The organism is Rufibacter sp. JT3400010 (assembly GCF_054956755.1).
On sequence record NZ_JBUDXA010000017.1, the window covers coordinates 1 to 57,671 of the forward strand.

Genomic DNA, 57,671 nt, shown 5'->3' on the forward strand with positions numbered 1-57,671 from the left:
CCAGAGGAAAGTAGCCGAATTTTAGCCAAAATAATCTTCCTCATTTTGAAGGAATTACTGCAGTTCTGGAAACAAAAGCATAACTGGGCTTGTTGGTTAATCAATCGATTGATTAACTTTGCGCGACTTTTAGGAAATGGCAGAGAAAGAGAAAATAGACAAGAAAGAGCACCTGTTGGATGTGGCGGAACGCGTGTTCGGGGAATTAGGCTATGACGGGGCCTCTACCCGTATGCTCGCCCAGGAGGCAGGCGTGAACATGGCCATGCTCAACTACTACTTCGGGTCTAAAGACGGACTGTTGAAGGCGGTATTGGAGCGTCGTATCTCCAGCATGAAAAGGGGCCTGGAGGAGATTTCGGAACAAGACATTTCCTGCTGGGAGAAAATTACCCAAGTGGTGCAATTATACGTGAGCCGGGTGGCTACAAGCAAATACTTCCATAAAATCCTTTTCCGGGAGATTTCCGTGGTTCGTTCTAATTGTGAGGTGACGGACTTTGTGCTGGAAAACCTGTATGGTAACTCTCTGCGTGCTCAGCAAATCATAGAAGAAGGAATCCAGAAAGGCGAATTTAGGCCAGTAGACGTGGAAATGACGGTGTCCAGCATTTTCGGGACAGTCAACTACCTCATCAATTCGCGCCGTTTAGCCTCTAAAATCCTGCAAATGGACCTTTTTGACGACCAGGTTTTGCAAGAAGAAATGAAGCCGCGCCTGCTGGCTTATTTACAAGACTCTCTTAAAACACACTTACTTATAAAATGAAACTGAGAAACAATGCTTCTCCTGAACGTCCAGTGAAAGGACGGGGAGTTATAACTGCGGCAGTGGTGGGGGGACTTAGCTTCCTGATGGCTTTCTCTCAACCGGCGGCAGCCCAGGAAGCGAAGCACCTGAACCTACAGGAAGCGGTGCAACTAGGGGTACAGAACAGCAAAGTGCTGCGTTTGTCCCAGACCAAGATTGACCAGGCTATCTCGCGTTACAACCAGGTAATAGACGAAGCTAAGCCGAAGGCAAGCGTCAGCTATACCTATAACCACGCCGAGATTCCTTCTAACGTATTCCAGATGTCTAAAGAGGCAGATCCGTTTTACTTACCAAAACGCGCCGATGCTTTCTTAGGAACGCTTTCTGTACAGGAGGTGATCTTCGCCGGAAATAAGCTGAAATACGCCAAAGAATCTACGGACCTCATGGCGCAGGCAGCCCGTCTGGATGCCGAGAAAGACAAGGACGAAATCGCCTATACCATCACCAACGCGTACTTCAACCTCTACAAACTGCAGCAGAGCCAGAAAGTGGTAGCCCAGAACCTGCAGGCCATTGACCGGCAGATCAAGCAATCGCAGCGGTTTTTTGAGCAGGGTATTGTGACCAAGAACGACGTATTACGCTTCCAACTGCAGCGCAGCAACGTGGAACTGACCGGTGCCGACCTGGAAACCAACCGTAAGATTGTTGTCTATAACCTGAATGTGTTGCTGGGCTTACCCGAGAGCAACGACCTGGTAGTGGAAGACGCCGCTGCGCCAGACGGACGGACAGTCTCACTGGCGGCGTACGTAGATTCTGCCCTTACCAACCGCGAGGAACTACAAGTCCTTGATCTGAACAGCCGCGCCGCAGACAACAACATCAAGTCTATCAAAGCCGATGCGTTGCCTGCCCTGGTAGCTGCCGCCGATGCCTACCACATCAATCCGAGCGGTTCGTTTATTCCGCCGTCTCACGGGGCATTGAGCGTGGGTACCTTGGGCTTAACGGCTGCCTGGAACTTTGACCGCCTCTGGACCAATAAAAACAAGATTGCCGAAGCTAAAATCCAGAAAACCCAACTGGATATCAGCCGTGAGCTGACCACCGACCAACTGAAAACCGAGGTAAACCAGAACTACCAGCGCTATTTATTAGCCTTGGATAGAATCAATATTCTGCAAACTTCCATTGTACAAGCCGAAGAAAACGACCGCAGCGAGGCTTCCCGCTACACCAATAAAGTGGCTTCGGCCACAGACAGAATTGATGCACAGACTCGTCTGTTTCAGGCCTTGATCAACCTGGAACTGGCCAAAGCCGATGCGGGACTGGCGTACTACACTTTATTAAAATCAACCGGAAATATCCTTAACTAATTACCGCATACAACCAAAATGGAAACTGAGAAAAAGAAATCCAATAAAGTCATTCCTATCATCTTAGGCCTGGTCCTGATCATTGGCGGGTTCTTCGGCGTGAAAGAGTATCTGTACTACAGCAAGCACGAAGACACCGATGATGCCCAAATTGACGCCGACATCAGTCCGGTAGTGGCGCGGGTGAGTGGGTACGTAGATACCATCATGTTTGAGGAAAACACCCACGTAACGCAAGGACAGGTGCTGGTGAAACTGGATGACCGCGACTACGCCATCAAGGTAGAACAAGCCCTAGCTGCCCAGCAGGGAGCCAGCGCGAACACCGGGGTTTCCCAGGCGCAAATTACAGCCACGGCTGCCAACGCCACCACGGCCAAAGCCAACATTGAAGCTACCCGCGTGCGCCTCTGGAAAGCAAACCAGGACTACCAGCGCTTTGCCAACCTGATTAAAGACGGTTCTATCACGCAGCAACAGTTTGAACAAGCTAAAGCTGACCGTGACGTAGCCCAGGCCAACTACCAGGCCGCCCAGGACCAATACAAAGCCGCTTTGCAGCAAGTGGGTACCACCCGTTCGCAGTTGACAGTGACCAATACCGGTGTAAACCAGCGGCAAGCCGATGTAGACTTTGCCAAGCTGCAGATGTCTTACACCACCATCACTGCCCCGGCTAGCGGTATTGTGTCTAAGAAAAACGTGCAGAAAGGCCAGTTGGTGCAAGCCGGACAAAGCCTGTTCTCTATTGTGAATGACAACAGCATCTTCGTGACGGCTAACTTCAAAGAGACTCAGTTAGAGAAAATCCGCGAAGGGCAGAAAGTGAACATTGAGGTAGACGCCTTCCCAGATGCCAAAGTAGAAGGGGAGATCTACAACTTCTCACCGGCTACCGGAGCCAAGTTCTCTTTGCTTCCTCCTGATAACGCCACTGGTAACTTCGTGAAAGTGGTGCAGCGGGTGCCGGTGAAAATCAAAATCAATGCCTCTCCTGAGCTGATGAAAAGACTTCGCCCTGGCATGAGTGTGAAAACATCAGTTCTGATTCAAGAATAACAATGGCAGAAACCGGATTAAAAAAATGGGCCATCACCATCACGGTGATCTCGGCGGCACTGCTGGAGCTCATTGACACCACCATCGTGAACGTCGCCATGCCGCAGATCCAGGGAAACCTGGGGGCAACGCTGGAAGACGTGGCCATGATTGTGACGGGCTATGCCGTAGCCAACGTGATCATCCTGCCTATGTCGGGGTGGTTGGGCAGTAGGTTTGGCCGCAAGAACTACTTCCTGTTCTCCATCATCGTCTTCACCACCGTTTCCTTTTTATGCGGAAACGCCACCAGTTTAGAGGAACTGGTCGTTTTCCGGATTCTGCAAGGTCTGGCCGGGGGTGGATTGTTGTCTACCTCCCAGTCTATTCTGCTGGAAGCCTGGCCGAAAGAACAGGTAGGAACTGCCACTGCGTTATTTGGTTTAGGAGCCGTGGTTGGGCCAACGTTAGGTCCAACCATTGGCGGCTATATCACCGATAATTACTCCTGGCCCTGGATTTTCTACGTGAACATTCCCGTGGGGATTCTTGCCTCCATTGCCACGTACCTGTTCATCAAGAAGACACCACGTGAACTGGGCGGCAAACCGGTAGACTGGTGGGGGATTGCGCTCCTGGCCATTGCCGTGGGTAGTTTGCAGATTGTGCTGGAGAAAGGCGAAACCGAAGATTGGTTCTCGGCTACCTACATCATTGTGCTGTCTGCTACCGCGCTCATTGGCACGTTGTTGTTCATCTGGCGCGAATTAACGTTTGAGTACCCTATCGTGAACTTCAAAATCATGCGGCACCGGAGTTTCTCTGTGGGCATGTTCACTTCCTTCGTGCTGGGCTTCGGTTTGTACAGTTCCATGTTTGTGTTCCCGGTGTTCACGCAGGGGCTGTTGGGCTTCACGGCGCAGCAATCGGGTAAGCTGTTGCTGCCCGGCGGGGTGTTTACCATCATGATGATGCCGTTCATTGGGAAGATGCTACAGCGCGGCGTACCGGCCCAGTTTATGGCCACCGGAGGCATGTTGCTGTTCTTCGTCTTCGCGATGATGATGAACCACTCCACCTTGCTTTCGGGCACCGGGGATTTCTTCTGGCCACTGGCCATTAGAGGGATTGGAATGGCCTTGCTGTTTGTGCCGCTTACTACACTGGCCATTCAGGACTTGAAAGGTCCCGAGTTAGGGCAGGGAACGGGTCTGAACAACATGATGCGCCAGTTGGGGGGCTCCTTCGGGATTGCGGCGCTAACCACGCTCATCCACGTACGCCAGGGCTTCCACCGCAACAACTTGCTGGTGAACATCAATGAGTACAACCCGGTGTTTACGCAACGCCTGAACGGACTCATGCAGAACTTCATCAGCAAAGGCTATACGTTTATGGATGCGCAGAAAGCGGCCTACAAAGCCGTAGAAGGCATGGTCATGAAACAGACCGCGCTCTTGTCCTACACTGATGCCTTCTGGGTATCGGGGATGATCATGCTGTGCTCTATTCCGCTGCTGTATTTGCAGAAGTTCAAGAAAAACACCAACGTACCGGTAGATGTCCATTAACGGAACTACCAATTATTGAATATGCTATTTAGGGGCTGGTTTTTTAGAACCAGCCCCTAAATACTTTTAAGTGAAACTAGTAACAGCTTATGCTGCAAGGGTAGGAGGAAAAGAAGATGCCGTTGGTTTCGGCCTTGTTTCTTGGAAATAACTCTAAAAACCCGAGGCACTTTCCGCAATGGCTTGTACTTTTACGCTTTGTATCATCTCTCATTTCTAGTACCCATGACCCTTTTAGACGGAAAGAAAACCTCTGAAGCAATCCAAAGTGAGATTGCCGCAGAAGTTGCCGAAATCAAAGCACAAGGTGGAAAGGTACCTCACTTAGCCGCTATTTTAGTTGGCCAGGACGGAGGTTCTATGACGTATGTTAACAACAAAGTAATAGCCTGTGAACGCGTAGGATTTGCCTCTACTTTGCTCCACTATGAAACTGACATCACCGAAGAAGAACTCCTCACCAAAATCAAGGAAATAAACGAAGACCCGGAGATAGACGGACTGATTGTCCAGTTGCCGCTTCCCAAGCACATCAGCCCAGACAAAGTATTGGAGGTGATGGACTACAAAAAAGACGTAGACGGTTTCCACCCGGTGAACGTAGGCCGCATGGTAGCAGGCTTACCCGCCTATCTTCCCGCCACCCCGTACGGCATCATGCAGTTGCTGGAGCGTTACAACATTGACACCAAAGGTAAGCACTGCGTAGTGGTAGGCCGAAGCAATATTGTAGGTACGCCCATCAGCATTTTAATGAGCAAATGCACCATTCCTGGCGAAGCCACCGTCACCATCTGCCACCGCAATACTGTTGACTTAGCCCATCATACCCGCCAGGCTGATATCCTGATAGTCGCCGTCGGTAAACCGGGCTTAATTACTGCTGACATGGTGAAAGAAGGCGCCGTAGTGATTGACGTAGGAACCACCCGCGTGAACGATGCCACCCGCGAAAGAGGCTGGCGCCTGCGCGGCGACGTGGATTTTGACAACGTCGCCCCCAAGTGCAGCCACATTACCCCCGTACCCGGCGGCGTTGGGCCATTAACCATCTCCATGCTGCTGAAGAACACCTTGAGAGCCGCTAAAAAGGAAGTGTATTCATAATTTTAATCAATAAATAGAAAGGCCCAACTACATTATGTAGTTGGGCCTTTTTTGCTTTTAGTGTGTCTCTGAAAAGACAGGACTAAAAAGCTATAGAGTTCCCTCTTTATGCTCCTGCATCAGCAGAAGTTTAAAACCATCAAAGTCGTTGGGCATATCGGTTACCTGTTTCTGTCTCCCCTGAAAAACCTTCAGCTGCTCTGGCAATTCGATTTCTTGCCCTAATACTTCTTCCATGCTTTTCTTGAATTTGGCTGGGTGCGCGGTTTCCAGGAAAATTCCAGGTGTTTTCAGTTCAGGGAGTAATTGCCGTAAACTTAGATAACCAACTGCCCCGTGCGGGTCTAACATGTAGCCGGTTTCCTGATGCACCAGTTTGATGGTGCCTTTGATTTCCTCGTCATCGGCCCAAAATCCTTTTACTACTTTTTGCAAGGCTTCTAGTTTATGCCCGAACAGCTCCTGAATGCGGGGGAAGTTGTTGGGGTTACCTACGTCCATGGCGTTGGCAATAGTGCAAACGGATGGGGCAGGCGTGTAAACACCGGTTTCTAAGTATTCTGGAACAATCCGGTTGAGGTTGGTGGCAGCCACAAAGTAAGTAACAGGCAAGCCCATTTGACGGGCTAGAAGTCCTGCCGCCAGATTCCCGAAGTTTCCGCTGGGTACCGAGATGGTTAATTCCTGGGCATCGGAGTTCTGTTTTTTCCATTGTCCCCAAGCATGGAAGTAGTACACCATTTGCGGTAACCACCGCGCCACGTTGATAGAGTTAGCGGAGGATAGGTTCTTCTTCTGATTTAACTCTTCGTCTGAAAACGCTTGTTTTACCAGGGCCTGGCAATCATCAAAAGTGCCTTCAATGCCAACTGCACTAGTGTTCTGGCCTAGGGTGGTAAACTGCATTTCCTGGATTTCACTCACGCCTAACTGCGGGTACACCACTACCACATCAATGTTGTCCAAGCCCAGGAAACCGTTGGCGACTGCGCTGCCGGTATCGCCAGACGTGGCTACTAACACGGTTACTGGTCGGTCAGGCTCTGCAAACAGTTGTAGGCAGCGCGACATAAACCGGGCCCCTACGTCTTTGAAGGCGCAGGTAGGGCCATGGAATAGCTCCAGGGCATAGATATCTTTCTCTACTTCCACCAAGGGAATAGGGAAATTGAACACCTCGTTGCAAATGGTGCGGAGGTCCTCCGGAGAAATATCAGGGGTGACAAAGGGTTGCAGTACTTCAAAGGCAATCTCCGGCAGGGAGAGGGAGGGCAGCGACTCAAAGAAATCCTCGCCTAAGGTGGGAATCTCCTTCGGGAAGAAGAGGCCTTTGTCTTGGGGCAGTCCTTTGATGACCGCTTCTTTGAAACTCATCTGGGCGGCATAGTCATTGGTGCTGTAGTAGTTCATAGCGGAAGAGCGGGTTGAAAGGTTGATTGTGCCACCAGGCGAACGCCTTGTTCCGGCACTTGAGATACATACGTTTTGGTTTCGATGCCGCTGCCTTCGTAAATGGCTTCCATGGCTTGTCTAACAGCATTTGCCTGCTCCAAAGAAGCAGATAAGGCGAAGATAGATGGACCAGAACCAGAAATTCCAGCACCCAACGCACCAGCAGTTAAAGCGGCTTCTTTTACTTGTTTGAACAATGGAATCAGCACAGAACGCTCCGGCTCAAAAATCTCATCATGCAAACTGCGACCAATCAATCCATAATCTTTCTTCAGCAGACCGGCCATCAAGCCCGCCAGGTTTCCCCACTGCCTGATGCCTTTTTTCAAGGGAATCTCCTGCTTGAGAATGCTGCGGGAAAGAGAAGTCTTTAATTCAATCTGCGGGTATAGAATGGTACAGTACAATTCCAGCGGAACACCTAGCGGCACAACATCCAGTGGGTCATAGTCACGCACCAGTACAAAGCCACCTAAAAGGGATGGGGCTACATTGTCGGCGTGGGCAGAACCGGAGGCTTTGCGTTCGCCTTCCATGGCATAAACCACCAACTCCTGGGTTGTGAAAGGGGAGCCGAGCAGTTCATTTACCGCAAACGCAGCGGCGGCCGAACTGGCGGCGCTGCTGCCCAAGCCACTACCAACGGGCATGCCTTTGTGCAACTGCAGCTCCAAACCGTGCTTGACTTCCAACGCATCCAGCATCTTCTGGGCCACTACGCCAATCACGTTATCTTTAGGATCAGCGGAAAGGCCGTCAATGCCGTGAATGGCCGAGATGGTAATACCGGGTTCATTTGTTTTCCGGGCCCATACTTCATCGCCGGGCTGGTCTAAGGCAAACCCAAGCACGTCAAAGCCGCAACAGACGTTGGCCACAGTGGCCGGGGCGTAGGCTTTGACAAAATCGTTGTTATCCATATAAAAGATATTAGGCCAAAGCGGCCGCTGATTGTTCAGGTACGGAAAGAAAGAACCGGTCGTGGAGCAGGTTCACGGCGCGGTGGGCATCATGGGAGTTCAATACCACGGAGATAATACGCTCGGTAGCTCCTTGCGCGATGGCCCTAATGTTGATGTTGTTTTCACCTAATAAAGAGAAAGCCTTGCCCGCAATGCCGGGTTGCTGCACCATGCCGTTTCCTACAATGGCCACAATGCTCATAGGAGTCTCCAGACTCACAGGATTCAACAGCCCCTGCGCCATGTCTCCGGCAAACTCCTCCGTAATGGCTTGCACGGCTTTTTCCCCTTCCGCCTCGGCCAGACCAATGGTGATGCTTTGCTCAGAAGAAGACTGCGTGATAAAGTAGATGTTGATGCATTCCAACGCCACCGCCTTAAACAAGCGCATGGCCACGCCGGGCACACCCACCATGCCGCTGCCGCTTATCGTTAATACCGCAATATGATCAATGCAGGAGATTCCTTTCACCTTCTGGGCACTCGGCGACGGCATAGACGATATGAGCGTTCCCTTATGGTTGGGGTTGAACGTGTTCTTCAAGACCAACGGAATCTTGGCGGCCACCAAGGGCGCAATAGTAGGCGGGTAGAGTACCTTTGCACCGAAGTATGCCAGCTCCATTGCTTCTTCGTAGCTCAATTCTTCAATGGAGTAAGCGGCGCTGGCTTTGCGCGGGTCCGTGGTGTACATGCCGTCCACGTCTGACCAGATTTCCAACAAATCAGCTTGTAAGGCTGCGGCATATAAGGAAGCAGTATAATCAGAGCCGCCCCGACCTAAAACGGTGGTTTTTCCATCCGCGGAGCGGGAAATGAAACCGGGAGCCACAATGAGGTTTGCTTCCGGAAGGTTTCCCTGCATGAGCGCATAGGTGGCTTTCAAGTTGACCTTGGCGTTGAGGTACGTGTTGTCGGTTTGGATGAAATCGCGGCTGTCTATGAGTGCGTTAGGCAAACCGTTGTGCTGAAACGCCACGGAGACAATGGCCGAGGACAAACGCTCGCCGTAGGCCATGACCCGCGCCTTGGTACCGTCGCTGAGTTCGTCTAAGAGATAAATTCCCCGGCACACGTCTTCCAGTTCCCGGAAAATCATTTTAATACGGCCTTTGATGTCAATCTGCTGGCTCATGGGCACTAACTGTTCAATGGCCTCCATGTGTTTGGCCTCCAGACTGGAAATCAGCTCCAGGTAGGTAGCATCATGGTCAGCGGCCTTCTGGTATAGGCTAATGAGCAAATCGGTGACTTTGGACATGGCGGAGACTACCACCAGCATCTTTGGATTTTGTTTCTCCCGGATAATGGAGATTAATTGACGGATGGCATCTGCATTGGCCACAGAAGTGCCCCCAAATTTCAAAACCAGCATGGAATCAGGCTTAAAGGAAAACGATAATAGTACGGTGATTTCGGACGCAAGGCCGAAAGGGCCAGTTTAGATTTGGCCTTAGAATGGACGATATGTGCAGCTATACCCCCTCAGGGGTAATAGTGAATGTGCCTGTAATAATAGACGTAGCTAAGACATAGAAAACCGTTTCTTCACAGAAAGAAGAAAATACGTGGGGTGCTATGTTAGGAGTTTTAGCCATTAGTGGGAGCAATATCTATAAAAATTTGAAAGTTCAAGCTAAAAAAGTGAGAATTTTTTATTTGGCAGTAGAAAGTAAGGCGAAAATGCTCCCTGCGCTTTCTGGTCTGGAATAGTTAACTTTGCACCGCCCAATGAAAGCCAGCGCGTGAAAGCAAGGCAAAACCGCAACTTATAACGCGCCATGCTTGTTGGGTTCATACAATAAATCTCGTTTTGGCGCTGTTTTGCTTAAAATTGGCCTAAAACGGCTACGCTTATTTTCAGAAATTGGAAGCTACTGCAGATATAAAAATTGCCTCGGTGCACACGGTACCCAAAGATGGGACCAAACTGCCTTTGATGGAGCACTTCTACACCATTCAGGGCGAAGGATACCACACGGGCAAAGCCGCATATTTCATCAGATTGGGTGGTTGTGACATTGGATGCCACTGGTGCGATGTGAAAGAGTCCTGGGATGCGAACCTGCACCCACTTACTGATACCGACTGGATTGTACAACAAGCCGAGCAGTACCCGGGCAAAGCCGTAGTGGTGACCGGTGGCGAGCCGTTGTTGTATAACTTAGATTACCTCACTTCAGAACTGCAGAAGCGGGGCATCCAGACGTTTATTGAAACCTCGGGCGCGTATCCGTTGAGCGGAACCTGGGACTGGATTTGCCTTTCGCCCAAGAAATTTAAAGGGCCGCACCCCAGCGTACAACCGCACGCCGGCGAGCTGAAAGTGATTGTCTTCAACAAAAGCGATTTCGCCTGGGCCGAGGAACATGCCGCCCTGGTTGGTCCTGACACGCGTCTGTACCTGCAACCAGAGTGGAGCAAAGCCGACAATATGATGCCGCAGATTGTGGAGTATGTGAAAAGTAACCCTAAGTGGCGCATCTCCTTGCAAACCCATAAATTCCTGAATATTCCGTAATCCATGCTGCGTTTCCCGCTTCTTAGTCTTCTCCTGTTCTTTATCCTGCAAGTGGCCGCCCCAGCGGTGGCGCAAAAAGCAGCGGGCGGCTCTGCCAACAAGAAAGCCCAGAATGCTTATGACGAAGGCATCAAGTACATACAGGCCCGCAACTTTGAGAAAGCGTTACAGTCGTTTAATGATGCGGTGCAGCGGGACACCACCTTTGGCGAAGCGTACGTAGAAGCGGCCGGGTTATACCGTATTCTGCAGAAAGAAGAGGAAGCCTACCAGTTCTATCGCCGCGGCTTGCCGAAGTTGGGCGTGTTGCCCGGCAGGTCGGCCGATTACTTTAATTATGCAGAGTTGGCCTTCGGCCGAGGGCAGTACCATGAGGCGGCTACTTTCTACCAGCACTACATCCAGTTCGGGAAGAAGGGGAGCAAGCAGATGCAGCACGCCAACCAGCAGTTGAAGAACGTGACCTTTGCCCAGCAGGCTATTAAGAATCCGGTCAACTTCCATCCGCAGCCGTTGGGCGAAGGGGTAAACAAATTCGGGTTGCAGTATTCTCCGGTACTCACCACCGACCAGCAGGCGCTGCTGTTCACCGCCCGGCAGAGCAGCGGGCCTTTAGACGATGAAAACCTGTATCTGGCGTACCGCAAAGATGGCCAGTGGCAGACGCCGGTCTCTGTTTCAGAGGCCATCAATACGGAGTTAAACGAAGGTGCCGCCTCCCTTTCCGGCGATGGACGCGTACTTGTATTTACTTCCTGCAACCGCCAGGATTCTTATGGTTCCTGTGATTTGTACATCAGTTACCGCGAAGGAAACGAGTGGAGCAAACCCAAGAACATGGGCAGAAACGTGAACACCACCTCCTGGGATTCCCAGCCCAGCCTTTCGGCCGATGGCCGCACCATTTACTTTGCCTCCAATCGCAAGGGCGGACTAGGCGGCGAAGACATTTGGGTAACCAAACAGCAGGAAGATGGCAACTGGAGCATTCCCCTGAACCTAGGAGCAAACGTAAATACTCCCGGCCGAGAGAACTCGCCCTTTCTACACGCCAGTGGCAACACCCTATATTTTGCTACGGACGGCCTACAAGGCATGGGTGGTTTGGACTTGTTTAAAGTAAACCGGGAGAAAAACGGCTGGGGCACTCCCCAGAACATGGGCTATCCTTTGAATACCCACCGTGATGAAAGCTCTATCTTTATCTCACCAGACAACAGAACCGGTTACTACTCGGGACAGTCTGCCCAGGGAAGTAAAGTAGAGGTAGCCTTGCTGCAGTTTGAGGTGCCCGAGGTTTGGAAAGGAAATACGGTTTCCTCGTTTGCGCAAGGACGGGTATTTGATGCGGTGACCAAGAAGCCTTTGAAAGCTACCGTGCAGGTCTATGACCTGGATTCGGCGGGGGTGATTACCCAGCAGGTAGCTTCCGATGGTACTTCGGGGGCTTATACCATTGTCTTGAACCAGAAGCAGCGTTACGCTTTGTATGTAACTGCGCCAGGCCACGTGCTGGAAAGCCGTCATATTTCGGCTACTTCCACTACGGCTCCGTTAGCTCTGGACTTTTACCTGCAACCGCTGAACAAAGGAGCCAAAGCCGTCCTCAGCAATATCTTTTTTGATACTGGCAAAGCCGATTTACGCCCAGAGTCACAGACGGAATTGGACAAGCTGTTTCAGTTTTTGAAATCCAATCCAAAGATTCAGGTAGAGATTGCTGGCCACACCGATAACGTAGGCCAGGCCGCTGCAAACCAGAAACTTTCTGAGGCCAGAGCCAAAGCCGTGGTGAAATACCTGGTTTCCAAAGGCGCTCCCACTACTATTTTCCAGGCGAAAGGCTACGGCCAAACCCAACCGGCGGCGGCAAACACCTCTGAAGAAAAAAGGCAGTTGAACCGCCGTATTGAGATGCGGATTCTATAGGCAGAAATTTATTTGAGTTTATTTAAACATTCAGTAACCGAGCTGGTTCTATAGGCAAGTGAAACCCAGGTTAGGTTTAGTTGTTTATTGTTTTGTTTAGTTGACAGAAAGGCGGCCCGTGTATTAGGGCCGCCTTTCTGTTTTATGCCTGTTATGAGAAAAGGAGGAAGTTATCAGAATTATAGGCTGCTTCGGACCGCTGTTTCCTCTACCTGTTGGTCTAAAGAAACCAACGCGCTGTCCCGAGGCTGGGACAATGCTTCTTCCATATCTGGGTCTTCAATCTGCAAATTCACCTCACGGGCTTTCTGCACCAAGGCTTGGAAAATGCGCCGTTGTTCCTGTCGGCGTGGCAAATACTCAGGGTGCCACTGCACGCCCATCAGGAATTCCCGCTCAACGTGTTCAATGGCTTGCACCACCTGATTGGCTTCTTGGGCCACAATCTCCAGACCTTTGCCGGGAGTATGGACGGCTTGGTGGTGAAGTGCGTTCACTTTTAGCTTCGGAAGGCCTATAATTTGGGACAACTTACTGCCGGGTTTAAAGGTGACTTCTTTGACCGGGAAAATGCTGGAAGGATTAGGTTCCTCTTTATAAAAAGTGCTGATGTCCTGGTACAGGGTACCTCTGAAGTACACGTTCAAAAGCTGAGAACCCCGGCAGATGCCTAATACCGGTAGGTTCTTTTTTACTGCCTGGTCAATCAATTGAAACTCCAGATGGTCACGGGCTTGGTCTAAAGACCACTGTGGTTTGCGGCTAAAGAGTTTCCGGACGAAAAATAGGGCTGGGTAATAAATCCAGCGAGTAAAGCGCCAAACCCGTTGGAAGAAGTTCTTTCTAGGGTGCTTAAGGGTGCGTTGAAGATACTCTTGGAACACGGCGTCCTGTTGGTAAGTCTGCGGGTCTACATCGGCCCCGCCACCCACTATAAGACCTTGCAGACCATCGGCGGTACGCGGGTTGGAAGGGGTGATGTGTACGGGTTTTCCGCCCGCCAGCAGCACCCCGAAGGCAGTGAATACCCACGCTACTTCCCCGCCTTTGTCTGGCCCCGTAATGCCAATGGTTGGTCGGTTCCGGTTTATCTTATATTTCTTAGTTTTTACGCTAGCCACTGCTGTGTTTGTTTGCACCATTTGCCTTCAAAACCTAGAAGCGTGTTCTCCTTCAGGTTGAGGTATTCCATGCTCATTTCGGTAATTTTCTCGGGTTTGCTGGCCAGTTCTTCTATGACCACCCAGTTATTCCATTCCTGCGCCAAGGTCCAGTCCGGGTCAGAAATGCAGGAGTTGGGTAGCCGGTAATGGAAAGTTTTTCTGGCTTTCACGCTACCCAGGTTGGTAAATTGGTTTACCTGCTGTTCGTTCACGTAGGCAAAGAGCGGGTACATGTCCAAAGGCCGGTTCCGGTCTGGGTTGTACTGGTGGTAATCGTCAATGAGTTCTTCCAGCGTTGGGTTGTAGTCCGGGTTCAGCACCAACACGTTATATTCGGCCGGAAACGGGTTAATGAACGAAGTCAGGTTTTTACGGGCGAAATCTGTTTCTCCCGCCTCCAGCAACCACGGGTACAACAGCAGAAACGCTCTGATGTAGCGCAAGATAGTAGCAGGTTCTGTATCTGGAATCTCTACGTTGATGTGCGTACCAAAGGCATTGGTGAAGAATGCTTCGGTGCCTTTGGCCTGATGCTCATACAAAGACTGCCGCAGTTGCTCTAACTGTTCTAACTGGTTATACGGAACAGGAGGCACCCCAATCTCATAAGGAATTACCTTCTTGATAACACTTTCCAAAGCATCATCTATTTTCTCCTCCAGCGTACCTTGTCCCAACTTGGTGTGCTCAATGTCAATATTGAGTTTCTCAAAAATGGGTTTGTACTGCTTCTCCGTTAAGAGCTTGAGGTCAATTTCCACACTGAAATCTCCCAAGGTGGTGTTCACCACTTTCGCCGAGAACCGGTTTTCCCATTCCACCTCACCCCCGTACAGCTCCTGGACAATTTGGATGCATTCATTGATGCCCACATTGGCGAACTCCAGCTCAAAGCCTACGGTCCGCACGTTTCCTTCCTTATTCTTCTCTATTGGCAGTGGCTTGAAAGACATAGCTTTTTCTATCTACACGGTTTTCTTAAACCAACGTGTAAGAAAAAGAAGCGTTACGTTATTTGTACTTTCTGGCTGTAATTTAGGGTTTGTACTACTTTCTGGTTACTAGTTCTTTAATTCTCAAGCGATAGCCGCCCATGTTTGACTTGTAGGTACAGCCGCTTTTCAGGAGCCATTGGCAGAGGCACCCGTAAGACCTCCGGACATTAGGAGGTCATTTGAGAAGGCGTTAGTGCTGAGTTCACCACCCCGCCCTTCGGGCACCCCTCCTAAAGTAGGAGGGGAGTTTTGTAGCTAACTGTAACAGCGGTGGTTCAAAAGACCTCATAACGTCCAGAGGAACTGCGAGCGTCTGTGCCGATAGCTTTTCCTTTCTCGCCAATCTAGAGATTGGCTGCCCAATAGTTCCTAGAGCGCTGGCGCTAACTCTATGCACAGCAATTGATTTTTTGGATTCCGGCGAGTCTGTAGACTCGCTTCATCCCATGTCACGGGACTGGAGTCTCGCGCCAGTTGAGCCAGTATTTTTCAAACCTGTGAGGTCATCAAGACCTCACAGGTTTCTGGTCGGTTTTCAGCAAAACAGGTCCAAAGACCTCGTAGTGTCCGGAGGTTCTACTAGTGTCTCTGTCCATGACGGTTTTAGGCAATCATCTGGTTAAATTCTTCTTCATTAATGATCTTCACACCCAAGGTAGTGGCTTTTTCCAGCTTACTAGGACCCATTTTATCACCAGCCACCAGGTAAGACAGCTTTTTGGAGATAGAGCTTACAATTTTACCGCCATTGGCGATGATGGTATCTTGTAGTTCTTCACGGGAGTAACCGGAAAACACCCCGGAAACCACGAAGGTGTGGCCAGCCAGTTTATCACTTAACGGTTCAACCACCGCTACTTCGCCCAAGTCTAATTGCAGGCCGTGCGTACGCAGGCGTTCCACCACGTGCAGATTGGCTACATCTTGAAAATACTCGCGTACCGAGGCAGCTATGCGTCCGCCAATCTCAGGCACGGCAATCAGTTCCTCCTCAGTAGCAGCACGCAGGGCATCTATGTTGCGGAAGTGCTGGGCCAGTTTCTGGGCCACGGTGTTCCCCACAAACCGGATGCCCAACGCAAACAGAACCCGGTCAAAAGGTGCTTCTTTGGATTGTTCCAGGGCTTTAAGGATGTTCTCTACCGTGGTTTTCTGAAAAGTGACAATACGGCTCTTACCGGTTTCCTCGTTCACAAACGTCTTCTTCAACCCGAACAGCTTGTCATAGGTAAGGTCATAGAGTTGGTCGGGACTGATCACCAAGCCTTGTTCAACCAGTAACTCAATTTTGCCTTCGCCCAAACTCATAATGTTCATGGCCTTGCGGCTGATGAAGTGCTCCAACTTGCCTTTCACCTGCGGCGGACAGCCTTTCTCATTGGGGCAATAATGGTTTGCTTCGCCCTCGGTACGGATGAGCGGGGTGCTACAGGCTGGGCACGTAGTAGGATAGACAATTGGCTGAGCGTCTTCGGTTCTGAGTTCGGTTTTCACGGCTGTTACCTTCGGGATGATTTCGCCGCCTTTCTCTACCACTACCCGGTCATGAATCATCAAACCCAGGCGCTCAATTTCGTTTGCGTTGTGCAACGAGGCGCGTTTTACGGTGGTACCCGCCAGCAAAACGGGCTGCATTAAAGCCACTGGTGTCACAGCACCCGTGCGGCCCACGTTGTATTCAATGCCCAACAACTCGGTTACCGCTTCCATGGCTTTGTATTTGTAGGCCATGGCCCAACGTGGACTTTTAGCGGTATAGCCTAACTCTTCCTGCTGCGCATAGGAATTCACCTTTACCACAATGCCGTCGGTAGCAATGGGTAGTTCAAAGCGTTTGGTTTCCCACTCATGAATAAAGTCCATCACCTCTTCAATGGTACTGCACTTCTTCCAGGTAGGCGATACGTTCAGGCCCCAACGTTGCAAGGCTTCCAGGCTTTGGGAGTGACTTTCAAACAGGGTAGGAGTGCTCAGCAAACTATAGGCAAACATGCTCAGGCGGCGGCGGGCCACTTCTTTGGAATCCTGCAGTTTGAGAGTGCCGGAAGTCGCATTGCGCGGGTTTGCCATCAAGGCTTCACCGATTTCCTCGCGCTCTTTGTTCAGTTCCTCAAAGACGGTGAAGGGCATGAATACCTCGCCCCGAATCTCCACTTCGGCGGGTACGTCATTTCCATGCAGGTGCAGCGGAATAGTTCTGATGGTGCGCACGTTGGGCGTGATGTCGTCACCTCGGGTGCCGTCGCCGCGTGTCACGCCAGCGGTTAAAGCGCCGTTGGTGTAGGTGAGGCTCATGGCTACGCCATCAAACTTTAGTTCGCAGACATATTCCACCTCGTCGCCGGTCACTTTGCGCACGCGTTTGTCAAATTCCCGCACCTCGTCTTCTGAGTAGGTGTTCCCCAGTGAAAGCATGGGGTATTTGTGCTTCACTGTTGGGAAACTCTTAGTAATGGTGCCGCCCACGCGCTGGGTAGGGGAGTTTTCTGAGCGCAACACCGGGTACTGCGTTTCCAGGTCTTGCAGTTCTTTCAGCATCTGGTCGAACTCATAATCAGAGACTTCTGAGACGCTGTTCTGGTAATATTGGTAATTGAGATAATTCAGGCGTTGGGTCAGCTCTAAAATGCGGGCTTCAGGGTTCTGCTCAGGCATGGGTGGATTGGGTTAATCTATTGGTAAAGGTAAGAAAAACGGAGTTTGTCTGAGTACCGTTGCCCTCCGAAGTTAACTTCCACCAGCCCCGAAATTAACCACCCCCAACCCCTCCTAAATTAGGAGGGGAGCTTTCTGTTAGCAACCCGTTTCATAATTGAGGGGCCTAGTCTGTAGGGTTAAAGCTTGAAACCCTTGAAGATGGCTACAACTATTTTAAGGTTATTTTAAGAAAATAGGCTGGAAAAGGATAAGATCCGCCTTCGACTTTCCATCATAGAATACTGTAACAAAGGTACCTGCAAAAACAGAATTTCGCCTGATAAACGGTGCTAAACAAAAGCTCCCCTCCTAATTTAGGAGGGGCTGGGGGTGGTTAAAGAGCGCTTCTGAAGTTACTTCTAATCTCCTCCATTACCCCTTCTGTTTGTTCAAACACTTCCTTGTTTTCAAACCTGAGTACTCTAATGTTCAGGCTTTCTAAATATCTGGTTCGAACTTGGTCATTTTCAAAGCCTGCATCAGTGAAATGGTGGGCACCGTCTAGCTCTATGGCGAGCATTTCTGAAGGGCAATAGAAATCAAGAATGTAAGGACCTACACTATGCTGTCTTCTAAATTTCCTTCCATCCAATTGGCTTCTTTGCAACATTTTCCATAAGGCAGCCTCGGCAGAGGTAAGATTGTTTCTGAGACTTCGCCTGTTTTCTTTTAGAGATGATACATTATGGATGAGGGTGGGCATCTTAGTAGAAAGTATATCGCTACAAACTAGAACAGGAAAGGAGTTGGTTCCCATTGAAAACTACTTTCCCTATTCTAATCCTGCTCATTCATCCGTAGAAATAACATACCCAAGCCATAGTGCGTATCTTTTGATAATTGTCACGCAAAGGAAAAGAACATGTCGTACATGGTGATGGGTGTATCTGGGAGTGGAAAGAGCACGGTGGGCAAACTGTTGGCCCAAAGACTCCAGTTGCATTTCATTGATGCAGATGATTATCACCTAGCGCCTAGTATTGCCAAAATGAGCCAAGGCATTCCGCTAACGGATGAGGACAGGGCAGAATGGCTTCGGAAACTGAACCATTTGCTGGTAGAAGCGGAGAAAGCCGGGCAAGAGGTGGTCATGGCCTGTTCGGCTCTCAAAGAACAGTACCGGACGGTTTTGCGGCAGAATTTAGAAAACGGGCTTAAAATCGTTTTCCTGCACGGCAAAGTAACTCTTCTGAGGGAGCGAATGGGAGGTAGGGAAGGACACTTTATGCCCGAAGCACTGCTCGCCTCGCAACTGGAAACCCTGGAGGTGCCCGCAGATGCCTTGACGCTTGACATTGTCCATCCGCCAGAGGTATTGGTGCAACAAGTGATTGAACACTTTCAGACGGATGGTATTTCCTCAGCTTCTGCAGGCGAAGTTCTATAAACACTAAATCCGGTTTATTAAGGTTAACTTTGTGTTGTCAAAGTACCTTCATCAGTCCATAATTATGTCCTTTTCAGCGCTTGGGTTATCTCCCGCCCTTCTAAAAGCAGTTTCCGCCCAGAAATACGCAGATCCAACGCCGGTACAGAAAGCCGCCATTCCCGAGATCCTGAAAGGGAAAGATGTGTTGGGTATTGCACAAACGGGCTCCGGGAAAACGGCCGCCTACGCGTTGCCGCTGCTGGACAGGATGCAAACGAACCGGGCGTTCAAGAACCGGTACGTGAAGGCCTTGGTGCTGGTACCCACGCGGGAACTGGCCTTGCAGGTAGGGGAGGTGTTTCTGTCTTTCAGCGCGCATATGTCTATCCAGATTAAGACCTTGGCCGTTTTTGGGGGCGTGTCTATTAACCCGCAGATGATGAAGTTGCAGGGTACCGATATTCTGGTAGCTACGCCGGGCCGTTTGCTGGATCTGGTGGAATCTAAGGCCGTGCATCTCTCAGAAGTTGAAACCCTGGTCCTTGACGAAGCCGACAAGATGCTGAACCTGGGCTTTGAAGAAGAGATGCGCCAGATTTTAGCGCTTTTGCCCAAAAGACGTCAGAATCTGCTGTTCTCAGCTACGCTGGACAGTAAGGTAAATGCTATACAGGAAACCTTGTTGCAAGCGCCCGTTACGGTAGAAATCGAGGAAGAAGAAAGCGCCGCCCCTTCTTTGATCTCAGAAATGGCATATCTGGTAGATACCGAACGGAAAGGGCCTTTCCTGCGCTACCTGATCAAGCATAACCAAATGCAGCAAGTGTTAGTCTTTGTTTCGGCCACGCAACGCGCCGACCATCTGGTGACGAAACTGACCAATAATGGCATTAAAGCGGTAGCGCTGCACAGCGGCAAGAGCCAGGGAGCCAGAACCGAGGCGCTGGCCTTGTTCAAAAAAGGCAAAGTAACGGTATTAGTAGCCACCGATATCGCGTCGCGGGGCATTGATGTGCAGTATCTGCCCTTCGTGATTAATTATGATTTGCCGAGGTCTTCTAAAGACTACATCCATAGAATAGGCCGCACGGGCCGGGCCGAATCTGCCGGGGAAGCCATTACCTTGGTCACCCCCGAAGATGCCCACCATTTCAAGATCATCCAGAAGCAAACCAAACGGGTTATTCCTACGCAGGAAACCAAAGACGTAGTGCTGAAAGGTTTTTAGCGGGAGTGCCGTTTCTTACGTGTGCATGGAATGAACCTGTTTTCTAGTGCTTGAGAGACAATAATCTGGGTAAAATTCAAACTGTCGTTTCTTGACGGGGAGCGATTTTGAAAATCCGTTCTGTCTTGGTCCATTTTGGGGCTGGGAGTGCTTTGGTCTGGTGCCGGGGAGAGGGATGGCGTACTTTGCTCACTTTGCCTTCCTCCATCAATTTAGCATAAGCAGTATTCCAGTCTGGCTGGGAGAACTGTTCTTGTACCCAATGTACATAAGCGGCTTCATTGCACCAGTTGGGAAGTTTTTGCATGGCCTTACGGTGCGGCACTGAGTTGCGGAATTTCTGCATGCTGGGCATGTCTTCCCAGACAGTAACGGTCCAAAATGTAAGGTTTTGATCTATTAATTCTTTCCCGCCTAAAAAGCCTGGAGTTTTGATTAACTCCTTAGCAGATGCTTCATTAGTCATGAAGAACTGGGGCAAGTAGAAAACAGAACGTAGTCTGAGCCTGGTAATTGATATGAAAACCATAACGGTATGGCTAGTTAAAAGCGAAAATGCAAGGTGGAATTACGACACTCCTTCCCCAACAGCGGTTTAGGCGGTTCACTACAGTTGACTTCCGAAGCAAATAAGAGAAGTAATTAGCCAACATCCAAAACGATAGCAAGAGAAAATTTCCTTTTATAAGCTGATTATCAAAAATATGGCTAAAAAAGTGGGAGTAGTAGAAAGGCATTTTTACAAAAAAGCCCTACGTTTAGGTAGGGCTTTTTCCTGCTGGTAGAAGTTGTTTACGGATTGGTTGACCAGATGCCCGCTTCTTTCAGGAATACTCTCCGGTTCAGTTTAAGTTGACATACCACAAACTCGGCAAAATCCTCGGGCTGCATCACTTTCTCGGGGTTTCCGTCGGTGAGCTTCAGTTCCAGGGAAAGGTCAGTGGCTACGGTGCTGGGCGTGAGGGTAGATACCCGGATGTTATGTTTCCGGACTTCCTGCATCAGGGACTCAGACAAGCCAATCAACCCGAATTTAGAGGCGCTGTACGCGCTGGTTACGCCAGACCCGCGTTGTCCGGCCGTGGAGGAGATGTTGATGATGTCGCCGGTTTTCTTGGAGATCATGGCTGGTAAGACCGCGCGCGTCACATAGTACGGGCCCATCAGGTTCACTTTGATGATGTGTTCCCAGTGGTCGGGTTCCAGGTCCAGGAATTTCCCGAAGGCCGCCGTACCGGCGTTATTGATGAGGATATCTATAAACCCCAGTTCCTGCTGCACCTGCTCTACGGCTTCGTTCACGCTGTGAATATGGGTGACATCTGCGGTGACAATGGACGTTTCTACCCCCAGGCCTTCTAGTTCATCGGCTACTTTTTGTAAATCGCTTTCGGTACGGGCCAGTAACCCAATATTCACACCTTCTTTCGCCAGCGCAATAGCTAATGCCCGCCCAATTCCTTTGCCTGCCCCGGTGATGAGCGCAGTTTTTCCTTTCAATGACTCCATAGTTTCAGTTTGTGTTAAATTCAGTAAAAGCAGATAAAATTCTGCCTTAAGCCTAGCCTGCTCTTCCAGCGGGCACCGACTTGGTTCTAGACACAAACGGATATTTTTTCACCTAGTTAGCTAGAATTCCCAGAACCTTTTGGAAGGAAAATACTTCTGCCGTTCATTTTGAAGCATCAAAGAACGTTTCTGGAGGATACCGTACATACTCCAGAATCCTTTTCAAGTCATTCTTCATGGAGCAGATTTTGCCCTCGTTTTAGAAAAAGCGCTATAAACAGCCGAAATTTAATTGTATTTTACCGGGTTTAGTCTCTGAATTAGTAAAGTTCATTGTGGTTTCATGTAAGCTTTTGCCATTCCTACCTACAAATGCAGAAGTTGCTCAGTTTCAATATCTCATAAAAATTGAAAGGTAAGTGCAAAATGTATGACGTAGATGCTGCTTGACTTTTGAGTTAATTTCAGCCCTTAAAAAGAGGCTTTTTAAGCTGATTTTAAGAAAAGTGCGTTAAAAAAGGGTTCCTGAATAATAGGTTCGTATATTGAGTATAATCTGCATCTGATGGATTATTTTAAGAGTCATTTAGCACCCCCACTACAATGAATGCAATCAAGAGAAACAACGTACAGGTTATTGGCAGAGGCGAGAAACCCATGCTTTTTGCGCATGGGTACGGCTGCGACCAAAGCATGTGGCGCTACATTACCCCAGCCTTTGAAGAGGAGTATAAAATCGTGCTTTTTGACCATGTGGGTTTCGGGAAAGCAGACACCAGGGCCTATACCTTGGGCAGATATGCTTCGCTTCAATCTTACGCGGTAGATATTCTGGAAATCTGTGAAGAACTAGATTTAGAGGAGGTCATTTTTGTGGGTCACTCAGTGAGTGCCATGATTGGCATGCTCGCCTCTATTCTGGACCCAGTCCGTTTCTCAAAACTGATATTGATTGCCCCCTCGCCGCGCTATATCAATGATGACGACTACACCGGCGGATTTACCCAGGAAAGCATAGAAGGTTTGCTAAGTTCCTTGGATAGTGATTATCTGAGTTGGTCCCATACCATGGCTCCTTTGATCATGGGAAACCCCAATCGGCCGGAACTGGGGCAGGAACTAACCCAGCTTTTTTGCCAGAGCGACGTGGAGATTGCCAAAGATTTCGCCCGTATCACGTTTCTGTCTGATAGCCGCGCTGATTTATGCAATGTCAAAACGGAAACCTTGATTCTACAGTGTTCCGAAGACCTGATCGCTCCCTTGGCGGTAGGGGAATACATGCACCAAAACATCCCCAACAGTACATTCAAGCTGCTTAAGGCCACGGGTCATTGCCCCAACCTGAGTGCCCCCGAAGAGACCATAGCCGCTATGCAAGAATTCTTACAAAGTTGATTTCCAACCACCACAAGAGTTTTTGAAAGGCTTTGTTCTGGAGGCCAAGGCCGGTAAATGTAGTTTAATGGATAAGAAAGAGTTGAAGAAAGCAAACGGAGATGTCTGTTTTGAGGCCATCAGAATGCCCCAGAACCAATACATCTACGTCAACTGGATTGGAATACAAAGCTTGGAAACCGTGGTGATGGGCTGCAACCACGTATTGTCTATGCTGCGGGAAAAACCCTGCCGCGGATTACTGAACAGTAATAAAGAGCTGATTGGCCCCTGGGAAGTGGCCGTGCCGTACATGACTGCCAAGTGGGCTCCAGCCGCCCAGGCACTAGGTCTGCGGTATTTTGCCCATGTACTATCGCCGGGCATTTACGGGCAAAGGTCATTTGAGGCGTTCAGGCAGCATCTGAACGGACAGCTCAAAGTCAAAGCATTTGAAGAACAGGAACTAGCCCAGGAATGGCTGCTTTTATATGTTTCCTGAATTCCTTTTCTGCAACACCTGCAGTAAGTTGGTGCTACTTCAAAATAGAACAGCCGTTTTAAGCTCCTTTCAGAAAAGAAGGCTTAAAACGGCTGTGCCATAGATATAAAGCAACGACTATTCCTTTACCTGAACTCCGTTGGCCACAAAGGTGATGGAGGGTTTAGGGGCTGTGATGGCGGCAATTTCTTCCTTGCTTTTCCCAGCATCTTCGGCGAAGTGGCGTTGGTCCTCCACGGAAACCGTGTCTCTCAGAGCTACTCCCTCAAACACTACTTCTTTGCCCACAATGTCTTTGGGCATGAAAAAGCCATAATTCTTAAAGGTAACGCGCATGGGTTCCTGGCCTTCCACGGCCACGTTCATCCAGCAGCCTTTCGCCTGACACACTTCCAAAACATTGGTGGCCACTTTTGCCTGAACAGAATCTTTGTTCACCAGCAGGCTTGTAATCTCAGCGGGGGCAATGGCTCCTTCAGAAGTAAATTTCTGACCGTAGGTGCTTACTTTTTGGTCTGAAGCTTGGGAAACAGCGTCTTTGGTATCAGTTTTTTTGGTGCAGCTTCCCAACAGTAGGGGGAGCACAAGCGAGGCAGAGAACAGTAGCTTTTTCATGGTATTGAAAGATGATTTTTCAGGATTAAAGCTACTTAATATGGGGTAATCGCCAAAGCTATAAGCCGTTATTTCTGCAGAGCCTGCGCTGTGTTTCGTTTTGAAATCATTTCCAGGCCTTTCGCTTTCCGGCCTCCTTTAGTTTTGAACTGGCATTTGATGAGGCCGTGCTCCAAAGAGAAATATTCCTCTACCTGAAAGATGTCGCGCAAGGGCATGCCCATGGCATCTAAGGTTACTTCGTATTGGTAGCTTATTTTGTAGCAGTCAAAGGTACCTGCCGGAGTGGTAACTTTTTCAAGGGCCTCCACTTTGCGGTTGGTAGCCAGCATGTTTACTTGGGTTATGTTCACCGAAGAGGAGCGCACCTTCACGCCTAATCTACCATCTGGCAAAATTTCGCCCACCTTCATCTGCTGCGGATAAGCCACATCTACGGGCGTAAAATCAAAGTCTTTGCCATGAAATGTTTTTAAGACCTGTTCTCTGAGCAACAACATGGCATCCAGGTAAATGGTATCACCCACGCATCTGATGCGGTATTCATCTGCGGCTTCGGGTCGTTTTTTGGGATTGATGCGGGTACTTTTGAAGGTAGTCACATAGACGCCATCCTTATCGGCCATTTGCTGCACCACTTTGTTGTTGAGAGTGCCTTTGTTGCGGCCTTTATCGGTGACTTGGTACACAAACTCGGTGTTTTTTGACAAACCCAGGGGTTGCAGGCAATTCTGAGCAATGGCGGCACCGGGCAAGACAAAGAGGACCAGAAGCCAGACCAATCTTGCGGCAGAATAGAACGTGTTTTTCATAAAGTAAAAAGCCCTCAAACAGGAACGTAAAACTGTTGTTTATACGTAGTAGCAGATTACTTGGATGTATTGTACTTTTTGTATTATAATGGGGAAAGTAACGGAGCCTTCTAGGCTGCGTAATTTAGTTTCTACTACCACCAATCTAACTATGGAAAAATCTACCCAAACTGTTCAGAAACTGTCTGATCTAGCCAACGTGCTCCTGGAAAAACTAAAAGCCGATCAAACCGATATCACCTTAGATTTTCAGGATGTGTCGGTGCAAGGGCCCGGCCCCACTGGGCAGCCGGGGCAATGGAAACTCAACGGCACCCTGACGCTTAAAACCAAATCATCGGGTTCTAACCAAGCATAGGTATGGCCAATTTTCCGTTTGAAATATCAGGTAAATTGGTGCTTACCGTGCAGCAGGACCACGTACTGGTGGTGGCAGAGGAGAATTACGTGATTGTAAACTTCAAAGACCATCATTCCCTGGAGCGGGTACTGGACAATGTGATGCCTCCATCCTCAGCCAAAGGCATTGCGGCCTTGGTCGCGAAACTGGAGAAAGCCAAAGACCTGAACCAAAAACTGGTGCAGGCCGGGCTGGTGCTGGACATACGGGTGAACAACAAAACGTACATTGAAATAGGCACCGGCAGTTCGCCCCGCATTACTGCCAATGCGGTGTTTGGGCAAGTGGGTTCATGGTTTAAAAGAGGGTAACATTGGCCACCCAAAAGCAGAAACAGGCAGACCAAAATGGATTATTCAATATAAAAATTGGCAGATGCAACGTTCTTCTCTAAAAGTGCATCAAATATGAGAAACCAGGTAAACATTCTGCTGATATTCAAGGTACTACCTATGTAGAACATAGTGTTTAATGCAGACTGGTAACGCAAGTGAGGCCGATGAATTTACTGAATCATGAAATCTGAGAATCAAAATAAGATAGGTGCTGGAAGAATGTCCAGCTTTGAGAAAATAGAGAAAGTACCGCCGGTCAAAATGCTGCTGTTTGTGAGCATGGCGGGCATGGCCATGTTGTTTTTCATGCTCACGGCCATGTTTCTCTTCAAAACCGCAGATGCGGCTACCCCCTCTACGTTTAACCTGCCCAAGCTTTTCTCCGTGAGTACCATCCTCATTCTGGTGAGCGGGTTTGCCATGCAGCAAGTGCCTTTCCATTACAGCCAAGACGACTTGATAAACATGAAAAAAGGCCTGCTGTGGTCGTTGGTGTTGGGCATGGCGTTTACCCTGGCCCAGATTGTAGCCTGGTATGAAATGGCCGAGGCCAGGGTTTTCTTTGACGGACATCCATCGGGCACGTTCCTGTATTTACTGTCGGCGTTGCACTTGTTGCATATTGCCGGTGGTTTGGCCTTTGCCTCTTACCTGTACGTGAAAGTGAACAGAGCCTCCAAAGACCCCATTCGTACCCTCGTCTTCAACCGCGATCCTTACCGCCTCATGCAGGTGCAGATGCTCCGCAGTTACTGGCACTTCTTGGGCATTATCTGGATTGCCCTCTACTTCGTTTTCCTCTTTGTGCTTTAGGAATTGAGAGATTGAATGAATGAGAGATTGAAAGAATTTTAAAAAGAGAGAGCCCGTTAAGCAGTGTTTAACGGGCTCTCTCTTTTTATAGGTTTCTGATTTAAGATTATAGGGTATTATTCAAAAACTCTTTACAATTCAAACAATCATCTATTCTTCAATCTCTCATTCATTCAATCTCTCAATCACTCAATAACCTCAATCGCAAAAATGAAGGCTGTACATGTCAAAGTTGCGGTGGTTGAACAGGGCATCAAAACGGTAGCTGAAACCTACGCCGGTAGGCTTCTTCCCGAATTGGACGTGCCGAATGTACGTACGCAGGATTTCATGTAGTTCAGAGTCCAGGAGAAGTTCGCCCCAGACGGTGACCTGGTCCTGGTCGGGGTTCATTTTCTTTTCCTGAAGCACGAACAGCACGTAGTAGATGAAATCTTCAGAAGAAGTGAAAAAGAAAGAGTTGCAGAACTCCAGTTTCAGGCCTTGCAACACCACTAAGGTGACGTAGTTTTTATCTACGTAAATAAATAACTGGGGCCGTGTGCCTCGCTCAGCCATGTGCAGGAAACCTTCCATCAGCGCCGAGGTCTGGTGCACAAACTCCACCTGGCTTCCCTGAAACTGTGAAACAGCCCAATCTTCCAGAGGCGCAGGAACGGTGAACACGTTCATGAGCTCTAACCGAGGGTGTTCATGGTGGTGCACTACTTCCCGTTCCGGCTCTAGCACCGCATTCAGTTTCAAGTACTCGGCACGGGCATTCAATTCAAAAAGCGCTTCGGGAATCAATGTGAACTGCTGATTCTTAATGCCAATGCGGACTTGCTGCCATTTTCTTTCCTCCAGCAGGGGAGTCACGCTGCTGAGGTGCTGCAACTGGGCAATGGCGTTTTCTACCGTAGAAGGCCGTTCAGACTCATAATCTTCCAGGGCCACAAACTTGTTGCGCTGGGCATCCAGCACCCCCAAACGAATACGATGTGCCCCGAAACAGATGTATAGGTGAGCGCTGGCACTAAAGCTAGGGTCAAAAGCGTCATCAAAGACGCGTTGTGTCTGTCTGAAAGCCGGCAGGGAGGTAGTCAAGGGTAAAAGGTCTAATGAGAATTTAATTACAATATTACTCAATTTAAACCTACTCCCCATGCTACCCCGCCAGATTGCCGCTGATTAGGTGTGATGCATTGTACTTCTGACTGCATAAAACCAGCCTCAGATTCTATCTTCCTTTAAGTTGAGTTTGGGGAATGTAGTTATGTTTATAGGCTGTTTATTAGAAAGGAAGCCTAAACGGACCTTTAAACCTCGCTCGCGTCCCGCGAGTGTGAGCTACGTGCGGCGTCCCGCCGCTTTGTGGACGTTTATTCAAAATTAGCAGAGAAACGGCCAGAGGCCGCACGTAGCTCACACTCGCGGGACGCGAGCGAGGTTGATTTTCACGGACTTCTTTTTCTAAAAATCTACAGAATAAACCTTCTCCAGTTGCTTGTCATTGACCCAGGTAGGCAAATGCCGCAGGCCAAAGTTGCGGATGCTCATGAAAACCGAATTCTGAGATTGCGCTACCTCGCCCAGGAACCGGGACTGACGGGTAATCCAGTGAGTGCGGGGCATGCGGCGCTTTTCAAAGCGTTTGGCCGCCAGGTTGAAGTTGAAATCCTGTTGCAGTTCATCGGCAAAAACCACGGCATCTTCTACCGCTTGGCAGGCGCCCTGACCCATGTTGGGGGTGGTGGCATGTCCGGCATCTCCCAGCAGCAGCACATTCTCAAACGCAAATTGCGGAAGCGGCGCCAAATCATAGAGGTCGTGCCAGAGCAGTTGCTCGGGTTTGGTACAGCGGAAAAGGTCTGGAATGGGAGCGTGGTAGTGCTGAAAATGCCGTTGCAAATCTTCTACCCGCATGGCTTTCATGCCAGGGTCGTTCTCCGGGGCATTGATGCAGGCGAACCAATAGATTTTGTTTCCTTTCAACGGAGTCCAACCCACTCGGCCGGCTTTGCCCCAGGTCTCAGAGGCGTAGATGCTTTCCAGGCCGGGATTGTCTATGATGGCGCGCCAGCAGGTATAGCCCGCGTACCGGGTTACCGACTGTGGCAGTAACTGTTTCCGGATAGCCGAATGGATGCCATCTGCCACCAGCAGATGATCAAACGTTTCCTGGGTGTTATCCTGAAACTGAACGGTAATCCCTTGTTTATTCGGCTGGCAGCCGATGGCTCTTTTGTTGGGGTGCAGCGAGGCGGCAGGCAAGTGATCTACCAGCACGTTGTGCAGCGACGCTCTATGAACCACGAAATTATCCAGCCCGTACTTGGCACTAATAGCACGGCTGTCGGTGCGGTTGATGAGTTGGCCCTGGGCATCAAAGATATGGAAACCATCCAGACAGTTGCCTTGGGCAATCACCGCATCGGCTATACCCAAACGCTGAAATCCTTTGATGGCATTCGCCGCCAGGGCCAAGCCGGCACCTACGGGTTCAAACTTTGGCGCAGCATCAAATACATGAGCGTTAAGGCCTATTTTTTGTAACGCAATGGCCGTAGTAAGTCCCGCAATTCCGCCGCCAATAATACCAATCTTCATGGTTGTACCTTTCTTTTACCTGTAAACGTAAGCAGAAAAGAAGAAGTGTAAGGGCGTTAAGGGATTTGGTAGATGACAGTATTAGCGTTCATGCCCGCCCCCACAGAGGCAAACACCACGGTATCGCCGCTCTGTAAATCATGCCCAGCTAAATCGCCACGGGCGATGAAGTCATACAGCACCGGTAGGGTGGCCACCGAGTTATTCCCCAGGTTAGCAATGGTCATGGGCATAATATCTGCCGGAATGTTTTCCTGCCCGTAAAGTTTGAAAAGCCGTTCCAGCATGGCCTCGTCCATCTTTTCGTTGGCCTGGTGAATCAAAACTTTCTTAATTTTCGAAAGCGGAATATTGACTTTGTCTAAACAGTCTTTGATCAGCTGCGGAACCGTTTTAAGGGCGTATTCATAAATCTTGCGGCCATCCATCTTAATGTATAGATCTTCCTGCGGCGCGGCCGGATTGTAAGAAGGAGAGGAGTTTAACCACAAAGCTTGCGTGAGGGTGTCTGAAACGGTAAGATGTTTCAAGATGCCTGTTTTGGCTTCTCCGGCCTGGGCTTCCAGAATGACAGCCCCCGCACCATCTGAGTAAATCATGCTGTCACGGTCATGGGCATCAGACACCCGGGATAAGGTCTCCGTGCCAATAACCAGGATTCGCTTGGCATCGCCGGACTGCAGATAATAGTGCGCCTGAATAATGCCCTGCAACCAACCCGGGCAGCCAAACGGCAGATCATACGCCACCGTGTACGGGTTGGCAATCTGAAGTTTGTGTTTGATACGGGCCGCCAGCGGAGGCATCATGTCTACCCGCCGGGAACTGGCTTTCACATCGCCAAAATTATGAGCAACAATAATGTAATCTAAGGTTTCAGGATCAATACCGGCATTTTGGATGGCTTCCTTGGCGGCCAGAAACCCCAGGTCTGAAGCCACCATGTTATCAGTGGCGTACCTTCTTTCCTTTATGCCCGTGATTTGCTGAAACTTCTGGATGATAACCTCATTGGTGTTGGGCAACTTCTTGCCTGAGACATCATAAAATTCATGTGTTAAGAAATCATGGTTAGAAACCACCTTGTCTGGAAGGCATTTTCCAGAGCCGGTAATAACAGAAGAAAGGGTATGCGGTAACATAAAGGGTTGTCTTGGTAAGGAAATAAGCAGAGATTGAGATAAGTAAGTTTTATGTAAATCAATTCTGCTGCGAGCAAAGAGAAGTTCCAGGTCTTTGTCTCTGCGGAGGCAAGGTGCAGATTATTTCCCGAAAATAGAAATAAGCTAATGTTTGTAAGGAAGGAAAGGTAGGCCTAAAAGAAGGTGATTCGCTTCTTGCCTATTTTCAGAAAAACAACCTAAAAATGGAAGGGGGGAACGTAGAAACTGAACTTCTCTGGATATCGCAGTAAGAAGGTGTACTAAGCAAGGTGGCAGCTTAATCAAAGAGGAGTTTGGCTCCGCCTAGAAAAATGAAAATCCAGATCAAGCCTTTGATCAGGAAAAACAGGAAGCCTGCTATGCCTATCTTTTTCAAGCCTTTTTTCCAGTTAGACATCATTTCTAAAGAAGAGAATTAGGTGAGTGTACCAAAGTAACGTCAATACAAAGAAACTAGTTTTTAAGCTGTTTGTCTAAACTAAGCTAAAAATAGAAAATGGGCAGTGAGTATTTGCTGAGGTGTAAAAACCATCGGCGTAGCCAGAAAGCTACGCCGATGGTGGTTGATTAAAGCTTGTAAGAGACCGTGGCCATGAACTGACGAGGAGCAATGGGGTTGATGCTGTTGTCGTCGTGGGCGTTGTAGGTTAGTTTATTGAGCAGGTTGGTCATTTTCAGGCGCAAAGACAGACGCTGGATGCTGTAGCCTACATGGGCGTCAAACAGGAAATAGTCTGGAAGGGAAATCAGGCGGTAGGCATCCTCTTTCACCGTAAGTCGGGTGTTACGGCCTGCCAGGCGCTCACCGGCGTAAAAAGAACTCAGACCCAGGTTCAGGCCACTTAAACGGGCGGTCTGGAAGCTGTAGTACACGCTGGCGTTAGCCGTGTGTGCTGGGTTATAACGTAAACGGTCATTCTCAGCGTAGATGTTGCTTTTGGTATAACGGGTGTCATTGTAGCTGTAGCCGCCAATGAAAGAGAAGCCATTGATGCTTTTGCTCATGAGGTCAAGTTCTACCCCTTTGCTGGTTACTTCGCCGGCCAGTTCCCGCGCATTGGCCGGAATATTGTCTGGGTTGCCAGCCGGAATGATCACGTTTTGTACCTGGTTTCCGTTGATGATCTTGTACAAGGTCAGGTTCGCCGATAAAAGGCCTTTGAACAGTTCGTTTTTGATCCCGATTTCATACTGGTCAATGATAGAAGGTCTCAACGGCTGGCTGTTCACGTCAATGCCGGTGTTAGGGGCGAAGGAATTAGCATAGCTCACGAACAACGACGTGTTTCTGGTGGGCTGGTACACCAAACCTGCCCGCGGGCTGAAGGCGTAGTCATAGGTATTGGTAGTGGCCGTGGTGTTAGAAGTGTGGGTGAACACATCTGAGCCGATGTCCTGGTAGCTGTACCGTAAACCGGCCAATACTTTCCAGCTTTCTGAAAGGCTCAGCAAATCCTGGGCATATACGCCTACGCGTTTGGTGGTGGCATACGTAGTGGTGGTGCGGCTGTTGGTAGGCACATCTTGGCGGGGTTCGTATTTCTGCAAATCAAATATGTTGATGACATCATAGGGTTCCGCTTTGAAGGCTTCGGTTTCGGTGTCGTATTTGTCAGCGTCTGCCCCCACCAGCAAGGTGTGTTCAATGAAACCGGTTCTGAATTTACCCGTGAGGTCAAGTTGCGTGAGGTAATAATCTTCCTCAGAGGCGCTCCGCTGGATGTTGCGGGACCAGTCGCCGTTGGCTTTGATGCCGGTTGGGCGTGAAGTAGAGAGCTGTCCGGCAGTATAATTCTGGAAAGAGCTGGTGCTTCTGATTTCCCAGTTAGGGCTTAGCTTATGGGTAATGGTAGCCATGGCGCTTTTCTGCTCCACGTTGTTCCTGGCGAAGGAAACTCCCAGGAAACGGCTTCTGGGCACCTGGGCAATCTCATAGTTGATGGCCCCAATCCCGAAGTCTGGGGTGCGGGTGTCTTTCAGGTAATCGCCTTCCAGCAAAATGTCGGTTTTGTTTCCGGCTTTCACCAGGAGGGAAGGGTTGATGTAGAACCGCTCTGCTGAAACCCCGTCCCGGAAACTGCCCGCGTTCAGGTACGTGGTATTAAGGCGGTAAGCCACTTTCTCGCTGTTGTTAATGGCCCCGTACACATCAATGGCCGGTTTGTAGAAATCATAGGAACCCAGGCGCATGCTTACTTCACCGCCGCTCTCAAACTTCGGTTTTTTGGTCACCAGGTTCAGAACGCCGCCCGCGGCCACGTTCCCGAACAGAATGGCGTTGCTGCCTTTCATCACTTCTACCCGCTCCAGGCTAGACATTTCGGGCATGATGCTGTTGTTGTACCGTGAGCCGTTTTTAAAGGTGTTGTTGCTGTTAAAGGCGAACCCCCGACCCCCAATTTCTTCCTGCGTTCCGCCGGTAGCGCTCATCACGTACACGCCGTTTACGTTCTGCAACGCTTCGCTCAAGGCCTGCACCTGCTGTCTTTCCAGCACTTCGCCGCCAATCACGGTCACACTCTGCGGAAGATCCAAGGGTTTGATGGCTATTTTGCCTACGCTCAAGGGCTTCTCATTTAAGGTTTGGCGGCCGGTTACCACCACTTCTCCCAAGCGCTGGCTGCTTCTAACCAAAGGAATATCCTGAAGCACGGTTTTGTCTGAGGAGACGTTGATCGGTCTTTCCTCTACATTGAACCCAAGGGACGAAACCTGCAAGGTGTACTGACCTGTGGGAACGTTGCGGAAGAAAAAGACGCCTTCCTCAGTAGTCATGGTCGCCTTGTCCAGTTCCTTCAGCATGACACTCACGTAAGCCGCGGGTTCGCCATCTGTGGTGGTAATCCGGCCTTTCAGGTTGCCATTCTGGGCAAATACGACGGTAGAACAAAGGAAAAGTGCGAAGCTTACCGCAAAGCAAAGAAGGTATTTGGGGGTAGTGTACGTGTGGTGCATCATCTATGTCTTTATTTAGACTTGTTCTAAACTGATGCAAACTAACTACCTGTTTAGAAACATTCCAAATAAGTTCCTCAAATATTTAAAAAATTTAATAAACACCACTTTTCTTAAGCAGGAGCAAGGTTTTGGGGCTATTTTCAGGAAAAAAGACTGGAAATAAGGTGGTATTTGGGGCGTGAGGTGCATGTAGTTTGCGTGTTTCCTTGGCTTTTCTGCTTTTTTAGGGGGATTGGCAGGTGCATGCAGTTGGCCTGTCGCTGGCGTGGCGGGAAATTGATGCGGTGCCCTTATGCTTTGTTGTTGCATGGCTGCCCTCCGTGCGCTCACGGCCGCGAGGCCCCGTCTTCCCCTCGCGCACTGCCCTTTCGGCCTGCAGTGTCCTTTGCGGTTAGCTTTGACATTCCAGGGCCAAAAGCGAGGCGCGCTCGGGGAAGACTGGAATGGGGGAAGTAGTGGAATGTGATGGTGGCAATGCGTGAGAAGCCCTTTCTAAAGCGGAGACTCCCCCTTTAAAGGGGCGAAGGGGGGATGTTTACACCAGCAGATCACACGCATTCCCACTAGTAAACATGGTTCAAGTCTGTGACTTGGACCTACCATGGCCGGAAGTTTGAAACTTCCGTGAGGCGAAAGCCTCAACAACGTTTGCTCTATTATGCTCTTTCGGATTGCAAATCCCGAATAGCGTAGCAGTATAATGTAGATGTTAATGACTGTAGTAACCAGTATGTCTGGCAAAACGCACAATCATTCAATAATCTTGATAAACAAAATAGCGGGACTACAACTGTCCGGCGGCTTTCAGGTCTTTTTTGGGGAGTTTACTTTTGATCAGTTCATAGGATTGCCTGATCAAGTGATTCAGCCGTTCGGCATCTAGTGCATACGGGTTTTCCAGGAGTACCCATTTGTATCTGGCTAGATATGGAGCCGGTTTAATGCCCGAAAGGGCAATCAGTTCCTCAAACTCCTGATCTGGCACTTTCAGGGAGAAGGTAAACGGAGGCTCCAGGCTGGCCAGGCAAAACATTTTACCTCCAACAGAAAAACAGAGATCATGTTCCCATTTCACGTCTTGGGTTACGGCCGGAAAAGAGAGGCAAAGGGTTTGTAGCGTTTCAAGGTTCATGTAGAGCAGGTTCTGGTTTAAAGTGCGAAAGGTATGGCTGTTTTGCGACTGTTTCCCAAAAATCGGCAGCGAAACGGAAAGACTAGGTCCGGGTTACTAGCTTTTGGCCGCAGTTCGCACAGAAATTATCGGCTCTTTTAACCGGTTGGCCGCAGTTGGTACAGGAAAGGGAAGAAGCAGCAGCTTCCTCGCCGGGTGTTCTGATCTTGGACAGCTCCACGGTCACAATGCCCGTGGGAACGGCAATAATGGCGTACCCGAGCAGCATGACCACCGAAGAGATCACCTGTCCCAGCGCGGTACGCGGCGTGATGTCTCCATAACCCACCGTGGTAATGGTCACAATAGCCCAATAAATGCTCTGCGGAATACTGGTAAAGCCATTTTCTTCCCCTTCCACCACGTAAATAAGGGTGCCTACCACTAAAACCAACGAGAAAACGGCCAGAATGAATACCGTAATCTTTTGAAAACTGGCCTTCAGAGCCCCCGTGATTAACTGCGCATTTTCTACATAACTGGTTAGCTTTAAAATCCGGAAAATACGCAGTAGACGCAGAATCCTGATGGTCATGATGTACCGGAAACCCGGCACGAAAAACGCCAGAAAAGTGGGAATCACAGATATAAAATCAATGATGCCATAAAAACTGAAAATATACTTAAGCGGTCTAGGGGCCGAATACACTCTGAGTGCATACTCCAGCGTAAATGAAACCGTGAAGAACCATTCCAGCAAACTGAAATACATACTCAATTTCTGCCGGAACGCCGGTACACTCTCCAAACAAACAATGAGCGTAGAAAACAGGATCATCCAAAGCAAAACCACGTCAAACCTTCGGCCGGCCGGGGTGTCTGTGCCATGAATGATCGTATATAAGTTTCTCCTTACCTCCGCGTTTCTCATATAGTAGTTCTTACAGCCCTGTGCGGCAAACCTACGCAACAATCGGAAAACAAGTAACAGGGATTTCTTTAAACCCTCGCTCGCCTGCGGCGGGTGTGAGCTGCCTGCGGCCTCTGGCCGATAGAATGTATATTTTGTTGTTCCCTTAGCGGCGGGACGCCGGAAGTAGCTCACACTCGCCAGAGGCGAGCGAGGATTTAATTAAGTTAATCAAAATTCTATGAGGTGTATTTATAGGAGGTGTATCCACTTATATAAGTACTTGGACTGAAATAACTATAGTATCTTCTCTCCTTGTCATCCTGAAAGGACCTTGTGGGCGAACGGCAATGGCTTTTATTAAAAGCTTTTCTAGTTCGCCCACAAGATCTTTCCAAGATGACAAAATGTATATTTTAAATTGTACTGCTACTTAATATGCCTGCTTTCACACTAGGAAAAGAAACTTTGAGTTCTGAACTAAAGAGAAATAGAAAGTGAATTTAGCTCCGAATTATAACCGCCTTATCCCTACCTTTGTAGCACAATTCCCAGTTCTATCCCAGCTACAACACTCTTTACTGCTTATGCTGAAGCACCTTTGTCCTCTCTTTGCGCTTGCCTTACTCTTATCCTTTCACCACGTTACTGCCCAGGAATTACCCAACCGCGAGTTCAGGGGTGTATGGGTGGCCACCGTCGCTAATTTGGACTGGCCCGTGAGAGGTGCCTCCGCTGAGAGTCAGAAAGCGGCCCTGCGGGAGATGTTTGACAAGATCAAAGAAGCCAACCTGAACGTGGTTTTTTTCCAGATCAGAACCGAGTGTGATGCCTTTTACCGGTCTAGCCAGGAGCCCTGGTCACGGTTCCTGACGGGTACGCAAGGCAAAGATCCGGGGTATGACCCGCTGGCCTTCGCTATTGAAGAAGCCCACGCGCGCGGTCTGGAATTACACGCCTGGATGAACCCGTATCGGGTAGGCACCGTGAATAATCCGGCGGTGTATAGCAACCAGCATGTCTCCAAATCCAGACCCGAGTGGCTATTGAGTTTCTCCAACGGGAAAAAGATTTTGAATCCGGGCCTGCCCGAAGTGCGGAATTACATCACCTCTCTCATCAAGGAAGTAACCCAGAACTATGCCATTGACGGCGTGCATTTTGACGATTACTTCTACCCCTACCCCGAGGGCACCTTTCTAGGCATCGCGAACGAAGACGCGCAAACCTTCCAGAAGTACGGGGCGGGTTTCTCCAACATCAAAGACTGGCGCAGGCACAACGTGAACGAAACGCTGCGCCAGGTGAACGCCCAGATCAAAGAACTAAAGCCCTACGTACGGTTTGGGGTGAGTCCCTTCGGGATTTGGAAAAACGGGGAGCCTGCCGGCACCACGGGCATGGACGCCTACAACGCCATCTACGCCGATGCCGTGCACTGGCTGGACAACCACTACGTAGATTACCTCACGCCGCAACTTTACTGGGCCATTGGCGGACGGCAAGATTACCGCAAGCTCCTTTATTGGTGGTCAGACAAAGCGGCCAGCGCCTCACGGCACCTGTACCCGGGCCACATTGTGCACCAGAACGGCTTTACCACGGAGGAAGTGCCGCACCAAATTGAGATTTCGCGCTCTAACCAGCAGAACAATGCGTTGGGCAGTGTCATCTTTCGGGCAGATAATATCCTCAAAAACAAAAATCTGATCTCCACTTCGTTTAAAGCCGCTACGTTCCGGCTTCCGGCCGCGCCGCCCGTGATGAACTGGCTAGCCGGGAAAGCACCTGCTGCCCCCATCGGGTTAACCGTCACGTTAAACGAATCTAGTGGTTCCTTTGAAGTTCGCTGGACCAGAAATCCGCAGAATATCCACTCCTTTAAACGCTATTTGCTGTACACCACCTCGGCTATGCCAGCCACCGGTGCCCTCATTCCAGATGGTTCGGTGCGGGCTTTCTCCACCTCAGAAACCGTCACCATTGCCGCCGCCGACGTTCCTTCGCCCACCTCTTTCTGGGCTGTTTCTGAAATAAGCCCCGGAAACCAGGAAAGCGAGTTAAGCAACGTAGTGGTGTTAGGCAATGCGATTCCGGTGCTGGCGCAGCAGGAGGTAAGCCCCATTTTAACCGTAGATCAACTGTCAGAGCAAACCAGTGACCCAATACCCGAAAGCCTGTCTGCTCCTGAACCGTTGCTCCCTGCGGCGGCCTCTTCGGTCTTGGTTGACATTACCCTCAAAAAGAAGTCTGGCGTAAAAGCCGAATTGTACACTATGGACCGCAAGAAGAAAACCCTGGTGCTGAAAGATAAATACAAAGCGGGTAAACACACCTTAACCATTCCTAAAGGAAAGCTGGCGCCGGGTAGCTACCTGCTGGTGCTAGAGTACGGCAAGAAACGAAGCGTACAGAAGGTGGAGTTCAACTAAAGAGGTTCTGATTAAACTTCTGCTCAATAGGAAAACGACACAAAGCGTCTGGTGAAAACATTGGGCATGGCTCTTGTTTTTACCAGACGCTTTGATTTTTTGGTAGTTCTGAAAAAGTAAGGTTGAACTATTCAGAACACTCGCTCGCGTCCCGCGAGTGTGAGTTACTTGCAGCCTCTGGCTGCTGCTTTACGATATTAATGTGTACTTAGCGGCGAGACGCCGCAGGTAGCCCACACTCGCGGGACGCGAGCGAGTGAACACTTTGCCTTCACAGGAATACCTGAATTGCAGGGTGCTTTTCGCTGCTTTCTTGAAAGGCCACCTCATTATCCATTCTCCCTGTATTCCAAGATATCGGCGGGTTGGCATTCTAACACTTTGCAAATGGCTTCCAGCGTACTGAAGCGGATGGCTTTTGCTTTTCCCGTTTTCAGGATGGAGAGGTTCGCCAGGGTTAGTCCTACTTTTTCGGAGAGTTCGTTGAGTGACATTTTGCGCTTTGCCATCATGACGTCCAGGTTTACGATAATAGGCATGGCTTAAATGGTCAGTTCATTTTCAGATTGGATTTCGACCCCTTTTTTGAAAATCTGGGCAATAACAAAGATGATTCCGGCCAGAAACAAGAATTCACCCCCATTGTCCTGATAGGGATTTAAGTTTTGAAGGTTTATAGGCATTTTATGTAACCATTTGGCATAGGCGTTACAGAGAATGGCCAGAATTCCTGTTCCCAAAGCCACTTCGCTGATTTTGGTGATGAGGCCCGATGCCGTTGCGTTGAAAGGGTGATGGGGATCTATTTTCATAAACACCCGAATCACCAAGTACGCCATGTGCGCCTTCAACGCCGAAAGCACAAGGATGAGCGATACCATGGAAATGTAATACTGTTTGCTGTAGCGCAGGAGGCCGGAAAGGTCCAATCCTAAATGCAGATCCTGGGCTCCCTGCGGGTTTACAAAAAGGCTCACCAAGAAGGAAATCAAGATGGCTCCGGTTTTGATGCACAAACCAATGTACACAATCCAAAACAAGACGTTCACGGTAGAGAGAATCAGATTCGTTTTTGTCTTCATCTTTAGCTGTTTTTAAAGTACGAAGTAAAATTCAATAAAAATTTATTGAAAATCAATAAATAAAAGAAAATATTTTTTTGATGTTGGAGAGGCCTAGATGAAGCGATTTTTTTAAAAGAAGAGCCGTTTGGATCATACCCAGACGGCTCTTCTTTTAATTTCAAGTGAATTCAGGCGAGGAGCAACTACTTTCCTGCTGCGCAGATTCTCCCCTCAAAGGGAGAATCTGCTTTTTCTGCCGTTGTTGGTGTTATTACCAACAACTTCTACTCATTTCAGTTTGATGCTGCTTCTGAGAAGAGAGCCTGTAATGGATTGTTGGTGATAACACCAACAATGGGACGGGAAAGTTTTGTGTAGACGTTCATACGCATGCGACCAACTCCTTTCAGAATGAAAAGCAGGAGTGACGGAATTCATATTACGCAACCTTTTACTTTTTTACTTTCGCCTTAGCTGATATCCGTTAACCCAACAATTTTCTCCCCTGAAAACCGGAAGATAGATTTCCCGGCAAGTTGCAGAGCATCACCTTTTTTAAGCCCGTTTGGCAAATCTACCGCTAAAATGCCTTGGTAGGCAATGTCCACCTCGGTGGTGTCTGGATGATGGATGAAGGAGTTGGCGGTCTGCGTTCTTTCCGAAAAGAGTCCTTTCGCGCTTTCGGCTTGTGCTCTGAAGGCAGCCAGGCCGTGCAGAGTGAGGTTGGTTTCTCCGTTGGAAATGTTCTCAAACCTGATTTCCGGGTCAAAGTCCAGCAGCATTCTATCAATGTCGAAGGTGTTGTAGGCATCCAGGTACTGCCTGATCATCTTTTCTCTTGCTTCCATTGGGGTAAGGTCTTGTATGAAGAATAGGTACTTGCTGCTCGATTACGCTAATTTCTCCTGTGCTTCTGCTACACTATGCACAAAGTTGATGCGGCCTTGCTGGTTGCTTTCCTGCATGAAATCCCGAAGGCTTTGGCTGGTGTACTGCGTAAAGTCTCCCACAATGGCTAACCGCATCTGGTAATTAGAGAACTTCTGCAGAATTTCACCCGCCAGTTTGGTTTTAAGGTCGAAGAAGTCGGGGTGCAAGTTTTCTTTTCTTACTATCACCTTTTGCGCTCCCTGGTAGCCGCTGTTACCGATGAGGTCTACCGCATCCTGCACCGTTTGGATCTCAATGGCATCAGATTCCAGCATAGCAAAAGGCTCGCCCTGCACTTCTTTGAGGATGATGTTCATGTTCTTGTGTTACAGTTAGGAGAAAGGAAGAAAATTTTTGGTGCCACAACTAAGCACGTTTACAGAAACCAGTGGAATTATGACTTAGAAAGGGTGGAAAGGATTTCTGCCGACCTGTAAAGAGAGTTTGGGTTACTGGTAAATAGCTTTTTCCCTGTTTCAGTTAAAATAAAAATAAAGGTATCTGAATGCCAACCCAGCCATGACGTTTATACCTCCCGCAGAATCTTCTCCAGTTTCTTGCCCTTCGCCAGCTCATCTACCAACTTGTCCAGGTATCTTACTTGCCGGGTTAGCGGGTTTTCAATCTCTTGTATCTTGTAGCCGCAGATGGTGCCCGTGATCAGATGCGCGTTAGGGTGGAGGTGAGCCTGGCGGAAGAAGGTCTCAAACGTCACCTTTGCCTCCACCAGTTCCTGCAACTTCTCGGCGGTGAAGCCGGTGAGCCACGCAATCACCTGGTGCAGTTCTTCTTTGGTGCGGCCTTTGCGCTCCACTTTGGTAATGTAGTGCGGATAAACCGAGGCGAAGGTCATGCTGGCCATTCGGGCATCGTGTTCGGGCGTTGGTTTCATGCTATTTCAATCTTTCCAGTTGTCCTTTTCTTTTCACCAGATTTTTATAGTCCCACTGAATCTCCCTTGCTTTCTGCAGCCAGTTCTTCAACTCGGCTACCTCCACCTGCTCAGCCGAGGTGTAGGTGATGGAAGCATCTTTGAATTTACCGCTGGTGCTGGGTGTCAGCTTTTCCTCTCCAAAATCAGCCCCGCTCCAGAACATAAGCCGGACCCCGCTTTTCAGTTTACTGTAACCCACAATGGGGTTGCCCTCCAGAAACCAGACCGGATGCGCGTGCCAGATTTTGCTTTCCGCCTCGGTCAGTTCAGCGTCAATAACTGTAGCCAGTTTGTCGCAGATTCCTTGATCAACTGCTGATTGCTTGTAGTGGTAGGCCTGGATTTCCTCTTTCATGGTGGTCTTCTATAGCTGCCCGCATTGTGGTAGAGATTAAGCGTTGCGGTTTATAAGCTATATTAAGAAAAAGAGGCGGAAAACAGAAGCTTACAGCGCCACTCGCTATTCAACAGCGAGAACTTACTGCCACTTGCCATTTTCCGCCACTTCTTTGATTATCCGATTCTATTTCTATAGAAACGAGTAATCTGGCAGTCTTCCCAGCAAACCTAAAGGCGAGGTATAGTGCAACACATCTGTCATGCGTGTAATCCCTCTAGCAAAGGCCTTAAACCAATGAATTAGCCTCTTTACTCCTTAATTATTTTTGTTCTGGCTTCTCAGTAAAGAAATTATTGATGTCTTTATAATAAGTACCAGATATGGTAGTCACATACACTTTGTCTCTAAGTTTTGAGATGGAGGTAATTGATTTCCCTTCCAATCCATCATTGATGAGTTCTGTTATGGTTACTGTGGAAGTACTTGGGGTAATACTGAAAATTTGAGAGTTAAAGTAACCTACAATCTTGTCTCCTATAGGGGTAAAGTTTACCAGGTTGAGAGACTTTTTAGTTTCAAATTCTTTGTTCCAGGAAATTCCATCATCTGTTGAAGTATAAATTTCTCCTTCAGAATTTATGCCATATACTATTCCTTTATGAGCAAAAACACGATCCAGCTTTTGGTTTAATACTTTAAGTTGGTTCCCTGCTGGATCTACCCTAAAGGTTTCATTATAGTTAGGACTAATATAGAAGTTGTCATTAGCGGTATTTAATGATAGTAATACCCCATCATATAAACTGTTGAAGTTGATAATTCTGGTTTTAACGGTATCAACAAGTGGTAAAGTGTTTCTATTATTGCTCGTTTTAATGTCAAAAAGAGCAGCCTTTATTTTTGCTGTACTAGCCGGCAGTGCTGCTGAATAGGGTACTAATAGTTGCCCTTTGTTATTCATGGCAAAACTGGAGCCTCTAGTAAAATGTAATAAGCTGAATTTGTTAAAGGTAGGGTCTAAGCTTTTGATGTTTATAGATTTTGTCTCTTTGGGGTCATTACTTAAAGTGGGAGACAATTTTATAAGGTTTGCTTCTGCCTCCGTTTGTGTGACGAAGTAAGCAGAGTTTATGGGGAATTTAGTTGTAACTGACAGTTGGGGACCAAATATAGAGTATTGGGTCCAATTAGAACCTTTAGCATCTGTTAAATGGTCTGGCAGCATTACGGTGAATGAGTTTATGCCAAGAGTATATATGTATTCCTCTGAGGCATAGCTATTCATTTGAATCGCATTCTCATATTCAAAACCTGGACGTAATTTCCAGCTTTGTTCTTTTTCTATCTCTTTAATTATCTCTTCTTCTATTTCCTCTTTACAACTAAAGCAAACAAGGATAAGGAAGGAAAAGGAAAGCAGTTTTTTCATGGAAGGCTATAATACGTAAGTACTAGTTCTAAATCTCTTTCTTGTTCCGATTTTAAGGCTGATGGAGAAAAGATTTGATGGTTTAGGTTCTTTCTGGGAATAGCGCCTTCGCTGCTTCGGCTTGTGCTTTGAAGGCAAGAAGGCCTATTGGGTTAGGTTCACCGTTGAAGATGTTTTCAAAGATAATCACCGGTTAAGATAAAGAAGCATACGGTCAATGTCAAACGCATTATACGCCGCTATTTACTGCTGGATGATTTTTTCTCTTTTGAGGTGGTCTGGTTTATTTGAAAACTGAAATACATTTAAAAGCTAATTTAATGGAAAAAGGCTGAAAACAGAAGTTTACAGGACCACCCGCTTTTCTATAACGAGCATCTCCTGCCACCTGCCGTTTTCAGCCTATTTGCTAACTTGTTCCGTTCAGTATGTAGTTTCGCCAGCCTGAAGAATTACGAAATGGTTTGACTCTTAGAATTTCAGGACCACCTTACCAACTGCTTTGCCGCTTTCCAGTAAACGGTGTGCTTCTTTCAGGTTTTCGGCAGTTAAGCCCTTCAGCGTCATATTAAGCGTTGGTTTTAAGGTGCCGTCATCCAGCAGTTGCGCAATTTTGTTTAGAATGTGATGCTGCGCTACCATGTCTTCTGTTTGGTACATAGAGCGTGTAAACATCAGCTCCCAATAAAAGCTGACACTCTTCCTTTTTAGCTGCTGTAATTTTACTGGTTCTGTTGGGTCACTGATGGAGCCTACCTTGCCCAGCGGTTTAATGAGTTCTACTATGGTCTCCCAATATTGATTCAGGTCTACAAAGTCTACAATATAGTCTACCTGTTCAAAGCCGATGTTTTTTACCTCACTCACCAGGTTGGTGTGGTTGACAACATGATCTGCCCCCATTTTTCTGCACCAATCAATGGTAACATCTCTGGATGCGGTGGCAATTACGGTTAACCCCAGCAGCTTTTTAGCCAGTTGGATGGCAACGGAACCAACCCCGCCTGCACCGCCAATAATAAGTAGAGTTTTGCCTGCATCTTTCTCTTTGCTCAATTGGAAATGGTCAAAGAACAGTTCATAGGCCGTAAGGGAAGTAAGCGGCATGGCAGCAGCTTGTTCCATGCTGATGTTTTTCGGGGCGAACCCTACAATGCGTTCATCCACTAACTGGTATTCCTGGTTAGAGCCCTCTCTGGTTAGGTCTCCTGCATAAAATACCCGGTCACCTTTCTGGAAGAGGGTCACCTCCTCGCCGGTAGCCTCTACGGTACCTATCGCATCCCAACCAATGACCTTGGGCGTATCCTGTTGCTTGTCTTTGAGGCTGTTTCTTCTAATTTTATAATCTACCGGGTTAACCGATATGGCTTCTACCTTTACCAGAATGTCTTTTCCTTGCGCAGTTGGTATTTCTTTTTCAAACTCAAGAAAGCTATCTGCTTCCTCAATGGGTAATGACGTTTTAAAGCCAATTGCTTTCATAGTAGCTGCTGTTATTGGTAGCTTTTAGTTTTTAAGATAGTTACTCTAGATACTGTTTAAAATCAAATCTTGTTAGAACTGAATTCCAACTTGAACTAGGACCTCAGTCCTGTAAGTATCTAAGGGACCTTGTCCGGTTTCATACGTTACCCCAAAAGAGAAAGGGCTTCTCCCTTTTTTGAAGTCTACCCCAGCTCCACAGATAAAATAAGCTCTGTAAGGCTTGTCTTCAAAATTGTTAGAAAATTTCTCTTTGTAAACCGTTGCCTGACTTGTGGTTCCATTCAGCGGAACGGAACGATATTCATACGCTCCTTTTTGACTCAAATAGAAGACAGAACCTGGTCCAGCTTTAAGGTATGGAAAAACAGATGCGTGACTTCAGTAAAAGGAATACTTCATCATTACAGGAACCTTAAGGGCGGTAAACTGTATGTTTGTTCTGTAGCTATATAAGAGAGGGGCTAACGTTAACTCCTGGTATGATTTGTATTCTGTGAAACTCAACGCAGGAGCAACCTGTAGGAAGTATTTGTTTTCACCCAAAAAATTAAAACTGAAATCAATCAGAGCCCCCACTTCATAGGCGAAGCTTGTTTCAAAATCAAGAAATTTTTGAAAGTCATAGTCACTGATGTACATATTATAGGGGGGCGTATCTAAATGGGAGAGTCCTCCGGAGGCAAACACACCCACCTTGGTTTTTACTTTTTTTGCAGGTGCTGTTACATATTCTACATACTCCTGAGAGGGAGAGCTAAGCTGCTGATAGGCCTTCGCTAGAGCTACCAGATCTTTCAGATCACAAGATGTATTCTCAATTCTTTTGTAAAGAGAAGGTTGGTCCCACATCAGGTATTTCAACTGACCTCTGAACTTCTCTGGCCCTACTTTATCCAGGTCAAAATCAACATTGCTTAAGGTACCAGTATATTTTTTATGATGGTCTAGTTCTACCAGCAGGGTGTCTTTTAGTAGAAAATAATGCTCTTTGTTCGCCTCTTTATAGTAGTAGACACTAATAAGCCCTTGTGAGACAGACTCTAAAAAAGACTGGTTTTTAAATGGATACTTAAACGTATTGCTAGATATGTAATACTTGCCATCTAGAAACCGATACCCCTTGATCTGATCAGGTGTATACACTTCTTTCTCCTGATCATGGTCTTTTTTAAAGACACAGTTCTTTGCATTGGCTATATCACTCCTATAATTGATTAACCCTTTTACCGTATCACCTTTGGTAGTGATCAGATAACCTGGTCTAAAATCTGTTTGGGCTTTTGCTTCTAAGAAGAGGAAGAAAGATAAAATAAAGGATAAGGTTACTGTAAATTTGAAAGGGTTCATTGAAGGTATTATGAAAATTTTATGAGTTTCTCTTTTTGAGACTCTTGACCAACCTCTTTATTAAAAGGTAGTCTATGAATGTAAGAAATAGAGCAACAGGACCTAATAGAAGGAAATCATCAAAGTTTAAATTCTTGTATTGTGGGCGTATGATCTTCTCAATGAGAGACCAAAAGTAAGCTATTATTAAGACTCCACTATAGAGAAGGAAGATGATGCTCAGGATAAATTTAGCTATTTTCATCCTTAAAGGGTAGAACATTAGTGTACTGGAAGGATTGCTAGGTTGACCCTTTTAGGCTGATTTACAAAAAATAGCATGAAAATAGAAGCTTACAGAACTACTCTCTTTTCAATAGCGAGAACCTCCTGCCACTTGCCGTTCTCAGCCACTTCTTTGATAACCCTGTTCCGCTCAGAAAGCAGGTGCGTCATGTACTGCTTTAGAAACACGTAATCTGCCAGCTTGCCCAGAAAACCCAAGGGCGAGGTATAGTGGAAAACATCTGTCATGCGCGTATCTTCTCCGGCTAAGGCTTCAAACCTGTGCTCATGCCGGAAGCTTTTGAAAGCGCCGGAGAGCATTTCATCTGCAAAGAAATAAGGTCGCTCAAATGCCGTAATGTGGCTGCTCAACCTTTGCCGAACGCCCAGGTGTTTTGCTTCCCAGGTGACAGAATCTCCTAATTCCATCAAGCCCGCTACTACTCCTTTGATAGCCTTCTCTTCCGTTTGTGCAGTAGATACCTGATGCAAATCAACACTTCTTGATAAGTCAAAAGAAATAGAAGATGGTGCTTGAATGGTAGTTTTGAGGGTGATAAAGGGCATTTGAAATCAAAGGAAAATATTTATTGTGCTTAGTTCTCTAAATTAACAGTTTGGTTTGAAGTCGTATCTGTGCTAGTCAACCTTATTTGGAGAAGACGTCTTTTCGAATCCTAAAAGTTGATAAACTCCATTGATTATTTTCTTAGCATCATTTGCGGAAACTATTGCCTTTGTATGAACCAATCTATTTCGTGTGTCAGACCACTTCCTTATGTTGAGGAACTGTTCAGGAGTAATTATCTGTAAGTTCCTAGCAAGGGTATAGATTGAATAAGGCGCAATCGCTTTTGAAGGAACACCTTCAAAATTTTCAACTTTTTGTCGAATATTTACTTCAAGTAAAGTCATCGCTGAAATTACAGCAGCTCTATATTCCTTTTTTGCCAGTAATCGTTTGGGCTCCTCATCATAAATTGTTTTAAGAGGCTCTACCACATTCCTAAACCAAACTTCAATTCTTTCGACTAGACCATCTATATCTTCAAATGGATTATCTGTTCTTGTTAAGTAAAGTATATTTTGTAAATCGGTAGTAATAGGAGAATTTTCTGGATAAATAACCAATAGCCGGTTTGAGGGTTTGCTTTGACTTAGCACAATGCCTAATTCAAACATTGTATTTTGAGTTGCAAGGTCTAAAACTATAAATTCAGCTTTATTAATTAATGCTGAAACTTTTGCAATCCAGTTATCACCAATAGAAATTACATCATCAGCACTGATTGGTACAAGTCCAAATCGTGATGCAATTGGGAAGATATATTTTTTATAAAATGGCAATAATTTTAAAGGAATAGAAAAGAAGCATAATCTATTATTTGTGTCGTCTGGTAAGGCAAGTTCAGCTAGTGTTGCCTCTTCACTAACTGTAGGTAATTTAAGTACTTCTTCATTCCAATAGTCTTTAAGTTCAATAAAAACATCTTCTAAAATTTTTGGATACTCTGAAGGGTTCCCTTTGATATTTATAACTTTAACGCCTCTTCTTTCAAATCTTGCTTTTTCATGTGGAGAACAGTCGACTTTTAAGACATAAGCCTGCCTTCTAAGATTTCCAAGTCTATCTTTAATCAATTGCCAAATTTGCCTAAAATCAGTGTCATCTAAACTGTAGCCAATAAACAGGGGAGTTCTCGTGATAAGCAAATTTGCTAAATAGGTAGCCAACATCGGGTTATTATTTAGAAATTTGTCATAGTCTTCCTCTGTGACAACAAGTCTATTTGGATGATGTAAATCTCCATGCATTTTAATGATGGTAATTCCATCACCTAAACTAGCAATTGAAAGTTGGTCTTCATCAATTATGGGTCTGAAATACTTTGGAATCAATGAATACCCTTGTTCAAGTAAAAATTCAAAGTTTGTGGTGCAAACAATATCAAACTGAAGTTCACAAAATGCTCTATGGGTTTTTCCAGGTTTAACAGAGCCAAGCAAAAGCAAATCTGTAAGTTTCTCTACAAGGTTCGTTCTTGAATATTCGTGGCAATAGGCAGATATAGCATCTATTGCATTTGTATATTTGTAATCTTGTATGTCTGCTGCAATTGCTCTTCCTAATTCCTCCCAATCTAACATTTTTTTGTTTTTCGGGATTTCAGCATTTTTTGAGAATCCTGCTCCAATAATAGGCAAACATCTATTGCTAACTAAATCATCTAAAAATGGCTTAGGGAAGTATTCTAAATACTTATATTTCTTCATGCTCAATAATAGCTACAATCTTGAATATATATTTACGTTTATGCTGTAAGTCTTTATATTTTCTAAGTATTATTTTAAAGGATATTTATTTATTCCAGCGATACTTTCTTATTAACTCTTCTTTTTTTGTTTCGAATTCTCTTTTGTCATCTTCAATTATTCTTTTTAAAATCCATCCAGCATCTTTGCCCGCATCAGAAATGGCATCAACATCGGATTTACCTTTATTTTTATGTTTATTGAATAAGACAATCATAGGTGTTCCATTCCAATCATAGTTTTCTCCTCCAAATAGATTTCTGACTGAGAACCATTCTCCGGGTTTGTTTTTACACCAACAGTAAACCGCGCCTTGCAAATAGTCATAAACTCTTTGAAGTTCGGTAATTGAAATTCCATTTACAGTTCTTATTGTTGATTTAGGTATTAAAGTCATACTTTGAAACGGTTTGTCAAGCTTCTTGTAATTAAGAGTAAATAATTTTTTTGATTAAGCTATATACCATATTCAAAAATACTATTCTTGTTTACATTATGAACTTGATTCTGTTTTAGGTTTGTTTTCGCCAAAACAGCCCCAAATCAAAAAAACTACCTCAATGCTTCATACAACACCTCAATCGGGTGGTGGGCGTCTCGGCCGGTGCCGTCGTGGATTTGGTGGCGGCAACTGGTGCCGGGCGCGGCGATGATGACATCGGCGGGTTGTTGGCGGACGGTAGGGAAGAGTACCAGTTCGCCTACTTTCATGGAGACCTCGTAATGCTCGGCTTCATACCCGAAGGAGCCGGCCATGCCGCAGCAACCCGAGGGAATGACTTCCACCTTGTAGTTAGCCGGTAAGCTCAGCATCTGCTGGGTGTACAGCACGCTGGAAAGCGCCTTTTGGTGGCAGTGGCCGTGCAGTTTAATCAAGCGAGCCTCGTCTTTGAAGAGATCCTTCTCAATGTTCTTGTTCAGGATTTCACGCGCAATAAACTCATCAAACTGAAGGCAGTGGATAGAAAGCTTTTTGGCGTCTTCTAGTTGGTCTTCGTCTACCAAATCCAGGTACTCATCACGGAAGGAGAGGATACAGCTGGGTTCAATGCCAATGAGCGGCGTCTCAGAAGACACCAATTTGTGCAGCATGGCTACGTTCTTCTGGGCCAGTTTCTTGGCTTCGCGCACCAAACCCTTAGACAGGTAGGTACGACCGCTTTCCTCGTGCTCCGGCATCACCACCTCATAGCCCAGTTTCTCCAGCAGCAGCACCGCTTTAATACCAATAGGCGTGTCATTGTAGTTGGTGAACTCGTCGCAGAACAAGTACACCTTTTTCTTGAAGACCTTGCACTCCTTGGTTTTTTCTTTCTGGTGCTTCTTAAACCAGCTGCGCAGCGTGGTTTTGTGCAGCAGCGGCAAAGAACGCTCCGGCGCGAAACCTACGGCTTTCTTGAAGGCTCTGGCCGTGAAATCGTTTTTGAAGAGCAGGTTGTAGGCACCCGGCAGGAGCGAGGCCAGTTTGTTCGCGTTGGTGAAATTAGAGATGAGGCGCGTACGGAACGGAACGCCGTTGGCATCATGGTAATGCTGCAGGAATTCGGCCTTCAGCTTGGCTACGTCAACGTTAGAAGGGCACTCAGACTTGCAGCCTTTGCAAGAAAGGCACAAATCCATGGCATCCTTGATTTCCTCATGATCAAAGCGGTTGGCTTTAGGCGAGCGGGTCAGGAACTCGCGCATCACGTTGGCCCGTCCGCGGGTAGTGTCTTTCTCATCTCGGGTGACCATGTAGCTAGGGCACATGGTACCGCCGGTGAGGTGCGTTTTGCGGCAATCGCCGGAGCCGTTGCAAAGCTCGGCGGCTCTGAGTACGCCACCCGCCTGGCTGAACTTGAACACCGTGTCAAACTCCGGGGTCTCCTGACCGGGTTCGTACCGCAGGAAGGTGTTCATAGACGGCGTGTTCACAATCTTGCCCGGGTTGAAGATGTTGGCCGGGTCCCACACGCGCTTCACTTCTTCCAGCAGCTTGTAGTTTTCGGCACCAATCATGAACGGGATAAACTCACCGCGTAAACGGCCATCGCCGTGCTCGCCGCTCAGAGAGCCGCGGTATTTCTTCACTAGGTGGGCAATCTCAGTGGCAATGTCCCGGAACAGCTGGTTGCCTTCCTCGGTCTTCAGGTCAATGATAGGCCGCAGGTGCAGTTCACCGGTACCCGCGTGGGCATAGTGCACGCAGTACAAGCCGTACTGCTCTAGCGTGAGGTTAAACTCCCGGATGAACTCCGGCAGGTCTGCCACATCAACTGCGGTATCTTCAATGACCGCTACTGGTTTGGCATCTCCGGGGATGTTAGACAATAACCCGAGGCCCGCTTTTCTAAGCGTCCAGACTTTCTTAGTGTCTGCGCCCAGTACCAGCGGATAGTGGTAGCCCAGTTTATTTTCTTCTAAGTCTTTGACAAGCGCGTTCGCCCGTTCCTGAATGGCGGCCTGGGTATGGTCGGTGAATTCCACCACCAGAATAGCGCCCGGGTCACCCTTTACGAAGAAGCGGTTCTGGCTCTGCTCAATGTTGGTTTTGGTACACTCCAGCACGTAGTGGTCCATGAGCTCACTCGCGCTGGGGTTATGGTGCAGCGCCACCAAATTCGCCCGAAGGGATTCATCTACAGTCTCGCAATGGATACAAAGCAAGCCAATCTCCTTAGGAGGAAGCGGATCAGTGTGCAGCTTAATTTCGGTAAGGAACGCCAGCGTACCCTCAGAACCGGCAATGAGTTTACAGAAGTTGAACGGCTCTTTGCCCTGGGTAAACGGCTCGGTTTCCAGCAGCAAATCAATGGCATACCCGGTGTTCCGGCGCTGAATACTGGGCTTCGGAAACTCCGCGCGGATGTTCTCCTGCGTTGGACCGTGACTCAGCATAGCCTTCGTGGCCTGGTAAATGCACGTCTCTAAATCACCTGAAGTATTCTCGCCCCGGCATTTGGCTTCAAACTCTTCTAAGGTCAAAGCTCCGAACTCCGCCTCGGTGCCGTCGCTCAGAATCGCTTTCACGCTCAGCAAGTGCTCACGCGCGCTGCCGTACACAATAGAGTTAGAGCCGCAGGAGTTATTGCCCACCATCCCGCCAATCATGGCACGGTTAGCCGTAGACGTTTCCGGCCCGAAGTACAGGCCATGCTGCTTCAGGAATAGGTTGAGCTCATCCCTGATTACGCCCGGCTCCACGCGCACCCAGCCTTCCTCGGGGTTTACTTCCAGAATCTTGGTAAACGTGCGCGAAACGTCCACCACAATTCCGGCTCCCACTACCTGACCCGCCAACGACGTACCAGCGGTTCTGGGAATGAGCGACGTGCCTTCCAGCCGGGCAAACTGAATCAACGTCTTCAGGTCTTTTACCGAAGCCGGGAACGCCACCGCCAACGGCTTCTCGCGGTACGCCGAGGCATCGGTGGCATACAGGGTAAGGTAGGTATTGTCAACGTGCAGTTCGCCTTCTAATTTGCTGGCAAGGTGTTGTAATTTCTCTGGATGCATGTACGTGGGGCGGCTCCGTTTCACGTCGTGAAGAAGAGCCGCATAAAAACGCTGAACTAGGAGGTAAGGATAGAGAGCACCGCTTTGGCTTTCGAGACACAGCAAAGAGAGCGAGCCCTACCGCTTCCTAAACCCTAATGTAAGGCAGGATGGGGGAAAGTCAAAAGAAGAAATCAGAGCACTCCCGATTTCTAAGGAACTGAAGGACCGTTTCAAGGCAGTTTTTGCAAAACTACCGTTAAAATGTTATCCAGCGTTGTTTGAGAGTAGTGTAAACTAAGGAACTGCTGTCGTGCTCTCCTGCTGGTAGGTCCCGGCGAGTCTGGAGACTCGCTTCATCCCTAGTCACGAGACAGGAGTCTCGCGCCAGTGTTTTCTATCCGCCTCCTTCCGCAATACCGTTTGCACCAAAGACCTCGTAGTGTCTGGAAGACCTGCGAGCGTCTGTGCCGATATCTCGCCAATCAGGAGATTGGCTGTCCTATGGTGCGTAGAGCGCTGGCGCTAACTCTACGCACAACAATTCCTATAAATTCAGCTTTGAGACCTTCTTTACTTCACTGCCCCGAAAGCTGCGAAGCAAAGGTTTTTGTGCAGCACTTCTACCTGGCGGAATCCTACTTGTTTCAACAGCTCTAACTGGTAGTTCAAAGGCCTTGGGGTGTCTTCTTTCTCTATGTAAGCAAAAACCTTCTTTCTGTACTCAGCACCGCCTAATGCTTCTAAGTACTCGCCGTACTTGTGCCAAAGCATCTGGTGTACCTCCGGAGATTCATGGGTGACCAGATCAGAAATCCAGATAGAACCACCAACTTTCAGCAGGAGGTATAACTTCCGGAAAACGGCTTCCCATTCCGCCTCCTCCCGAAGGTGGTGCAAGACCGCGCCCGCCAGAATAAGATCAAACTGTTCCTCTGCGAAGGCTGCTTCTCTGATGTCTGCCTGCACAATGTCAATGCGGCCGGTGGTAGCCGGTGCAACCCGCTCTTTGGCTCTTTCCAGCATAGGCTTGCTTAGGTCTACTAAGGTACAATTCAGGTTGGGCAGCTTGCTCAGTATCTTCAAGGTATAGTTACCAGCTCCGCAGCCAATATCCAGCAAGTTTTGTGCGTGAGGCGTGGTGTATTTAGCAGCTTCGGTGATCAGTTCCAGGCAAAGGGGCGCATCAAGGGTAGATTGCTGTCCGGTTTCCAGTTGAGAGAAGCGTTCCACGTCATGGTCAAAGCGCGTTCTGATTTCCTCAACAGTTGATTTCTGAGAAATGGCTGAATCCATAGTTTTTTTGGTTTGAGATTATGCATTGAGTTCTTGCCAAAGGTAGAGGCGCTAATGATATTTGTAAAGTATCAATTTTGTCAAGTATTGTTTCTTTATAGGTATCAATGGAGCTCAGGCATTTGCTTTATTTCAAAACCGTAGCCGAGGAGTTGCACTTCCGCAATGCGGCAAACAAGCTGTTTATTTCCCAGCCACCGCTTAGCCGACAGATACGGGAACTGGAAGAGGAGTTAGGCATTACGCTCTTTACCCGTAACAACAAACGGGTAGAACTCACGCCAGCGGGTCTGTACTTCAAGAAGGAAGTAAACCAACTCTTCCAGCAGTTGGAGGAAAGCAAGCAGGTGCTAAAACAGATTCACAGCGGAGTAAACGGACAGCTGCGTATTGGCTATATCAGTTCTACCTACCATCCGCACTTGAGCCGGATTCTGCAGGAGTTGAGGCAGGTATTCCCGTTTGTGAAGACCAAGCTTTACGAGGTGCCCACTTCTAAACAGGTGAAGGCACTGGAAGAGGGAAGACTGGATGTGGGAATCATGCGGGCACCGGTACAATCAACACGGCTCAGGGTGCGCACCCTCTTTCATGATTCCTTCGTGGTAGTGCTGCCCGCAGGAGAAGCCTACTTTGCCCAACCACAGGAGCTAGCTTCTTTTTTACAGCAGCAGCCTTTCATCTTCTTCAACCAGGAATATGCCCCGCAATTTCATTGTCAACTCATAGACATCTGCCAGCGCATGGGCTTCTCTCCCGAAATTGTGCATGAAGCCAACAGTGTGCATTCTATTCTGCAATTGGTGGAGAGTGGCCTGGGCGTGACGGTGCTGCCCGCCTCTGTACAAGAGAGTTATGCCCGCCTGAATTTGTCTTTCTACGCACTACCGCATCTGTCTTTTTCCACGGAAGTAGTGCTGGCATACAAAGCCGCCGCCGGGCAGCACCCCGCCGTAGATTGGTTCCTGGGCCGCTATGCCAGTTTATTTACCTGAGGCAGTCGCATCTGCAAGATCTGTTGTGACCACTGTGGCAGTTAGTGTTGGAACGATCAGGTAGCTCTGGAATTCACTTTGAATCATTAACCTGCTCATTTCCTTTAGACATCTATGCTCTAGGTCAGGAAAAAACAATCCTCTTTTGGAACTTGTAATTTGAACTCTTGCATGAGGATGGGAATAAAACAGAGTTGTGCCAACATGGGACTAAGCTAGAAAAGAAAAAGCCGTTTGAGGCTTGTTTTTAGAAAACAGACCCCAAACGGCTTTACTTAAAAGGTAGTTCGAACTAGAAGCCTCTGCCCGGCATTCCGCCTCTAGGGTAACCGTCTGGTCTGGCAGGCGTGGTGTTGCCACCACCGCCAAACATGCGCAGGTTGTAGTTGAAGCTCAGCATGAAGTAACGCTGCAAGACGGTAGTCTGCACGTCTTCAATGTACGCGTTGGTCACGTTCCGCTGGATGCTGGTATTCTCGCCCAGAATGTCAAACGCAGATAATCTGATTTCTGCCTGGCGGTCTTTTAGGAATTTATAGCCAATGCTGCCGTTCCAAAGCATGAAGGTTTTGTCAATGCCCGCAGACAGACCGCCATTGTATTGGTGGTTTATTTCTGAGGTAATGGTCAAGCCTTTCCACATCACCCAGTTCACTCTTACCAAGCTGCTTTGGTTGTAGTAGTTGTTGTTCTGGGTTTTCAGGAACTCATACTCCACATTGTTGTAGTTGGCGTTGGTAGATACCAAGAAGTCAAGGTTCTCACTGATGTTGCTGCTGATCACAACGCCACCGCCCAGGTTCGTGGATTTGGTGTTGTTGGCGACAAACTGGTAATTGGTGTTGAAGTCGCTGTACAAAGAAGGGGTGTTGGTGTAGGTGGCGTTCGCGTTTACGTTGATGTTCGACTTGATAAACGGAATAGGCAACCCGTAGTTGAAGAACGTACGGAACGAGTACTGTCCGTCTAAGTTCACTGGGCGGGAAAGCTGCTGACCCGTCAACAACCGGACGCCGCTTGGGGTAACAATGGGGGCATCTTCCACGTCTCGGCCGTTGGTATCTGGGCTGGTGTTTCTGATAGTGCTGGTGCCAATGTAATCCTGGGCCACAGAACCGCCAATCACGGCAATGAAAGAAGAAGATCTGCCGGGGTTAGCCGAGGAGTACCGGATGTTGAAGTTATTGTTGAAGCTCTGCCCTAAATTGGGGTTACCCTGGCTCAGCAAGGTGGGGTTAGAATAATCTACCGCACTCTGCAACTGCTCCACGTTTGGCGTTTGCGAACGGCCCATGTAGAACACCCGTATGTTGCGGTCTGCGTTGAAGTTGTAGCGCAACATGGCAAACGGCAAGATGTTGTGGTAGTTCCTAACGGTGTCAATTAAGGTAGGGTAGACCTGGTCTGTAGACAGTTGCAGCCATTGGTACCGGGCACTCAGCATGAGCTGGAAGTCTTTGGTGTTATAGCGCCAGCCGCCGCCTAGTTCCTGGGTGCGGGTCACGTTTTCTACGGTGCTGGACTGGTTGGTCACCAAACTGTCATACAGTTCAGATTCGGGGCGGAACTGGTAAGTGCGTCTGTCGCCGTCTGAATTGCTGTAATTGGTGCCGTAGGTTAACTGCAACTGGGTGTTCTGGGTGAGAGGTTCGGTGTAGTTCACGTTGGCGCCCATGGAGAAGCCTTTGTTGTCCAGGTTAGAGGACAGATACACCAGGGAGTCATCGCCTTCGTTTATAATGTCACGCAGGTAAGAGATGTTGTTGCGGCTGTCGCCTTTGTTTTGGTTATACCCGTTGTTCACATCCAAGCTGATGGTACGGCCTCTTTTGGCAAAACTGTGACGGTACAAAATGCTGTTGTTGAAGTTGAGCCCAAACAAGTCTGACCGGAATTCATTGTCAAAGTTGTTGATGAGCAATCGCGAATTCTGCAGGTCTGTGCCGGAAGTAAGGCGGGAGTTGGTAAAGCTGGAACCGTCGTTCTGCTGAATGCTCAGACGCGGACGGATGATGATGGAGTTGGCGCTGTCAATGTTGTAGGTGATTCTCAGGTTTAAGCGGTGGTTCTGGTTGGTGGCATCAGAGTTACCGTTTTCCCGTACGTCATACGCGTTCTCAGAGCCAATCCCGAACTGCCGGAAAGCCGAGTAGTTGTAGTCATTGTTGGTGTTGTTGAAGAAGTAGCTGCCCTGCACGTCTACTTTCTTACCCCATTTGTCCAGGTAGTTCAACCCGATGGCGTTGGTTTTGGCAATTCCGTTGCTGGAGTTCACCAGAAAATCGCCGGTGTTGTTACCACCGCCAAAACCACCGCCGCCGCCGCGAGGACCGCCGCCTCCACCGCCACCGCGGTTTCCGCCGCCACCTCTGCTGGAAGCACTGGCTACGCCCACTAAATCTTCTGAGGAGAAATTCTGCTCGTTTACGTTGTTGCTGAGGCCCACCACAGAGATGCGGCGGTCGCCTTCAAACTGGTTTATGTTTCCGCTTACGCGGTAGCGGCCGTCTGTTCCCGCCCCGGCAGAGATGCGTCCGAATCTTCCGGTCCTGAACTCTGGTTTGGTGATGATGTTGATGGTTTTCTGCTCATTTCCGTCAGAAAAGCCGGTAAACTGCGCCTGGTCGCTTTGGCGGTCAAATACCTGGATTTTGGAAATTACTTCGGCAGGTAAGTTTTTCAGAACCGCGTTTGGGTCTTCGCCAAAAAACTCTTTTCCGTCTACCAATACCCGCTGCACACGTTCGCCCTGGGCTTGCACCTGTCCGTTCTGGATGGTGATACCCGGCATTTTCTGGATGAGGTTTTCGGCGTTGGCATCTCGGTTCACCTTGAAGGCGGCCGCGTTCATTTCTGAAGTGTCTTGTTTCTGGATCACGGTAGCGGCACGGCCTACTACTTCTACTTCGCGGAGGGTAGTGGCCCCGGCGCTGAGGGTGAGCGTACCCAATTGGATGGGAGCTCCGGTGGCGGTCACGGCACGGTATAAGGTCCCGAAACCGAGGTAGGAAATCTTCAGGACAAAGCGCCCGTTCTGGATGCCGGCAATCTCAAAACGTCCTTCCACGTCAGTGGCGGCTCCTTTGTACACCGATGAATCCTGGGCATTTAAAAGTGCTACCGTGGCTCCAATCAACGGAGAACCACCCCCCACGGCCTGTCCCCGCAACGTGGTAGACTGGCTATAGCCCAAAAACGAAAACAGAAAGAATAATAAAAAGAGTAAACAGTTTTTTTTCATCGCCTAATGGTTTGGCTTTAGACTATAACAAGGGGCTTTGGTTTAATACGGCCCAAAAAAAATCTGTTCCGCGCCTTCTTTCTGAAAAGGAGGCACGAAACAGATTGTAAGACAGGTAGATTGGGAGAATTGCGGGTGAATAAAACTTAAACGGAAACTTCGAAACCCTTCCATTTCCATTTGTTTCCCTCGCTCGCGTCCCGCGAGTGTGAGCTACCTGCTGCGTCCCGCCGCTTCTCTGCTTATTTTGAAAAAACGTCCATAAAAGCGGCCAGAGGCCGCAGGTAGCTCACACTCGCCAGAGGCGAGCGAGTGCCCAGATGTAGATTAGGCTCAATCACCTTTTTTCAGCTTAAGACTTCAAAAACGCCAGTAGCGGCTGAATGAAACGGCTGTAAGCTTCAATGTGCGGAAGGTGACCCACGTTGTCTAATTCCACCAATTTCGCCTGCGGGATTTTCCTGGCTGTTTCTTTCCCTAAAGCCGGGTAGTTGCCTAGTTTCTCGCGGGCGGCGGCAGGTGCATTGGCTTTGCCCAAAGCCGTACGGTCGCGTTGGCCAATGAGCAGGAGGGTAGGCATTTTGAGTTGGTCAAACTCATAGACCACCGGTTGGGTGAAGATCATGTCATAAGTAAGCGCCGAGTTCCAGGCAACTTTGGGGTAGTCTGGGCTAATGGTCCAGCCCGCCAGCAGGTTCACCCAAGGATCATATTCCGGTTTCCACTGCCCGCCGTAGTAGTTGTCTAACTGGTATTTTTTGATGCTTTCCTGCGTCTGCTTCAGTTCACCGGCATACCATTTCTCCACGGACTGGTACGGCACCCAACGCTTCCAGTCCTCCAACCCGATGGGGTTTTC

General features: G+C 48.3%; 49 protein-coding genes (1 of these 49 running past the window's edge). 16 read left to right on the top strand and 33 right to left on the bottom strand.

Annotated elements, in window-relative coordinates; translation table 11 throughout:
- Positions 1-136: 136 nt before the first annotated feature.
- The 5 genes from ACY0JR_RS14830 (at position 137) to ACY0JR_RS14850 (ending at position 5,855) form a co-directional block, all read left to right on the top strand.
- Positions 137-769: a TetR/AcrR family transcriptional regulator gene (locus ACY0JR_RS14830; protein ID WP_462634896.1), complete on the top strand. Its 633-nt coding sequence runs from the start codon at positions 137-139 to the stop codon at positions 767-769.
- Positions 766-2,139: a TolC family protein gene (locus ACY0JR_RS14835; RefSeq protein WP_462634897.1), complete on the top strand. Its 1,374-nt coding sequence runs from the start codon at positions 766-768 to the stop codon at positions 2,137-2,139. Before ACY0JR_RS14830 ends, ACY0JR_RS14835 begins: the two co-directional genes overlap by 4 nt.
- Positions 2,140-2,157: 18 nt before the next feature.
- Entirely contained in the window at positions 2,158-3,198 is a 1,041-nt protein-coding gene (locus ACY0JR_RS14840; protein ID WP_462634898.1) for an HlyD family secretion protein, read from the top strand.
- A gap of 2 nt (positions 3,199-3,200) precedes the next feature.
- Positions 3,201-4,748, top strand: a complete 1,548-nt coding sequence (locus ACY0JR_RS14845) for a DHA2 family efflux MFS transporter permease subunit (protein ID WP_462634899.1) — start codon at positions 3,201-3,203, stop codon at positions 4,746-4,748.
- A gap of 225 nt (positions 4,749-4,973) precedes the next feature.
- Positions 4,974-5,855 (top strand): bifunctional 5,10-methylenetetrahydrofolate dehydrogenase/5,10-methenyltetrahydrofolate cyclohydrolase, encoded by an 882-nt coding sequence (locus ACY0JR_RS14850; protein ID WP_462634900.1) that lies wholly within the window; start codon positions 4,974-4,976, stop codon positions 5,853-5,855.
- Positions 5,856-5,945: 90 nt separating this feature from the next.
- On the opposite strand, the gene thrC is transcribed toward ACY0JR_RS14850, so the two are convergent.
- From thrC to ACY0JR_RS14865, 3 genes are read right to left on the bottom strand one after another with little or no spacing between them, the layout of a single operon-like run.
- Positions 5,946-7,265, bottom strand: a complete 1,320-nt coding sequence (gene thrC, locus ACY0JR_RS14855; protein ID WP_462634901.1) for a threonine synthase — start codon at positions 7,263-7,265, stop codon at positions 5,946-5,948.
- On the bottom strand, positions 7,262-8,227 hold the full coding sequence (locus ACY0JR_RS14860) for a homoserine kinase (RefSeq protein WP_462634902.1): 966 nt from the start codon (positions 8,225-8,227) through the stop codon (positions 7,262-7,264). Before ACY0JR_RS14860 ends, thrC begins: the two co-directional genes overlap by 4 nt.
- Before the next feature lie 10 nt (positions 8,228-8,237).
- Positions 8,238-9,644 carry an aspartate kinase gene (locus tag ACY0JR_RS14865; protein ID WP_462634903.1) on the bottom strand — a complete coding sequence of 469 codons (1,407 nt, stop codon included), beginning with the start codon at positions 9,642-9,644 and terminating at the stop codon, positions 8,238-8,240.
- A gap of 564 nt (positions 9,645-10,208) precedes the next feature.
- On the opposite strand from ACY0JR_RS14865, the gene ACY0JR_RS14870 reads away from it, so the two are divergent.
- Together ACY0JR_RS14870 and ACY0JR_RS14875 are read left to right on the top strand one after the other, a co-directional pair.
- Complete coding sequence (locus ACY0JR_RS14870) at positions 10,209-10,790, top strand: 7-carboxy-7-deazaguanine synthase QueE (RefSeq protein ID WP_462634990.1); 582 nt, start codon at positions 10,209-10,211, stop codon at positions 10,788-10,790.
- Between the two features lie 3 nt (positions 10,791-10,793).
- Positions 10,794-12,719 (top strand): OmpA family protein, encoded by a 1,926-nt coding sequence (locus ACY0JR_RS14875; RefSeq protein ID WP_462634904.1) that lies wholly within the window; start codon positions 10,794-10,796, stop codon positions 12,717-12,719.
- A gap of 179 nt (positions 12,720-12,898) precedes the next feature.
- On the opposite strand, the gene ACY0JR_RS14880 is transcribed toward ACY0JR_RS14875, so the two are convergent.
- The 4 genes from ACY0JR_RS14880 to ACY0JR_RS14895 all read right to left on the bottom strand — a co-directional run bounded on the left by ACY0JR_RS14880 (position 12,899) and on the right by ACY0JR_RS14895 (position 18,277).
- Entirely contained in the window at positions 12,899-13,840 is a 942-nt protein-coding gene (locus ACY0JR_RS14880; RefSeq protein WP_462634905.1) for a gamma-glutamyl-gamma-aminobutyrate hydrolase family protein, read from the bottom strand.
- Positions 13,828-14,835: an amidoligase family protein gene (locus ACY0JR_RS14885; RefSeq protein ID WP_462634906.1), complete on the bottom strand. Its 1,008-nt coding sequence runs from the start codon at positions 14,833-14,835 to the stop codon at positions 13,828-13,830. The genes ACY0JR_RS14880 and ACY0JR_RS14885 overlap by 13 nt, the downstream gene beginning before the upstream one ends.
- A 645-nt stretch (positions 14,836-15,480) precedes the next feature.
- Entirely contained in the window at positions 15,481-17,532 is a 2,052-nt protein-coding gene (gene ligA / locus ACY0JR_RS14890; RefSeq protein WP_462634907.1) for an NAD-dependent DNA ligase LigA, read from the bottom strand.
- Between the two features lie 376 nt (positions 17,533-17,908).
- On the bottom strand, positions 17,909-18,277 hold the full coding sequence (locus ACY0JR_RS14895; protein WP_462634908.1) for an endonuclease domain-containing protein: 369 nt from the start codon (positions 18,275-18,277) through the stop codon (positions 17,909-17,911).
- Positions 18,278-18,436: 159 nt separating this feature from the next.
- Between ACY0JR_RS14895 and ACY0JR_RS14900 the strand changes: the two genes are divergently transcribed.
- Positions 18,437-18,961: a gluconokinase gene (locus tag ACY0JR_RS14900; RefSeq protein WP_462634909.1), complete on the top strand. Its 525-nt coding sequence runs from the start codon at positions 18,437-18,439 to the stop codon at positions 18,959-18,961.
- Positions 18,962-19,025: 64 nt separating this feature from the next.
- The gene (locus tag ACY0JR_RS14905) at positions 19,026-20,171 is read left to right on the top strand and encodes a DEAD/DEAH box helicase (protein WP_462634910.1); all 1,146 of its coding nucleotides are present in this window, start codon (positions 19,026-19,028) and stop codon (positions 20,169-20,171) included.
- Between the two features lie 76 nt (positions 20,172-20,247).
- Here ACY0JR_RS14905 and ACY0JR_RS14910 read toward each other — a convergent pair whose 3' ends face one another.
- Together ACY0JR_RS14910 and ACY0JR_RS14915 are read right to left on the bottom strand one after the other, a co-directional pair.
- Positions 20,248-20,517 (bottom strand): hypothetical protein, encoded by a 270-nt coding sequence (locus ACY0JR_RS14910; protein ID WP_462634912.1) that lies wholly within the window; start codon positions 20,515-20,517, stop codon positions 20,248-20,250.
- A 446-nt stretch (positions 20,518-20,963) separates the two neighbouring features.
- Complete coding sequence (locus tag ACY0JR_RS14915) at positions 20,964-21,680, bottom strand: 3-ketoacyl-ACP reductase (protein WP_462634913.1); 717 nt, start codon at positions 21,678-21,680, stop codon at positions 20,964-20,966.
- Positions 21,681-22,283: 603 nt separating this feature from the next.
- Here ACY0JR_RS14915 and ACY0JR_RS14920 point away from each other — a divergent pair.
- Both ACY0JR_RS14920 and ACY0JR_RS14925 read left to right on the top strand, forming a co-directional pair.
- Positions 22,284-23,078: an alpha/beta fold hydrolase gene (locus tag ACY0JR_RS14920; protein ID WP_462634914.1), complete on the top strand. Its 795-nt coding sequence runs from the start codon at positions 22,284-22,286 to the stop codon at positions 23,076-23,078.
- Between the two features lie 67 nt (positions 23,079-23,145).
- Positions 23,146-23,559, top strand: coding sequence for a hypothetical protein (locus ACY0JR_RS14925; protein WP_462634915.1), 414 nt, complete (start codon positions 23,146-23,148; stop codon positions 23,557-23,559).
- A 117-nt stretch (positions 23,560-23,676) separates the two neighbouring features.
- Here ACY0JR_RS14925 and ACY0JR_RS14930 read toward each other — a convergent pair whose 3' ends face one another.
- Positions 23,677-24,174 (bottom strand): DUF4920 domain-containing protein, encoded by a 498-nt coding sequence (locus tag ACY0JR_RS14930; protein WP_462634916.1) that lies wholly within the window; start codon positions 24,172-24,174, stop codon positions 23,677-23,679.
- 68 nt (positions 24,175-24,242) lie between these two features.
- Positions 24,243-24,986: a TapB family protein gene (locus tag ACY0JR_RS14935; RefSeq protein WP_462634917.1), complete on the bottom strand. Its 744-nt coding sequence runs from the start codon at positions 24,984-24,986 to the stop codon at positions 24,243-24,245.
- A gap of 151 nt (positions 24,987-25,137) precedes the next feature.
- Here ACY0JR_RS14935 and ACY0JR_RS14940 point away from each other — a divergent pair, with 151 nt between their 5' ends.
- The 3 genes from ACY0JR_RS14940 to ACY0JR_RS14950 all read left to right on the top strand — a co-directional run bounded on the left by ACY0JR_RS14940 (position 25,138) and on the right by ACY0JR_RS14950 (position 26,534).
- Positions 25,138-25,344, top strand: coding sequence for a hypothetical protein (locus ACY0JR_RS14940; protein ID WP_462634918.1), 207 nt, complete (start codon positions 25,138-25,140; stop codon positions 25,342-25,344).
- Between the two features lie 2 nt (positions 25,345-25,346).
- The gene (locus tag ACY0JR_RS14945) at positions 25,347-25,697 is read left to right on the top strand and encodes a hypothetical protein (protein WP_462634919.1); all 351 of its coding nucleotides are present in this window, start codon (positions 25,347-25,349) and stop codon (positions 25,695-25,697) included.
- Positions 25,698-25,901: 204 nt separating this feature from the next.
- Positions 25,902-26,534, top strand: coding sequence for a cytochrome c oxidase subunit 3 (locus tag ACY0JR_RS14950; RefSeq protein ID WP_462634920.1), 633 nt, complete (start codon positions 25,902-25,904; stop codon positions 26,532-26,534).
- Positions 26,535-26,732: 198 nt separating this feature from the next.
- Here ACY0JR_RS14950 and ACY0JR_RS14955 read toward each other — a convergent pair whose 3' ends face one another.
- The 6 genes from ACY0JR_RS14955 to ACY0JR_RS14980 form a co-directional block, all read right to left on the bottom strand.
- A complete protein-coding gene (locus ACY0JR_RS14955) occupies positions 26,733-27,620 on the bottom strand; it encodes a DUF3822 family protein (RefSeq protein WP_462634921.1) in 888 nt (295 codons plus the stop codon).
- A gap of 366 nt (positions 27,621-27,986) precedes the next feature.
- Positions 27,987-29,123, bottom strand: coding sequence for an FAD-dependent monooxygenase (locus ACY0JR_RS14960; RefSeq protein WP_462634922.1), 1,137 nt, complete (start codon positions 29,121-29,123; stop codon positions 27,987-27,989).
- A gap of 56 nt (positions 29,124-29,179) precedes the next feature.
- Complete coding sequence (locus ACY0JR_RS14965) at positions 29,180-30,265, bottom strand: 3-oxoacyl-ACP synthase III family protein (RefSeq protein ID WP_462634923.1); 1,086 nt, start codon at positions 30,263-30,265, stop codon at positions 29,180-29,182.
- A gap of 588 nt (positions 30,266-30,853) precedes the next feature.
- Positions 30,854-33,244: a TonB-dependent siderophore receptor gene (locus ACY0JR_RS14970; protein WP_462634924.1), complete on the bottom strand. Its 2,391-nt coding sequence runs from the start codon at positions 33,242-33,244 to the stop codon at positions 30,854-30,856.
- 784 nt (positions 33,245-34,028) lie between these two features.
- Positions 34,029-34,376 (bottom strand): MmcQ/YjbR family DNA-binding protein, encoded by a 348-nt coding sequence (locus tag ACY0JR_RS14975; RefSeq protein ID WP_462634925.1) that lies wholly within the window; start codon positions 34,374-34,376, stop codon positions 34,029-34,031.
- Between the two features lie 82 nt (positions 34,377-34,458).
- On the bottom strand, positions 34,459-35,286 hold the full coding sequence (locus tag ACY0JR_RS14980) for an ion transporter (RefSeq protein ID WP_462634926.1): 828 nt from the start codon (positions 35,284-35,286) through the stop codon (positions 34,459-34,461).
- Positions 35,287-35,852: 566 nt separating this feature from the next.
- Here ACY0JR_RS14980 and ACY0JR_RS14985 point away from each other — a divergent pair.
- Entirely contained in the window at positions 35,853-37,697 is a 1,845-nt protein-coding gene (locus ACY0JR_RS14985; RefSeq protein ID WP_462634927.1) for a glycoside hydrolase family 10 protein, read from the top strand.
- Positions 37,698-38,026: 329 nt separating this feature from the next.
- On the opposite strand, the gene ACY0JR_RS14990 is transcribed toward ACY0JR_RS14985, so the two are convergent.
- The 14 genes from ACY0JR_RS14990 to ACY0JR_RS15055 all read right to left on the bottom strand — a co-directional run bounded on the left by ACY0JR_RS14990 (position 38,027) and on the right by ACY0JR_RS15055 (position 52,576).
- The gene (locus tag ACY0JR_RS14990; protein ID WP_462634928.1) at positions 38,027-38,236 is read right to left on the bottom strand and encodes a helix-turn-helix domain-containing protein; all 210 of its coding nucleotides are present in this window, start codon (positions 38,234-38,236) and stop codon (positions 38,027-38,029) included.
- 3 nt (positions 38,237-38,239) lie between these two features.
- Positions 38,240-38,779, bottom strand: coding sequence for a DUF2975 domain-containing protein (locus ACY0JR_RS14995; protein WP_462634929.1), 540 nt, complete (start codon positions 38,777-38,779; stop codon positions 38,240-38,242).
- Positions 38,780-39,231: 452 nt separating this feature from the next.
- A complete protein-coding gene (locus ACY0JR_RS15000) occupies positions 39,232-39,609 on the bottom strand; it encodes a nuclear transport factor 2 family protein (RefSeq protein ID WP_462634930.1) in 378 nt (125 codons plus the stop codon).
- 42 nt (positions 39,610-39,651) lie between these two features.
- Positions 39,652-40,008, bottom strand: coding sequence for a DUF4180 domain-containing protein (locus ACY0JR_RS15005; protein ID WP_462634931.1), 357 nt, complete (start codon positions 40,006-40,008; stop codon positions 39,652-39,654).
- Between the two features lie 209 nt (positions 40,009-40,217).
- The gene (locus ACY0JR_RS15010) at positions 40,218-40,583 is read right to left on the bottom strand and encodes a DUF2200 domain-containing protein (protein WP_462634932.1); all 366 of its coding nucleotides are present in this window, start codon (positions 40,581-40,583) and stop codon (positions 40,218-40,220) included.
- Between the two features lies 1 nt (position 40,584).
- Positions 40,585-40,980 carry a DUF1801 domain-containing protein gene (locus ACY0JR_RS15015; RefSeq protein WP_462634933.1) on the bottom strand — a complete coding sequence of 132 codons (396 nt, stop codon included), beginning with the start codon at positions 40,978-40,980 and terminating at the stop codon, positions 40,585-40,587.
- A 304-nt stretch (positions 40,981-41,284) separates the two neighbouring features.
- Positions 41,285-42,394 carry a hypothetical protein gene (locus tag ACY0JR_RS15020; RefSeq protein ID WP_462634934.1) on the bottom strand — a complete coding sequence of 370 codons (1,110 nt, stop codon included), beginning with the start codon at positions 42,392-42,394 and terminating at the stop codon, positions 41,285-41,287.
- Between the two features lie 471 nt (positions 42,395-42,865).
- The gene (locus ACY0JR_RS15025) at positions 42,866-43,879 is read right to left on the bottom strand and encodes a zinc-binding alcohol dehydrogenase family protein (RefSeq protein WP_462634935.1); all 1,014 of its coding nucleotides are present in this window, start codon (positions 43,877-43,879) and stop codon (positions 42,866-42,868) included.
- A gap of 381 nt (positions 43,880-44,260) precedes the next feature.
- Positions 44,261-45,229, bottom strand: a complete 969-nt coding sequence (locus ACY0JR_RS15030) for a hypothetical protein (RefSeq protein WP_462634936.1) — start codon at positions 45,227-45,229, stop codon at positions 44,261-44,263.
- A 333-nt stretch (positions 45,230-45,562) separates the two neighbouring features.
- The gene (locus tag ACY0JR_RS15035) at positions 45,563-46,060 is read right to left on the bottom strand and encodes an SRPBCC family protein (protein WP_462634937.1); all 498 of its coding nucleotides are present in this window, start codon (positions 46,058-46,060) and stop codon (positions 45,563-45,565) included.
- A 72-nt stretch (positions 46,061-46,132) separates the two neighbouring features.
- A complete protein-coding gene (locus ACY0JR_RS15040; protein ID WP_462634938.1) occupies positions 46,133-47,767 on the bottom strand; it encodes an SIR2 family NAD-dependent protein deacylase in 1,635 nt (544 codons plus the stop codon).
- 85 nt (positions 47,768-47,852) lie between these two features.
- Entirely contained in the window at positions 47,853-48,203 is a 351-nt protein-coding gene (locus ACY0JR_RS15045) for a hypothetical protein (protein ID WP_462634939.1), read from the bottom strand.
- 155 nt (positions 48,204-48,358) lie between these two features.
- A complete protein-coding gene (locus tag ACY0JR_RS15050; protein WP_462634940.1) occupies positions 48,359-51,301 on the bottom strand; it encodes an FAD-binding and (Fe-S)-binding domain-containing protein in 2,943 nt (980 codons plus the stop codon).
- 552 nt (positions 51,302-51,853) lie between these two features.
- Positions 51,854-52,576, bottom strand: coding sequence for a class I SAM-dependent methyltransferase (locus ACY0JR_RS15055; protein WP_462634941.1), 723 nt, complete (start codon positions 52,574-52,576; stop codon positions 51,854-51,856).
- Between the two features lie 122 nt (positions 52,577-52,698).
- Here ACY0JR_RS15055 and ACY0JR_RS15060 point away from each other — a divergent pair, with 122 nt between their 5' ends.
- On the top strand, positions 52,699-53,571 hold the full coding sequence (locus tag ACY0JR_RS15060) for a LysR family transcriptional regulator (RefSeq protein WP_462634942.1): 873 nt from the start codon (positions 52,699-52,701) through the stop codon (positions 53,569-53,571).
- Between the two features lie 292 nt (positions 53,572-53,863).
- Here the strand turns inward: ACY0JR_RS15060 and ACY0JR_RS15065 are convergent, their stop codons facing one another.
- Positions 53,864-56,812 carry an outer membrane beta-barrel protein gene (locus ACY0JR_RS15065; RefSeq protein ID WP_462634943.1) on the bottom strand — a complete coding sequence of 983 codons (2,949 nt, stop codon included), beginning with the start codon at positions 56,810-56,812 and terminating at the stop codon, positions 53,864-53,866.
- 352 nt (positions 56,813-57,164) lie between these two features.
- On the bottom strand, positions 57,165-57,671 hold the 3' portion of the coding sequence (locus ACY0JR_RS15070) for an alpha/beta fold hydrolase (RefSeq protein WP_462634944.1). Its footprint extends 489 nt past the window's final position; 507 of the gene's 996 nt are visible here — the last part of the coding sequence; its start codon lies beyond the right edge, outside the window; its stop codon occupies positions 57,165-57,167.

What these genes read in the sequence shown, in the direction of transcription:
- ACY0JR_RS15055 (WP_462634941.1), bottom strand. Translation starts at nt 52,576, where the DNA reads ATGGATTCAGCCATTTCTCAGAAATCAACTGTTGAGGAAATCAGAACG.
- ACY0JR_RS14885 (WP_462634906.1), bottom strand. Translation starts at nt 14,835, where the DNA reads ATGTCTTTCAAGCCACTGCCAATAGAGAAGAATAAGGAAGGAAACGTG.
- ACY0JR_RS15005 (WP_462634931.1), bottom strand. Translation starts at nt 40,008, where the DNA reads ATGAACATCATCCTCAAAGAAGTGCAGGGCGAGCCTTTTGCTATGCTG.
- ACY0JR_RS15065 (WP_462634943.1), bottom strand. Translation starts at nt 56,812, where the DNA reads ATGAAAAAAAACTGTTTACTCTTTTTATTATTCTTTCTGTTTTCGTTT.
- ACY0JR_RS14950 (WP_462634920.1), top strand. Translation starts at nt 25,902, where the DNA reads ATGAAATCTGAGAATCAAAATAAGATAGGTGCTGGAAGAATGTCCAGC.
- ACY0JR_RS14940 (WP_462634918.1), top strand. Translation starts at nt 25,138, where the DNA reads ATGGAAAAATCTACCCAAACTGTTCAGAAACTGTCTGATCTAGCCAAC.
- ACY0JR_RS14895 (WP_462634908.1), bottom strand. Translation starts at nt 18,277, where the DNA reads ATGCCCACCCTCATCCATAATGTATCATCTCTAAAAGAAAACAGGCGA.
- ACY0JR_RS14875 (WP_462634904.1), top strand. Translation starts at nt 10,794, where the DNA reads ATGCTGCGTTTCCCGCTTCTTAGTCTTCTCCTGTTCTTTATCCTGCAA.
- ACY0JR_RS15035 (WP_462634937.1), bottom strand. Translation starts at nt 46,060, where the DNA reads ATGCCCTTTATCACCCTCAAAACTACCATTCAAGCACCATCTTCTATT.
- ACY0JR_RS14990 (WP_462634928.1), bottom strand. Translation starts at nt 38,236, where the DNA reads ATGCCTATTATCGTAAACCTGGACGTCATGATGGCAAAGCGCAAAATG.
- ACY0JR_RS15025 (WP_462634935.1), bottom strand. Translation starts at nt 43,879, where the DNA reads ATGAAAGCAATTGGCTTTAAAACGTCATTACCCATTGAGGAAGCAGAT.
- ACY0JR_RS14845 (WP_462634899.1), top strand. Translation starts at nt 3,201, where the DNA reads ATGGCAGAAACCGGATTAAAAAAATGGGCCATCACCATCACGGTGATC.
- ACY0JR_RS14835 (WP_462634897.1), top strand. Translation starts at nt 766, where the DNA reads ATGAAACTGAGAAACAATGCTTCTCCTGAACGTCCAGTGAAAGGACGG.
- ACY0JR_RS14830 (WP_462634896.1), top strand. Translation starts at nt 137, where the DNA reads ATGGCAGAGAAAGAGAAAATAGACAAGAAAGAGCACCTGTTGGATGTG.
- ACY0JR_RS14995 (WP_462634929.1), bottom strand. Translation starts at nt 38,779, where the DNA reads ATGAAGACAAAAACGAATCTGATTCTCTCTACCGTGAACGTCTTGTTT.
- ACY0JR_RS14980 (WP_462634926.1), bottom strand. Translation starts at nt 35,286, where the DNA reads ATGAGAAACGCGGAGGTAAGGAGAAACTTATATACGATCATTCATGGC.
- ACY0JR_RS14960 (WP_462634922.1), bottom strand. Translation starts at nt 29,123, where the DNA reads ATGAAGATTGGTATTATTGGCGGCGGAATTGCGGGACTTACTACGGCC.
- ACY0JR_RS14925 (WP_462634915.1), top strand. Translation starts at nt 23,146, where the DNA reads ATGGATAAGAAAGAGTTGAAGAAAGCAAACGGAGATGTCTGTTTTGAG.
- ACY0JR_RS14840 (WP_462634898.1), top strand. Translation starts at nt 2,158, where the DNA reads ATGGAAACTGAGAAAAAGAAATCCAATAAAGTCATTCCTATCATCTTA.
- ACY0JR_RS15030 (WP_462634936.1), bottom strand. Translation starts at nt 45,229, where the DNA reads ATGAACCCTTTCAAATTTACAGTAACCTTATCCTTTATTTTATCTTTC.
- ACY0JR_RS15015 (WP_462634933.1), bottom strand. Translation starts at nt 40,980, where the DNA reads ATGAAAGAGGAAATCCAGGCCTACCACTACAAGCAATCAGCAGTTGAT.
- ACY0JR_RS14975 (WP_462634925.1), bottom strand. Translation starts at nt 34,376, where the DNA reads ATGAACCTTGAAACGCTACAAACCCTTTGCCTCTCTTTTCCGGCCGTA.
- ACY0JR_RS14865 (WP_462634903.1), bottom strand. Translation starts at nt 9,644, where the DNA reads ATGCTGGTTTTGAAATTTGGGGGCACTTCTGTGGCCAATGCAGATGCC.
- ACY0JR_RS15020 (WP_462634934.1), bottom strand. Translation starts at nt 42,394, where the DNA reads ATGAAAAAACTGCTTTCCTTTTCCTTCCTTATCCTTGTTTGCTTTAGT.
- ACY0JR_RS14970 (WP_462634924.1), bottom strand. Translation starts at nt 33,244, where the DNA reads ATGATGCACCACACGTACACTACCCCCAAATACCTTCTTTGCTTTGCG.
- ligA (WP_462634907.1), bottom strand. Translation starts at nt 17,532, where the DNA reads ATGCCTGAGCAGAACCCTGAAGCCCGCATTTTAGAGCTGACCCAACGC.
- ACY0JR_RS15010 (WP_462634932.1), bottom strand. Translation starts at nt 40,583, where the DNA reads ATGAAACCAACGCCCGAACACGATGCCCGAATGGCCAGCATGACCTTC.
- ACY0JR_RS14900 (WP_462634909.1), top strand. Translation starts at nt 18,437, where the DNA reads ATGTCGTACATGGTGATGGGTGTATCTGGGAGTGGAAAGAGCACGGTG.
- ACY0JR_RS14870 (WP_462634990.1), top strand. Translation starts at nt 10,209, where the DNA reads ATGGAGCACTTCTACACCATTCAGGGCGAAGGATACCACACGGGCAAA.
- ACY0JR_RS14910 (WP_462634912.1), bottom strand. Translation starts at nt 20,517, where the DNA reads ATGCAGAAATTCCGCAACTCAGTGCCGCACCGTAAGGCCATGCAAAAA.
- ACY0JR_RS14935 (WP_462634917.1), bottom strand. Translation starts at nt 24,986, where the DNA reads ATGAAAAACACGTTCTATTCTGCCGCAAGATTGGTCTGGCTTCTGGTC.
- ACY0JR_RS15045 (WP_462634939.1), bottom strand. Translation starts at nt 48,203, where the DNA reads ATGACTTTAATACCTAAATCAACAATAAGAACTGTAAATGGAATTTCA.
- ACY0JR_RS14945 (WP_462634919.1), top strand. Translation starts at nt 25,347, where the DNA reads ATGGCCAATTTTCCGTTTGAAATATCAGGTAAATTGGTGCTTACCGTG.
- ACY0JR_RS14965 (WP_462634923.1), bottom strand. Translation starts at nt 30,265, where the DNA reads ATGTTACCGCATACCCTTTCTTCTGTTATTACCGGCTCTGGAAAATGC.
- ACY0JR_RS15050 (WP_462634940.1), bottom strand. Translation starts at nt 51,301, where the DNA reads ATGCATCCAGAGAAATTACAACACCTTGCCAGCAAATTAGAAGGCGAA.
- ACY0JR_RS14930 (WP_462634916.1), bottom strand. Translation starts at nt 24,174, where the DNA reads ATGAAAAAGCTACTGTTCTCTGCCTCGCTTGTGCTCCCCCTACTGTTG.
- ACY0JR_RS14920 (WP_462634914.1), top strand. Translation starts at nt 22,284, where the DNA reads ATGAATGCAATCAAGAGAAACAACGTACAGGTTATTGGCAGAGGCGAG.
- ACY0JR_RS14850 (WP_462634900.1), top strand. Translation starts at nt 4,974, where the DNA reads ATGACCCTTTTAGACGGAAAGAAAACCTCTGAAGCAATCCAAAGTGAG.
- ACY0JR_RS14860 (WP_462634902.1), bottom strand. Translation starts at nt 8,227, where the DNA reads ATGGATAACAACGATTTTGTCAAAGCCTACGCCCCGGCCACTGTGGCC.
- ACY0JR_RS15040 (WP_462634938.1), bottom strand. Translation starts at nt 47,767, where the DNA reads ATGAAGAAATATAAGTATTTAGAATACTTCCCTAAGCCATTTTTAGAT.
- ACY0JR_RS14985 (WP_462634927.1), top strand. Translation starts at nt 35,853, where the DNA reads ATGCTGAAGCACCTTTGTCCTCTCTTTGCGCTTGCCTTACTCTTATCC.
- thrC (WP_462634901.1), bottom strand. Translation starts at nt 7,265, where the DNA reads ATGAACTACTACAGCACCAATGACTATGCCGCCCAGATGAGTTTCAAA.
- ACY0JR_RS14905 (WP_462634910.1), top strand. Translation starts at nt 19,026, where the DNA reads ATGTCCTTTTCAGCGCTTGGGTTATCTCCCGCCCTTCTAAAAGCAGTT.
- ACY0JR_RS15000 (WP_462634930.1), bottom strand. Translation starts at nt 39,609, where the DNA reads ATGGAAGCAAGAGAAAAGATGATCAGGCAGTACCTGGATGCCTACAAC.
- ACY0JR_RS14915 (WP_462634913.1), bottom strand. Translation starts at nt 21,680, where the DNA reads ATGGAGTCATTGAAAGGAAAAACTGCGCTCATCACCGGGGCAGGCAAA.